Annotated in this window: 47 protein-coding genes (1 of these 47 running past the window's edge); 28 read left to right on the top strand and 19 right to left on the bottom strand. The window is 69.1% G+C overall.

What is annotated here, in order from left to right:
* From ACWIGI_RS27450 to ACWIGI_RS27415, 8 genes are all read right to left on the bottom strand, one after another.
* Nucleotides 1-751: the 5' end (the start) of an oleate hydratase gene (locus ACWIGI_RS27450; RefSeq protein WP_454205364.1), read on the bottom strand. It extends 1,013 nt beyond the left edge of the window; only the first 751 of its 1,764 coding nucleotides appear in the window; it begins with the start codon at nucleotides 749-751; its stop codon lies off the left edge, out of view.
* A gap of 64 nt (nucleotides 752-815) precedes the next feature.
* Entirely contained in the window at nucleotides 816-1,679 is an 864-nt protein-coding gene (locus ACWIGI_RS27445; protein ID WP_454205363.1) for a 3-hydroxyacyl-CoA dehydrogenase, read from the bottom strand.
* Nucleotides 1,676-2,341 (bottom strand): TetR/AcrR family transcriptional regulator, encoded by a 666-nt coding sequence (locus ACWIGI_RS27440; protein WP_454205362.1) that lies wholly within the window; start codon nucleotides 2,339-2,341, stop codon nucleotides 1,676-1,678. The genes ACWIGI_RS27445 and ACWIGI_RS27440 overlap by 4 nt, the downstream gene beginning before the upstream one ends.
* 85 nt (nucleotides 2,342-2,426) lie before the next feature.
* Nucleotides 2,427-3,605 carry a baeRF3 domain-containing protein gene (locus tag ACWIGI_RS27435; RefSeq protein WP_454205361.1) on the bottom strand — a complete coding sequence of 393 codons (1,179 nt, stop codon included), beginning with the start codon at nucleotides 3,603-3,605 and terminating at the stop codon, nucleotides 2,427-2,429.
* Nucleotides 3,606-3,726: 121 nt separating this feature from the next.
* The gene (locus ACWIGI_RS27430) at nucleotides 3,727-4,602 is read right to left on the bottom strand and encodes an alpha/beta fold hydrolase (RefSeq protein ID WP_454205360.1); all 876 of its coding nucleotides are present in this window, start codon (nucleotides 4,600-4,602) and stop codon (nucleotides 3,727-3,729) included.
* Nucleotides 4,603-4,718: 116 nt separating this feature from the next.
* Complete coding sequence (locus ACWIGI_RS27425) at nucleotides 4,719-6,140, bottom strand: aminotransferase class I/II-fold pyridoxal phosphate-dependent enzyme (RefSeq protein WP_454205359.1); 1,422 nt, start codon at nucleotides 6,138-6,140, stop codon at nucleotides 4,719-4,721.
* Complete coding sequence (locus ACWIGI_RS27420) at nucleotides 6,137-12,733, bottom strand: type I polyketide synthase (protein WP_454205358.1); 6,597 nt, start codon at nucleotides 12,731-12,733, stop codon at nucleotides 6,137-6,139. The genes ACWIGI_RS27425 and ACWIGI_RS27420 overlap by 4 nt, the downstream gene beginning before the upstream one ends.
* Before the next feature lie 90 nt (nucleotides 12,734-12,823).
* The gene (locus ACWIGI_RS27415; RefSeq protein ID WP_454205357.1) at nucleotides 12,824-13,453 is read right to left on the bottom strand and encodes a GNAT family N-acetyltransferase; all 630 of its coding nucleotides are present in this window, start codon (nucleotides 13,451-13,453) and stop codon (nucleotides 12,824-12,826) included.
* Nucleotides 13,454-13,914: 461 nt separating this feature from the next.
* Here ACWIGI_RS27415 and ACWIGI_RS27410 point away from each other — a divergent pair, with 461 nt between their 5' ends.
* The gene (locus ACWIGI_RS27410) at nucleotides 13,915-15,189 is read left to right on the top strand and encodes a hypothetical protein (RefSeq protein WP_454205356.1); all 1,275 of its coding nucleotides are present in this window, start codon (nucleotides 13,915-13,917) and stop codon (nucleotides 15,187-15,189) included.
* A 4-nt stretch (nucleotides 15,190-15,193) separates the two neighbouring features.
* Here the strand turns inward: ACWIGI_RS27410 and ACWIGI_RS27405 are convergent, their stop codons facing one another.
* Both ACWIGI_RS27405 and ACWIGI_RS27400 read right to left on the bottom strand, forming a co-directional pair.
* Nucleotides 15,194-16,093, bottom strand: coding sequence for an alpha/beta fold hydrolase (locus tag ACWIGI_RS27405; RefSeq protein WP_454205355.1), 900 nt, complete (start codon nucleotides 16,091-16,093; stop codon nucleotides 15,194-15,196).
* Nucleotides 16,094-16,129: 36 nt separating this feature from the next.
* Nucleotides 16,130-17,314, bottom strand: a complete 1,185-nt coding sequence (locus tag ACWIGI_RS27400; protein WP_454205354.1) for a cation:proton antiporter — start codon at nucleotides 17,312-17,314, stop codon at nucleotides 16,130-16,132.
* A 287-nt stretch (nucleotides 17,315-17,601) separates the two neighbouring features.
* On the opposite strand from ACWIGI_RS27400, the gene ACWIGI_RS27395 reads away from it, so the two are divergent.
* The 3 genes from ACWIGI_RS27395 (at nucleotide 17,602) to ACWIGI_RS27385 (ending at nucleotide 23,505) form a co-directional block, all read left to right on the top strand.
* On the top strand, nucleotides 17,602-18,342 hold the full coding sequence (locus tag ACWIGI_RS27395; protein ID WP_454205353.1) for a glutamine amidotransferase: 741 nt from the start codon (nucleotides 17,602-17,604) through the stop codon (nucleotides 18,340-18,342).
* Nucleotides 18,343-18,407: 65 nt separating this feature from the next.
* Entirely contained in the window at nucleotides 18,408-19,985 is a 1,578-nt protein-coding gene (locus ACWIGI_RS27390) for a phosphatase PAP2 family protein (protein ID WP_454205352.1), read from the top strand.
* 229 nt (nucleotides 19,986-20,214) lie between these two features.
* The gene (locus ACWIGI_RS27385) at nucleotides 20,215-23,505 is read left to right on the top strand and encodes a hypothetical protein (RefSeq protein ID WP_454205351.1); all 3,291 of its coding nucleotides are present in this window, start codon (nucleotides 20,215-20,217) and stop codon (nucleotides 23,503-23,505) included.
* A gap of 435 nt (nucleotides 23,506-23,940) precedes the next feature.
* Here ACWIGI_RS27385 and ACWIGI_RS27380 read toward each other — a convergent pair whose 3' ends face one another.
* A complete protein-coding gene (locus ACWIGI_RS27380; protein WP_454205350.1) occupies nucleotides 23,941-24,171 on the bottom strand; it encodes a hypothetical protein in 231 nt (76 codons plus the stop codon).
* 102 nt (nucleotides 24,172-24,273) lie between these two features.
* Nucleotides 24,274-25,542: a putative glycoside hydrolase gene (locus ACWIGI_RS27375; RefSeq protein WP_454205349.1), complete on the bottom strand. Its 1,269-nt coding sequence runs from the start codon at nucleotides 25,540-25,542 to the stop codon at nucleotides 24,274-24,276.
* 188 nt (nucleotides 25,543-25,730) lie between these two features.
* On the opposite strand from ACWIGI_RS27375, the gene ACWIGI_RS27370 reads away from it, so the two are divergent.
* The 8 genes from ACWIGI_RS27370 (at nucleotide 25,731) to ACWIGI_RS27335 (ending at nucleotide 35,380) form a co-directional block, all read left to right on the top strand.
* Nucleotides 25,731-26,735, top strand: a complete 1,005-nt coding sequence (locus ACWIGI_RS27370; RefSeq protein ID WP_454205348.1) for a polysaccharide deacetylase family protein — start codon at nucleotides 25,731-25,733, stop codon at nucleotides 26,733-26,735.
* 319 nt (nucleotides 26,736-27,054) lie between these two features.
* Nucleotides 27,055-29,094 carry a CocE/NonD family hydrolase gene (locus ACWIGI_RS27365; protein WP_454205347.1) on the top strand — a complete coding sequence of 680 codons (2,040 nt, stop codon included), beginning with the start codon at nucleotides 27,055-27,057 and terminating at the stop codon, nucleotides 29,092-29,094.
* Between the two features lie 160 nt (nucleotides 29,095-29,254).
* Nucleotides 29,255-30,100 carry a phosphoribosyltransferase family protein gene (locus ACWIGI_RS27360; RefSeq protein WP_454205346.1) on the top strand — a complete coding sequence of 282 codons (846 nt, stop codon included), beginning with the start codon at nucleotides 29,255-29,257 and terminating at the stop codon, nucleotides 30,098-30,100.
* A complete protein-coding gene (locus ACWIGI_RS27355) occupies nucleotides 30,100-31,611 on the top strand; it encodes a nicotinate phosphoribosyltransferase (RefSeq protein WP_454205345.1) in 1,512 nt (503 codons plus the stop codon). The genes ACWIGI_RS27360 and ACWIGI_RS27355 overlap by 1 nt, the downstream gene beginning before the upstream one ends.
* 203 nt (nucleotides 31,612-31,814) lie before the next feature.
* Entirely contained in the window at nucleotides 31,815-32,981 is a 1,167-nt protein-coding gene (locus tag ACWIGI_RS27350) for a cytochrome P450 (protein WP_454205344.1), read from the top strand.
* Between the two features lie 164 nt (nucleotides 32,982-33,145).
* Nucleotides 33,146-33,601, top strand: coding sequence for a hypothetical protein (locus tag ACWIGI_RS27345; protein WP_454205343.1), 456 nt, complete (start codon nucleotides 33,146-33,148; stop codon nucleotides 33,599-33,601).
* A 3-nt stretch (nucleotides 33,602-33,604) separates the two neighbouring features.
* Nucleotides 33,605-34,162 carry a hypothetical protein gene (locus ACWIGI_RS27340; RefSeq protein ID WP_454205342.1) on the top strand — a complete coding sequence of 186 codons (558 nt, stop codon included), beginning with the start codon at nucleotides 33,605-33,607 and terminating at the stop codon, nucleotides 34,160-34,162.
* A 6-nt stretch (nucleotides 34,163-34,168) separates the two neighbouring features.
* On the top strand, nucleotides 34,169-35,380 hold the full coding sequence (locus ACWIGI_RS27335; RefSeq protein ID WP_454205341.1) for an MAB_1171c family putative transporter: 1,212 nt from the start codon (nucleotides 34,169-34,171) through the stop codon (nucleotides 35,378-35,380).
* Nucleotides 35,381-35,543: 163 nt separating this feature from the next.
* Here ACWIGI_RS27335 and ACWIGI_RS27330 read toward each other — a convergent pair whose 3' ends face one another.
* A complete protein-coding gene (locus tag ACWIGI_RS27330; RefSeq protein ID WP_454205340.1) occupies nucleotides 35,544-36,287 on the bottom strand; it encodes an MmyB family transcriptional regulator in 744 nt (247 codons plus the stop codon).
* Nucleotides 36,288-36,524: 237 nt separating this feature from the next.
* On the opposite strand from ACWIGI_RS27330, the gene ACWIGI_RS27325 reads away from it, so the two are divergent.
* The 7 genes from ACWIGI_RS27325 (at nucleotide 36,525) to ACWIGI_RS27295 (ending at nucleotide 43,209) form a co-directional block, all read left to right on the top strand.
* Nucleotides 36,525-36,863, top strand: coding sequence for a hypothetical protein (locus ACWIGI_RS27325; RefSeq protein ID WP_454205339.1), 339 nt, complete (start codon nucleotides 36,525-36,527; stop codon nucleotides 36,861-36,863).
* 115 nt (nucleotides 36,864-36,978) lie between these two features.
* A complete protein-coding gene (locus ACWIGI_RS27320) occupies nucleotides 36,979-37,971 on the top strand; it encodes an alpha/beta hydrolase (RefSeq protein WP_454205338.1) in 993 nt (330 codons plus the stop codon).
* 2 nt (nucleotides 37,972-37,973) lie between these two features.
* A complete protein-coding gene (locus ACWIGI_RS27315; RefSeq protein WP_454205337.1) occupies nucleotides 37,974-38,879 on the top strand; it encodes an SDR family NAD(P)-dependent oxidoreductase in 906 nt (301 codons plus the stop codon).
* Nucleotide 38,880: 1 nt separating this feature from the next.
* The gene (locus ACWIGI_RS27310; RefSeq protein ID WP_454205336.1) at nucleotides 38,881-39,801 is read left to right on the top strand and encodes a ferritin-like domain-containing protein; all 921 of its coding nucleotides are present in this window, start codon (nucleotides 38,881-38,883) and stop codon (nucleotides 39,799-39,801) included.
* Nucleotides 39,801-41,324, top strand: a complete 1,524-nt coding sequence (locus ACWIGI_RS27305; RefSeq protein ID WP_454205335.1) for a flavin-containing monooxygenase — start codon at nucleotides 39,801-39,803, stop codon at nucleotides 41,322-41,324. Before ACWIGI_RS27310 ends, ACWIGI_RS27305 begins: the two co-directional genes overlap by 1 nt.
* A gap of 107 nt (nucleotides 41,325-41,431) precedes the next feature.
* On the top strand, nucleotides 41,432-42,211 hold the full coding sequence (locus ACWIGI_RS27300; RefSeq protein ID WP_454205334.1) for a MerR family transcriptional regulator: 780 nt from the start codon (nucleotides 41,432-41,434) through the stop codon (nucleotides 42,209-42,211).
* Nucleotides 42,212-42,354: 143 nt separating this feature from the next.
* The gene (locus ACWIGI_RS27295; RefSeq protein ID WP_454205333.1) at nucleotides 42,355-43,209 is read left to right on the top strand and encodes a thioesterase family protein; all 855 of its coding nucleotides are present in this window, start codon (nucleotides 42,355-42,357) and stop codon (nucleotides 43,207-43,209) included.
* Nucleotides 43,210-43,367: 158 nt separating this feature from the next.
* Here the strand turns inward: ACWIGI_RS27295 and ACWIGI_RS27290 are convergent, their stop codons facing one another.
* Nucleotides 43,368-43,703, bottom strand: a complete 336-nt coding sequence (locus ACWIGI_RS27290; RefSeq protein ID WP_454205332.1) for a hypothetical protein — start codon at nucleotides 43,701-43,703, stop codon at nucleotides 43,368-43,370.
* Between the two features lie 203 nt (nucleotides 43,704-43,906).
* On the opposite strand from ACWIGI_RS27290, the gene ACWIGI_RS27285 reads away from it, so the two are divergent.
* On the top strand, nucleotides 43,907-44,812 hold the full coding sequence (locus ACWIGI_RS27285) for a helix-turn-helix domain-containing protein (protein WP_454205331.1): 906 nt from the start codon (nucleotides 43,907-43,909) through the stop codon (nucleotides 44,810-44,812).
* Entirely contained in the window at nucleotides 44,802-45,011 is a 210-nt protein-coding gene (locus tag ACWIGI_RS27280; protein WP_454205330.1) for a DUF397 domain-containing protein, read from the top strand. Before ACWIGI_RS27285 ends, ACWIGI_RS27280 begins: the two co-directional genes overlap by 11 nt.
* A gap of 79 nt (nucleotides 45,012-45,090) precedes the next feature.
* On the opposite strand, the gene ACWIGI_RS27275 is transcribed toward ACWIGI_RS27280, so the two are convergent.
* From ACWIGI_RS27275 to ACWIGI_RS27260, 4 genes are all read right to left on the bottom strand, one after another.
* The gene (locus ACWIGI_RS27275; protein WP_454205329.1) at nucleotides 45,091-45,915 is read right to left on the bottom strand and encodes an SGNH/GDSL hydrolase family protein; all 825 of its coding nucleotides are present in this window, start codon (nucleotides 45,913-45,915) and stop codon (nucleotides 45,091-45,093) included.
* A 142-nt stretch (nucleotides 45,916-46,057) separates the two neighbouring features.
* On the bottom strand, nucleotides 46,058-46,702 hold the full coding sequence (locus ACWIGI_RS27270) for a TetR/AcrR family transcriptional regulator (RefSeq protein WP_454205328.1): 645 nt from the start codon (nucleotides 46,700-46,702) through the stop codon (nucleotides 46,058-46,060).
* 214 nt (nucleotides 46,703-46,916) lie between these two features.
* Nucleotides 46,917-47,588, bottom strand: a complete 672-nt coding sequence (locus ACWIGI_RS27265) for a response regulator (RefSeq protein ID WP_454205327.1) — start codon at nucleotides 47,586-47,588, stop codon at nucleotides 46,917-46,919.
* A 7-nt stretch (nucleotides 47,589-47,595) separates the two neighbouring features.
* On the bottom strand, nucleotides 47,596-48,780 hold the full coding sequence (locus ACWIGI_RS27260; protein ID WP_454205326.1) for a sensor histidine kinase: 1,185 nt from the start codon (nucleotides 48,778-48,780) through the stop codon (nucleotides 47,596-47,598).
* A gap of 154 nt (nucleotides 48,781-48,934) precedes the next feature.
* Between ACWIGI_RS27260 and ACWIGI_RS27255 the strand changes: the two genes are divergently transcribed.
* The 3 genes from ACWIGI_RS27255 to ACWIGI_RS27245 all read left to right on the top strand — a co-directional run bounded on the left by ACWIGI_RS27255 (nucleotide 48,935) and on the right by ACWIGI_RS27245 (nucleotide 51,420).
* Nucleotides 48,935-50,440, top strand: coding sequence for an alpha/beta hydrolase (locus ACWIGI_RS27255; protein WP_454205325.1), 1,506 nt, complete (start codon nucleotides 48,935-48,937; stop codon nucleotides 50,438-50,440).
* A 300-nt stretch (nucleotides 50,441-50,740) separates the two neighbouring features.
* Nucleotides 50,741-51,109 (top strand): hypothetical protein, encoded by a 369-nt coding sequence (locus ACWIGI_RS27250; RefSeq protein ID WP_454205324.1) that lies wholly within the window; start codon nucleotides 50,741-50,743, stop codon nucleotides 51,107-51,109.
* Nucleotides 51,109-51,420, top strand: coding sequence for an Imm53 family immunity protein (locus ACWIGI_RS27245; protein WP_454205323.1), 312 nt, complete (start codon nucleotides 51,109-51,111; stop codon nucleotides 51,418-51,420). Before ACWIGI_RS27250 ends, ACWIGI_RS27245 begins: the two co-directional genes overlap by 1 nt.
* 39 nt (nucleotides 51,421-51,459) lie before the next feature.
* Here ACWIGI_RS27245 and ACWIGI_RS27240 read toward each other — a convergent pair whose 3' ends face one another.
* On the bottom strand, nucleotides 51,460-52,917 hold the full coding sequence (locus tag ACWIGI_RS27240) for a short-chain fatty acyl-CoA regulator family protein (RefSeq protein ID WP_454205322.1): 1,458 nt from the start codon (nucleotides 52,915-52,917) through the stop codon (nucleotides 51,460-51,462).
* 164 nt (nucleotides 52,918-53,081) lie between these two features.
* Here ACWIGI_RS27240 and prpD point away from each other — a divergent pair, with 164 nt between their 5' ends.
* The 4 genes from prpD to ACWIGI_RS27220 form a co-directional block, all read left to right on the top strand.
* Nucleotides 53,082-54,584, top strand: a complete 1,503-nt coding sequence (gene prpD, locus ACWIGI_RS27235) for a 2-methylcitrate dehydratase PrpD (RefSeq protein ID WP_454205321.1) — start codon at nucleotides 53,082-53,084, stop codon at nucleotides 54,582-54,584.
* On the top strand, nucleotides 54,584-55,498 hold the full coding sequence (gene prpB / locus ACWIGI_RS27230) for a methylisocitrate lyase (protein WP_454205320.1): 915 nt from the start codon (nucleotides 54,584-54,586) through the stop codon (nucleotides 55,496-55,498). The genes prpD and prpB overlap by 1 nt, the downstream gene beginning before the upstream one ends.
* On the top strand, nucleotides 55,498-56,622 hold the full coding sequence (locus ACWIGI_RS27225) for a bifunctional 2-methylcitrate synthase/citrate synthase (RefSeq protein ID WP_454205319.1): 1,125 nt from the start codon (nucleotides 55,498-55,500) through the stop codon (nucleotides 56,620-56,622). The genes prpB and ACWIGI_RS27225 overlap by 1 nt, the downstream gene beginning before the upstream one ends.
* Nucleotides 56,623-56,733: 111 nt before the next feature.
* Nucleotides 56,734-57,671 (top strand): ATP-binding protein (locus ACWIGI_RS27220; protein ID WP_454205318.1); only part of this gene is annotated, 938 nt, incomplete at its 3' end.

Raw genomic sequence — 57,671 nt, 5'->3', positions numbered from 1 at the left:
TCACCGTGGTGTCGAACCGGAACGTCACGCCCTGATCGAGCAGCCAGCGATACAGCGGCAGCACGAGCGATTCGTACTGGTTGTACTTGGTGAACTTGAGCGCGGAGAAGTCCGGCAGCCCGCCGATGTGGTGGATGAAGCGGTGCAGGTACAGCTTCATCTCCAGCGCGCTGTGCCATTCCTCGAAGGCGAACATGGTGCGCCAGTACATCCAGAAGTTGCTCTCGAAGAAGTCCTTCGAGAACACTTCGTCGATCCGCTTGTTCTCCATCTCCTCGCGGGTGGCCAGGAAGACCTTGATGATGTCCTTCTGCGCCTTCTCGTTCAGGGTGAACAGGCCGTCGGTGTGCGCGTCCTGCCCGCGGTTCAGGGTGGCGCGCTGCAGCGAGAAGTTCGGGTCGTCCTTGTTGAGCCAATAGAATTCGTCCAGCACGCTGGCGTCGTCGACCTCCAGGGACGGGATCGAGCGGAACAGATCCCACAGACACTCGAAGTGGTTCTCCATCTCGCGCCCGCCGCGAATCACGAAGCCCTTCTTCGGTTCCTTGATGCCGTCGAGCGCGCCGCCGGGGAGCTTCAGCTCCTCGAGGATCGTGATCCTGTTGCCGGGCAACCGCCCGTCGCGGATCAGGAAGGCCGCGCCCGAGAGCGAGGCCAGCCCGGAACCCACGAACCATGCCGACTTGTCCTCGACCCCCGCGGGTTTGCGGGGCCGTGCGAACGCTTCGTAGTTGCCATTGCTGTAATACATCCGGCTCCTTCTCGAATCGGTTCGAACATGGTGTGCGGGAAGAGATTCGCGCGATCCCGGCGCGCTACGCGGAGTAGGTGTAGAAGCCCTCCCCGCTGGCGATGCCGAGCTTGCCCTTGTCGATGTAGTTGCTCTTCAGCCAGGCGGCGAGCTGCTTGCCGTTCGGGTCGTCGCTGTTGACCAGGATGTTGTAGGGGGTGGTGAGACCGATGACGTCGAGAATCCGGAACGGGCCCATGGGCGCGCCGGTCGCGATCGTCCACGTCTTGTCCACCGCCTCGGGATCGGCGTAGCCACCCGCGCTCAGCGCCATGGCCGAGTTGAGCAGCGGCACCAGCAGCGAGTTGAGGACGTAACCCGCCTTCTCCTTGTGTATTTCGATGGGCACCATGCCGATCGCGGACGCGAAGTCGACGACCGCCTGGTACACCTTCGGATCGGTGGCGGGGGTGCCCATGACCTCGGCGGTGTTGAACTTCCACACCTGATTGGCGAAGTGCAGGGCCAGGAATCGATCCGGGCGGCCGGTGAACTCGACCATGTCGCTGGGCAGCAGTGTGGAGGAGTTGGTCGCGAAAATTGTTTTCTCCGGCGCGGATTCGCCGAGTTTGCGATACGTGTCCTGCTTGATGGACAGCACCTCGGGCACCGCCTCGATCACCAGGTCCGCGTCCCGGACCGCCTGTGCCAGATCCGAACTCAGCGTGATTCCGGCGGCTGTGCGCTCGGCCTTGCCGTCGCCGGCCCCGGCGACGTCGGTCGTGTAGGTCGCGGCGAGCTTGTCGAAACGCTCCTGTGCGGCCTTCAGCGCGTCATCGCTGATGTCGTACGCGGTGACCTCGAAACCGCTGAACGCGGTCTGGAAGGCGATCTGCGAACCCAGGACGCCGGTTCCCAGCACGGTGACCTTGCGAATATCGATGCTCATGCTCTCTCCTGTTCGGTGGTGAGTGCGGCGAAGAATCCGGTGACCAGCAGTGCGATCTGCGCACGCAGGTCCCGTAGGGGGTCGTGATCCGGATGGACGCCGGTGGCCGGCCGGGCCAGTGCCAGGTGCAGCACCGCGAAGATGCCGCGCCCGGTGAGCCGGGCCTGTTCGTCCACTCGCGGGCCGTCCAGGCCGCGGGCCCGCGCGTCGGCGGTGAGCCGCTGCGCGAACAGGGTCTCCGCGCGGGCCACCAGTTCCAGGCCCTGCTGCCGATACTTCTCGGCGGGCGACCCGAACAGCAGTTCGCGCTGGTAGATCACGGTGTTCTCGGCGCCGCGCCGGGCGGCCTCGGTGATCGGGCGGACCATGGCCAGCAGCGCGCGCACGGGATCGGTCTCGGCCCGCGCGGCCCGCTCGCCGCTGTCGAGCGCGGTGCGGAAATCCCGGTTGAACACCATCAGGAACAGCTCGCCCTTGGTGGCGGCGTACCGGAACAGCGTGCCCGCCGCGATATCGGCGCGATCGGAGATCTGCTGGGTGGTGACACTCGCGAACCCCTTCTCGGCAAACAGCGCGGCGGCGGCCTCGAAGATGCGGTCCTGCTTGTCCAGCATGCCGCGCGTACGTCGGTTGACCGGTGCCGAGGGAGTGTTTCCGGCCATCCGGCACCTCCGCTTCCGTAACCCGTAATGAGTGGACTCATCAGAGAGCGTACGCCTGGCTAACGAGTTCGCAACCCGCGCCGGGTCAGAAGCGCAGGACCGCGATGGCCGCGCGCGCGGCGGTGCTCGCGGGGAACAGGCTCTCGATCTGCTCGGGTTCGAGCATGTAGACCGCGCCCTTGTGCTCGAGCGTGCGCACGGTCGCGTACTCGGCCAGATCGATCACCGAAGTGCCCGGCTCGGAATGGGTTTCGACGGCGTCGGTCATCTCGTCGAAGCGACCCCACTCGGCCACGCCGTGGGTGACGAGCAGCGATTCCACCCGGCCCTGGAAGGCCGCGCGCACCACTTCGCCGATGGTGACGGCCACCCGGGTCGGCCCGTCGGCCAGCAGTTGCGCGGCGTGCTCGACAGCGGCGCGCTGGGCCGCCTCGAAGCGCGGGCGCACCACCTCGTAGGCCGCGGCGTGCAGTGCGGCGCCGGTCAGCGCGGCCGGGTTGGTGTCCACCGTGCCGGTGAAGAGCGGGCCCAGGGTGGTGCGCTTCTTGAACTGGCCGGCCAGTTCCGCGTCGGCCACCAGCACCAGCGGTATCGCCGCGTCGGCCAGATGGCGGTCGACGGCCGAGGTGACCTTGCCCGCCCATTCCTCGAGCGTGGTCTTGCGCCAGTCGGCGGGGGTGACGCCGTAGGCCTGGGTGCTGGCGCTGGTGCGGCCGCCGGTGTGCGGGCGGGCGGCGGGCGTGGCCTGTACCCGGTGCTGGCGGTCGTCGTCGAGGTTCTCGGTCGGACTGCCGGGTAGCCCGCCGTCGTAGTCCTCGGTCATGGCGAACTTCGAGGCCGAATACAGGTGTGCGCCTTCGGCGGTCATGGTGAGTACGGCGAATTCACCGTCGGCGGCGAGCAGCGGCAGCAGCGGCTTCACGTAGAAGTCGGCGCCGACGATCACCTGTTCGGTCAGCACCAGGGGGACCTGGTGGCGGTACTGGGTGCCGTCCGCGCCCAGGAACAGGGCCAGACCCTGATCCTGATGCCGCCAGAAGGGCACGTCCTCGATGAGCGCTTCGGCCGGTGCGAGCAGCTCGCGGGCCTCGGTCTTGCTCGCGCCCGCGGCCAGCAGCGCGGTATGGGCTTCGGTGAGCAGATTCCGGAAGCGGATCGGATCCTGCCGGGTCTGCGGCCCGCTCACGTGGGTGGGCATGAAAAGCGATACACCGCGCCCGGGCGCGGCTTTGATCAGGGTGGAAAGGTCGGACTGTGTGAACATCTGCCGTCCTTAGGTTGAGGTCGCCGGTCGTCCCAGGCGTTAGCCAGGGTAATGGCCAAGCCTGTCCCGGGGCAGGGGTCGACCGGATTGAGATGACCTTGTTCCTCAATGAAAACCCTGATCAGCCGGGTGTATCGGCGACCTTCTGTGAAGTAGCCAAGAAGTCGCGGAGAATTGCCGCGAGCCGGTCGGGGGTTTCCACGTTGGGGCTGTGCCCGGCCTCGTCGATGAGTTCGAAGCGCGCGCCCACCGCGGTGTAGCGATCGCGGGTGCGCTCCCAGTCGTACAGGCGGTCGTGGCGGCCGTGGACCACGAGCGCGGGCAGTTCGGTCATCTCCAGTTGCCGGTCCAGGGGATTGGCGGCCAGTGCCCTGCGGCGCACCGCGCTGACCTGGTGGTAGGCCCGCCACGACATGGCGCGATGGTCCCGGATCATCTGGTCGAGGCCGGGTACCGCGGCATCGAGGTCGAAACCCCGGGCGAAGCCCTCGGACAGCGCGCGCCGCAGGGCCGGCGCGGGCGCGAGATGCTGCACGAGCATGGCGATCGGCGGGAAGGCGAGCACCGGCGCGCCGGGCGTGACGGTGAGGTAGCTCAGGTCTGGGGCCTGATCCAGGATCACGACCTCGCTCACCCGCTCGGTCCGGGCGGCCACCGCGAGGGCGGCGTCCGCACCCCAGGAATGCCCGACCACCGCGACGTCCTCGATGTCCAGGGCGATGAGCAGGCCCGCGAGCATATCGCCCTGGCCGTCCTGATCGAAGCCGGAACTGCCTCCGGTGCAACCGAATCCGAGCAGATCCGGCCGGACGACGCGGTAGGTGTCGGTGAGCAGCGGGGTGAGCGCGTCCCACCAGTGCAGCGACCCCTCGAAGCCGTGCAGCAGCAGCACCGGCTTGCCGTCCTCGGGACCCTCCACGCGCACGTGCACCTCGTGGCCGAGGACCGGAATCAGCTCCCCGGTCCGTGCGCGCGACCTGGTTGCGCTCGACTTCATCGCCTTCACCCACCGAATGCTCGACCTGACAGAACCGCGGTCGATCCTCTCATTTCGGGCCGGCGGCCGACGGGGCGTGGTCACGTGCGCGACCGCGACCGCGCCCCCGGCCGAGATCAGACGGCCGCGCCCTCGGGTACCTGGTCGGCCAGTGCGACGATCTCGGCCAGCAGGTCGGCGGTGGTGAGCAGTTGCTGTTCGGTGTGCTCGGAGGTGATGAAGAAGCGGAGTCGTTCCTTGCCGAGGGGAACCGCGGGGGCCGAGATCGCCCCGGCGTAGACCCCGCGCTGCAGCAGCATGGCCGAGACGAAACCGGCGCGCATCTCCCCGGGGACGATGACCGGGATGATCGGAGTGCCCTGGGAGTCACCGAGATTCAGGCCGCGTTCGCGCAGCGCCGCATGGAACAGCTCGGCGTTGCGCCACAGCCGGCTGACCCGCTTGGGCTCGGAGTCCAGGACCTCGAGCCCGGCCAGGGCGGCGGCGATGGTGGAGGGCGCGGGGCCGCCGGTGAGCATGGCGACGCCGGGCGCGCTGGCCTTCATGGCGGCGATGAGGTCCGCGTCCCCGGCGATGAATCCGCCGCAGCTGCCCAGCGCCTTGGACAGGGTGCCCATCCAGATGTCGACCTCGGAGCCGAGCATGCCGTAGTGCTCGCGAATACCGTGGCCGCGCGCGCCGAAGACGCCGAACGAATGCGCCTCGTCGACCATGACCGCGCAGTCGAATTCCCGTGCGATGGCGGCGAGTTCGGCCACCCGGCCCACCGTGCCGTCCATGCTGTAGTGACCCTCGAGCACCACCAGCGCGCGATCGAAGCCCGAGCGTGACATGCGCAGCACCGCCCGCAGCGACTCGGGGTCGTTGTGCCGGAAGTTGATCCGGCGGCAGCCCGCCCACTGGGTGCCCGAGACCACGCTGCCGTGAATGAGCGTGTCGCAGATGGCGACATCGCCCTCACCGAGCAGGAATCCGATCACCCCGGCGTTGGTGAGGTAGCCGCTGGTGGTCACCATGGCGTCGCCGACGTCGTAGGTGTCCGCGAGCCGGCGCTCCAGCTCGCCGTAGAGCGGGATCTCGCCCGAGACGATGCGGCTGGCCGAGGCCGAGGCGCCGTACCGGTCCAGCGCGGCCTTGGCGGCCTGCACCACCCGCGGGTGGCTGGACAGGCCCAGGTAGTTGTAGGCGCTGAAGTTGATCAGCTCGCCCGCCGCCCCCTCGGCCCGGATGACGGTGTCGTTCGGGCTGGTTCGCGGCAGGAACACCGGGCTCGTCATGCCGGACTGCTCGGTCATGGACGCGATGATCGCCCGCTTGGCGACCGCCGCGGCGACCTCGGGATGGTCGGCGAACTGCCGCCCGGGGCCGCGCGGAGCCCGCGCGGGGGTGCCGGACGCGGCGGGCCGCGCCGCCGCCCCGGTGCGCACGGCGGGGCCGCTCGCGGGCCGGGCGCCCGGTCCTGGGCGCACACCACCCCCGACCGGAGTTCCGTTGCCCGCCAGCAGTTGCCGGGCCAGATCGCGAGCCGATGCGGTCATGCCTGCACCTCCGTGGTCGTCGTGGTGGCGGCGGCCGCGGGGCGGCCGTTCGTCTCGTGATCACTGCCGTCGGCGCCGGATTCGACCGTGCCGCTGCGGATTTCGGTGGAGCTCGTCGCTGCGGCCGGGGCCGATCCGTCGGCGGTCGGGGGCGCGGCGGTTTCGACATCGGAGCCGACCGGTTCCACGGCCTGCGTTCCCGTCGCGATCGGACTCGCGGCGGGGCCGTCGAGGGCGGCGGGAGCGGCCGGGACGCTCGTGCTCCCCGCGTCCGAACCCGTTTCCCCGACCAGGAATTCGGCCGCTCGCGCGCCGGCCTGCTCCAGGGTGAAGGTGCGGCCCATCTTGAGCGAGGTCAGGTCGATGCCCAGCGTCTTGCTCACCAGGGCGCCGAACTCGACGGCCATGAGCGAGTCCAGGCCCAGTTCGGGCACCGGGACGGTGAGATCGATCGAGTCGGCGTCCACGCCCATGACCGTCGCCAGTTGCTCGGCGAGCATGTGCGCCACCACATCCCCGCGCTTCTGCTCGTCCAGTGCCCGCAGCGCGGCGATCAGCTGCGAGTTCGCCGAATCGTCCTCGGCGGCCGCCGCGATCTGCGCCGCGACCCGGGCGAGCATGCTGAAGTGCGGTGCGGTCGAGGCGACCTTGCCCCAGTCGGTCGGGATGATGGCGACCTGGTGGTGCAGGCCGAGTTCCAGTGCCTTCTCCAGGAATTCGGTGCCCTCGTCCATGGTGATGGGGTCGAAGCCGGTGGCGATCAGATACCGCGTCACGGTCTCGTCGGCCTCGGCCATGCCGCCGCCGGACATGTGACCCCAGCCCACCGCCAGCGCGGTGCCGCCGTCGCGCACCACCACGTCGGCGATCGACTGCAGCGCGATATTGGCCGCGGTGTAGGCGTACTGCCCGACACCGGCGAAAATGGCGCTGCCGGAGGAGAACAGCACGAACATGTCGAGTTCGGCGCCGGTCGCGGCGAGCGCGGAGCGCAGCGCCTGCGCGCCCTCGATCTTGGGCCGGAACACCGACTCCAGGCTGGCGCGATCCATGATCGAGAGACGTTTGTCGTCGACGATGCCCGCGGTGTGGAAGACGCCGCGCAGCGGGTGCTCGGGGGAGTGGGCCCGCGCCACGACCGCGGTCATGGCCTCGACGTCGGTGACGTCGACCTTCTCCACCGTGACCCGCACGCCGGCGTGCTCCCACGCCGCCAGCTGATCCCGGCTCGCCGCGCTGGTCGCGCCGCCGCGCCCGAGCAGCGTCAGCCGCTGCGCGCCGCGCCCGACCAGCCAGCGCCCGATCGCCAGACCGAACGCGCCGAAGCCGCCGGTGACCAGGTATTCCGCGTCGGGATCCACCCGCACCGCCGGCACCTGCGGCCGGACGAGCGGCGCGGCGTGCTCGAGGCTGACCGCGATGCGGCCGATCTTGGTGGAGCGGGCGACGTCCTCGAAGGCCTTGGCCACGTCGTCGGTGTCGTAGACCTCGAACGGCAGCCGCCGGTAGGTCCCGTCCACCAGGTGGTGCTCGACTCGGTTCATCAGCGCCACGCTCTCGGCCCGGCGCATGCCGAGCATGCGGTCCAGGTCGAAGGAGTGGTACGAGATGTTCTTGTCGAACAACCGCAGATCGAGCACGCCGCCGGTGTAGATGTCGGCCTTGCCGATCTCCACGATGCGCCCGAACTCGGCCACCGCCTTGAAGTTCCGGCGCAGGATCTCGCCCGGCGCGGTGCTGATGACCACATCGGCTCCGCGCCCACCGGTGAGTCCGAGCACGTCGTCGGCGAAGTTCAGCGAGCGCGAGTCCAGGACGTGATCGGCGCCCTGCTCCAGCACGTAGGCGCGACGCTCGTCGGTGCTCGCGGTGCCGATGACCACCGCGCCGTGCAGCGCGGCGATCTGGACCGCGGCCGAGCCGACGCCGCCCGCCGCGCCGTGCACCAGCACCACGTCACCGGCGCGCACGCGGGCCAGTTCCAGCAGGGCGTGCTCGGCGGTGGCGAAGGAGACCAGGTTGGTGCTGAAGCCGGGCCGCGATTCGTCCGGGACCGCGGACATGAGATCGCGGGGCGCGGTGTGGAATCGGCTGATCATGCCCTTGGAGGACAGCATGACCCGGTCGCCGATCGCCAGATCGGTGACGTCCGCGCCGAGCCGGACCACGACCGCGTCGCCCTCCATGCCGGGCGTGGTGCCGAAGTAGGTGCCCGCGAGCTCCTCCGCGCCGAGTACGCCGAGCACCTTGAGCGGGTCCTTGTAGTTGAGGCCGACCGCCAGCATGCGGACCTCGACCTCGTTCGCCTCCGGCGCGCGCCGGTCGCACCCGCGCCAGCCCAGCCGGGACAGCACGCGGGACTTGGGCAGTTCCAGGGTGAAGTTGGCCTCCGGATCATGCAGCGGCACAGCCTGATCCAGCGCCTCGATCCGGCCCGGCAGCGAGGCGTCCACGACCGGGACCCAGCGCAGTCCGGTGCGCAGGAAGACCTCGTCGGTGTCGTCATAACCGAAGGCGCCGGGAATGGCGAGCTCGGCCGCCAATTCGGCGTCGCCGGTGTCGGATTCGATGTCGACCAGTCGCCAGCGCAGGCGCGGCTGCTCGTTCAGCAGCACGCGGCGGGCGCCGGCGAGCGCGGCGTGCGCCGGATCGGGCGCGGTGTCCTCGTCGGGGTGCGCGAAGGCGCGCTCGGTGACCAGGGTCAGGTGCAGCGAGCCGTCACCGGTCATGGTGATCTCGGTGCCGCGCCGTTCCAGCCAGGCTTCGAGGAAGCCCTCCAGCGCGACCGCGAGCCGCCGCAGCGTCCACAGGTTGTCCAGGTCCGCGAAGGTGTGCCCCGCCACCAGCACCACGTGCAGGCGTTCGATCGCCGCGTCGTCCAGGGCCGCCCACAGGCGTTCCAGCAGAGCGGTTTCCAGGTCGTCGCGCCGCGGGTCGCCGATGGCGAGCAGTTCCGCGTGCCGGGCGCCCGCCGCGATGCGGGCCGCCCGCTCGCCGGGTTCGGGGCCGAGTTCGACCACCAGCGTGTGCACCGCGTCCGCGCTCGGGAGGCCCGCGAGTTCCACCGGTTCCCGCATCTCCCAGCGGTCCTCGAAGAAGAAGTCCGTCATGCGCTGCAGCGCACCGCGTCCCGGCGCTATGGATCCGAACCGCATGCCGATGATCCGCATGATCACCTGCTGTTCGGGATCGAGCAGATCGATGTCGGCGACGGGCCCGTCGGTGGTGTCGAGCCGGGCCACCGCGGTCACCTCCGCGGGCAGGGCGCCGAAGACGCGCACCTCGTCCACGCCGACCGGCACCATGGCGCCGTCGTCCTTGCCGCCGGTGCCCGCCAGCAGCGCGGCCACGCTCTGCAGCGCGGCGTCGACCACGCAGGGGTGCGCGAGATGGCCGGAATCCTGGGCGATGGTGGCGTCCAGGGTGGCGAGCACGGTCGCGCCCGAGACCCGGACCGAGGTGGCGCGCTGGAACGCCGGGCCGTACTGCAGTCCGCGCGCGGCCAATCCGGCGTAGAAGGCGGCCGGATCGATGCCGTGCAGTTCGTCGACGTCGGGCAGGTCCACCTTGGTGGACTCGAACGCGCCCTCGACGAGCCGGCCGGTGGCGTGCACGGTCCACAGCGCGTCGGGGGTGGTGCGCGAGCGGATGACGAAGCGCCGGGTGGCCTCCTCGACCTTCAGCTCCATGGTGGGAACCGTGCCGTCGTCGATGATCAGCGGTGCGACGAAGCGCACCTGTTCCAGGGCGACGCGGGTGGATTCGGTGCGCACCGCGGCCGCGCTCAGGGCCGCGTCCAGGTAGGCCGCGCCGGGCAGGATGCGCGCGCCGCCGACCACGTGATCGGCCAGCCACTCCATCCCGCCGATGCCGAGCTGGACGCGCCAGGACGTGGTCGGATCGTCGCGGTTCGCGTCGCCGAGCATGGGGTATCCGCCGGGGGTGCCGTACTGCTGCTGCCGGAAGAACGGCAGTTCGGTGCGCAGGTGGGTGCGCTGCCACGGGTAGCGCGGCAGGTCGATGTGCGGGGTCACCAGGTTGGCGAACAGCGCGTCGATGGGCAGCACGCCCGCCGCGTACAGCCCGGCCAGGGTCTGGCGCACGCTGGTGGCGTCGTCCTGCTTGCGATTGAGCGTGGCCACGGTGGTGCCGGTCTCGCCCGCGCCGATCAGGATTTCGCGAATGTTCGCGCCCAGCACCGGATGCGGGCCCACCTCGACGAAGACCCGGTTGCCCGCGCCGATGAGTTCGGTGACGGCGTCGGCGAAGCGCACGGGTTGGCGCACGTTGGCGCACCAGTACTCGGCGTCCCAGTCGGCCCCGGTGACCTGTCGCCCGGTGACCGTGGACAGCAGCGGCAGCGTGGGCTCGGACACCGTGAGATCGGCGAGCACCGAACGCAGTTCGTCGAGGATCGGATCCATGAGGTAGCTGTGGTACGGCACCTCGACGTGCAGCGCCTTGGCGAAAACGCCCTGCGCGGTGAGGTTCTCGGCGATCTCGTCGAGGCGTTCACGCGCACCCGCGAGGGTGACGGCGCTGGGGCTGTTGACGGCCGCGATGTCCACCAGGTCGTCCCCGGCGATCAACTTCAGCGCGGCGGCCTGCGGCAGGCCGATGGCGAGCATGCCGCCGGAGCCGGCGGTGGTGGCCTGCAGGCGGGCGCGATGACAGCTCACCAGCAGGGCGTCACGCAGGGAGAGCATGCCGCTCACATAGGCCGCGGACACCTCGCCCACGCTGTGGCCCACCACCGCGGCGGGGTGGATGCCGTGCTCGGCCAGCAGCGCGAACAGCGCGACCTGGATCAGGAAGTTGGCGGGCTGGGCGATGGCGGTCTCGGTGACCCGGGACTCCTGCTCCGGCCGGCGCAGCTCCGCGAGGATGGACCAGCCGGCGATCTCGGTGAACACCGCGTCGATCCGTTCGGCCTCGGCGGCGAAAGTTCCTCCGGCAGCCAGCAATTCGCGTCCCATGCCCCACCACTGCGGGCCCATGCCGGTGAACACGAAGACCGGCTCGGCGACCTTGGACGCGATCACCTTGGTAGCGGACTTGCCGCCGCCGTTGGCGAATTCGACCAGGGCGGTGACCAATTCGGTGTCGTCGCCGAAGGGCAGCCCGGTGCGGAACTGGTGGTGCTGGCGGCGGGTCCAGGCAGCCTCGGCCAGCAGCGCCGGATCCGCGCCGTCGGCGATGAGTTCGGCGAAGCCGCGGGCCAGGTCGCGGGTGGCCTTGTCGGTGCGCGCCGAGAGCGGCAGCACGCCGAAGTGCCGGGGCGCGCGGCCGGCGTCCGCGGCCGGGACGTATTCCTGCAGGATGGCGTGCGCGTTGGTGCCGCCGTAGCCGAAACCGTTGACGGCCACCGTCATGCGCTCGACCTCGGGACCCACCGGCTCGGCCTCGAGCTGGAGCCGGATACCGAGTTCGTCGAACGGGATGTCGGGGTTGGGGGTGTCGAGCCAGCCCTGCGGGGCGATGGTGCGCTTGGAGATGGCCAGCGCGGACTTGATGACGCTGGCGATGCCCGAGGCGGCCTCGGTGTGCCCGAGCTGGGCCTTGACCGATCCCACGCCGACCGGCGTGGTGCGCCCGGGTACCCGGCCGTAGGCGTTGCCGATGGCGCGCAGCTCCAGCGGATCGCCGACCGGGGTGCCGGTGCCGTGCGCCTCCACGTAGGTGACCTCGTGCGGGGCGATCCCGGCGCGCGCCGACACGGTCTTGGCCAGCGCCTCCTGCAGGTCGGCATTGGGCACGGTGATGGCGGTGGTGCGCCCGTCCTGGTTGGAGCCGGTGGCCTTGATGACGGCGTAGACCCGGTCTCCGTCGCGTTCGGCGTCCGCGAGCTTCTTCAGCACGACCATGCCCGAGCCCTCGCCGCGCCCGTACCCGTCGGCGGCGGCGTCGAAGGGCTTGCTGCGGCCGTCGGCGGCCAGGAAGCCGCCCTTGCACATGGAGACGAAGGGCTCGGGCTGCATGAGCATGGTGACGCCGCCCGCCAGGGCGACGGTGCAGTCGCCGTTGAGCAGCGCCTGGCTTGCCAGGTGCAGGGCGACCAGCGAAGAGGAGCACGCGGTATCCACGGTCAGCGCGGGGCCGACCATGTTGAGCGCGAAGGCGATTCGGTTCGACAGCATGGTGTAGGACGCGCCCGCGGCGGTGTGCATGTCCACGTACGGCAGCGCGGCGGTGGTGTTGGAGACCGCGAGCTGATCGAGGGTGAACGCGCCCACGTAGACGCCGATGGGCGCGCCCGCGATGCGACCCGCGATGCCGGCGTCGTCCAGCGCCTCCCAGGCGACCTCCAGGATCAGGCGCTGCTGGGGATCCATGGCGGCGGCCTCGCGCGGCGAGATGCCGAAGAAGTCCGGATCGAAGGCCCAGGGATCGCCGGTCATGAAGGCCGCGCGCCGGGTGTACATGCGGCCCGGGGTGCGCTTGTCCGGGTCGTAGTAGCGCCGGTAGTCCCAGCGCTCGGCCGGGATCTCGGTGACACCGTCGCGCTTATCGATAATGAAGTCCCAGAACGCTTCTGGGGAATCGATACCGCCCGCGTATCGGCACCCGATTCCGACGATGGCAATATCAGACACGACGACTCCTCGGCAAATCAGATCGAAACTGGCATTCCCCCCGAGACGTGGGCCCGACCCCACGGTGTGTCTTTCCGCCGAACGGCGCGGTCAGCCGATGCCGACCGGAACCGGCGGCCGCAATACGAAATTCATCTCCGGGCCCCCGCGCCCGATCCTGGCCCTGCGGACGAACTCGAATCCGAAAGCCCGGTAGTAGTCGACATTCGCGTCCTTGCAAATGCCGCACACCGCCGCCTGTTCGCGGTCGGATTCGGCGGCGAGCCAGTGCACCAGCGCCCGGCCCACCCCGGAACGCTGTACCCGCGGCTCGCAGCCCAGATAGACGAGATAGTTGTGGGCCGTGGCCGGTGTGGTCTCGGCGATGGCCGCGTCCACATCCATTCCGCGCCCGGTCGCCCCGGCCATGGCCCACAACAGTTGTGGCCCGGAAATCGCTTCCCGCCACAGGGATTTGGCGTACCCGGCCGGGTACCAGAGCATCGCCCCGACGATCTCGCCGTCGATGGTGGCCACCGCCGCTCCGCCCGCGGGCAGGAAGCGGTGCCGGATCATGATGCGCAACATGCGGGGTGACCTGCGGTGCCGGTCGGCCGGGTTCGGAAAGACGTACTCCTCGATCGGGTCGTCGGTGGCGAATGCCCGCGAGATGATGCGCGCCATGTCGTCGATGTCGTGCTCGGTGGCACGGCGAAAAACCGGTGCGCCCAACTGATTCAAAGCCGTCCCTCTACCCTGTGCCGCCCACTGCCCGATAGCGCGGCGGGGCTGCCACGCGCGCTACGGACCGACCCGCCTCGAGATGCTACTGATCGGTAGTACTGGTCAGTAGGTTACACGCGCTCGATCACACCGGCAGTGGTAGTTGTTGTGGCATAAAACAATTCACGACGCTATTGCTCATCGGTTGGACATGGCCTAAAGTCGCGCGATCGAAAAGCATTGCGGTGCAATGTTGTTGGCTCAGACAGTGGGAATGCCGAGGTGTCCGCCGGGTTGCCGAGTCAACCATTGGGCTATTTGTCCGAATTTGCGCGAGCGGGAAAGCGCGCGCGATCCGACATTCCGGGACACCGCCCCGGATGAACCCCCGATGGCCGCCGGGCGACCGCGCGCGGACGATCGCATCGGCCTTCGGGGGTTGTCGCACGCATTCGATGCCGGTGATGTCACACTTGTCCATGCCGCGTCATCTATTGCTCGAGTTGATCACCATTCCGCTGTTCACCGGCGTCATCGGGTACATCACCAACTGGACCGGCATACTCATGCTCTTCGAGCCCATTCGCTTTCACGGTGTCCGGGTGCCGGGTCTGCGCTGGGTCTATCCGTACCTGCCGCGGCGCATCCAGGTACTGCCGCTGCTGTCGCACGACGGCCGCTTCGGCTGGCAGGGCATCGTGCCCTCGCGCGCGGAGAAGATGGCCAGCATCGCGGTCGACAAGGGCCTGTCCAAACTCGGCAGCATGGCGGACTTCTACCGTGAGCTCGACCCGGACAGCATCGCCGAACAGCTGGTCGATCTCATCCGGCCGCAGATCCCCGGCATCGTGCACCGCATCATGGTGCGGCGCAATCCCCAGCTCTGGTACAACCTGCCGGCCTCGGCGCGCGAGCTCATCTACCGCCGGGTCGCCGAACAGCTGCCGGTCAGCGCGCGCGACATCACCACCGGCATCGGTGAGCACATCGAGGAGCTCATCGACCCCAAATGGATGACCATCCGCCACCTCACCGCGCACCCCAGGCTGATCAACCGCATGTTCCGCGAGATCGCGGCCCGCGAGCTGCGCTTCATGCAGAACTTCGGTTTCTACTTCGGCTTCCCGATGGGTTTCCTGCTGGTGGGGATCCTGCACTTCTGGCCGTACTGGTGGGTGCTGCCGCTCGGCGGGGTCGTCATCGGCTACGTCGTGAACTGGGTCGGCATCACCATGATCTACGAGCCGCTGACCCCGCGCTGGTGGGTGCCGTGGCGCCAGGGCCTGATGCTGCGGCGGCGCAACGAGATCGCCGACGGCTACGCCGAGATCATTGCCGGCGAGGTCATGACGCCCCAGCGGATCGCGCACGAACTGCTGGCGGGCCCGCGCGCCGATCGGACGCTCTCGCTGCTGGAATCGGTGATGGGCGCCTCGGTCGACGAGGCCGCGGGCCAGGCGCTGCACGCGGTGCGCTTCTCCCTGGGCCGCGCGGGGTACGAGCGCATCAAATCCGACGTGACCCCGGAACTGCTGCAGCTGACCGAGACAGCGTTCGCCGATCCCGACTTCCTCTCGGCCCAGAGCGCCCGCGTGCGCGACTACGTCGCGGTGCAGATGCGGGAGCTGGACCGCAAGGACTTCGTGGAACTGCTGCGCTCGGCCACCCGCCAGGACGAGTGGCTGCTGTTCGTGCACGGCGCGGTTCTCGGCGTGGTGGGCGGATTCATCCACCTCGCCATATTCGGTGTGTGAGCGCCTATCTCGTGGAATTCGCCAGCTCGACCAGCCGGGCGCGCACCAGATCCGGTCGTTCGTCGACGATGAAATGCCCACAGCCCGAGACCGGTTCGAAGACGTAGTCGTCGGCCTGCGCGGTGTCCGAGGCGGCCATCGAATGGTGTACCGCCACATCGTCGACCCCGAACAGCGCCCGCACCGGAATGCCGATGCGGCGGCGCTCGGGGGTCTTGGTGGAGTTCGGGATCTCGTGCAGCCAGAAGGTGCGATAGGTGTCGGTGGCCGCGCGGGCGCACACCGGATCGCGGAAACGGTCCGAATAACTGCGCACCACATCGGGACTGACCGCGTCACGATCGGTCATCGCGCCCGCGATCAGGCGCTCGAGGAAGCGCGTGCGCTGCTGCAACGGCACCCCGACGGTCGCGATGAGCGGCTGGTACGCCAGGAACCGCCACACGTGGCGCAGCACCACCTGCGACGGCACCCACGGATGCGCCATGTTGAGCACCAGGAAGCCGCCGAAACGCTCCGGTGCGCGCAGCACCATGCGGTAGCCGATGAAGCCACCCCAATCGTGCCCGGCCAGCAGCACATCGCGCAGCCCCATGGCATCGAGCAGGGCGAGCAGGTCCGAGGCGACCTCCTCCTTGGCCCAGCGGTGCGGGGGCGGCCCCGACCAGCCGTACCCGGGCAGGTCGGGGACGATGATTCGCAGACCGGCGGGTGGATCCGCGAGTAGGTCCCGATAGGCGTAATGGTGCTGCGGCCACCCGTGCAGCAGCACCACCGGCCGGCCGTCGGCCGGCCCCGCCTCGGTCACATGGAACCGCACGCCGCGCGCCTCGACGAAACTGCGGCGCACCCCCGCGATGGCCGGGGGCTCGGACGAGCTGGCGGTGTAACCGGATTCGGACATGCTGTCACGATAGCCAGTGCGCGGGCCCCATCGTGACTATTGCGCGGGCTGGACCCGGCGTTGGTCCCACCGGCGGAGCGCCGGTTCGAGCCCGCGCGCCGCGATCGGGCCGAAGGCGGCCATCAACAGTACGTAAGTGGTGGCCAGAGCGGCGAATTCGCCCGGCGCGGCACCCGCCGCGACGGCCAGTCCCGCGATGACGATGGAGAATTCGCCGCGGGCCACCAAAGCCGATCCCGCCCGGGCGCGTCCATACCGGGAGGTCCCTACGCGCGCGGCCGCCCACCACCCCGTCGCGATCTTCGTCGCGGCGGTCAGCACCGCCAGCGCCACGGCCCAGCCCAGCACCGGCGGAATGCTGGCCGGATCGGTGCTCAGCCCGAACAGCACGAAGAACAGGGCCGCGAACAGATCCCGCAGCGGCTCCAGGATCTTGGTGGCGTTGTGCGCGGTGGAGTCGGAGACCGCGATGCCCAGCAGGAACGCCCCGACCGCGGCCGAGACCTGCAGTGCGGACGCCACTCCGGCGACCAGCAGGGCCGAACCGAGGATCTTCAGCAGGAAGATCTCGCGGTCGTCGCTGTCCACGATCATCGAGACGTAGCGGCCGTAGCGCAGCGCCACCACCAGTACGACGGTGACCGCCGTCAGGGCGATGCCGAGGGTTTTCAGGCCGGCCGCGAAACCGGCTCCGGCCAGGACCGCGGTCAGCACCGGCAGGTACGCGGCCATCACCAGGTCCTCGAAGACCAGGATCGACAGGATGGTCGGGGTCTCCCGATTGCCCAGCCGGCCCAGATCGTCCAGCACCTTGGCGACGATGCCGGAGGAGGAGATGTAGGTGACCCCGGCCATGGCGACCGCGCCGGTCAGGCCCCAGCCCAGCACGAGCGCGACCAACACCCCGGGTGTCGCGTTCAGTGCCAGGTCCAGGACGCCGGCGGCCCAGGATTGGCGCAGGCCGGTGACCAGTTCGCCGGCGGTGTACTCCAATCCGAGCAGGAGCAGCAGCAGGATCACGCCGATCTCGCTGGCCATGTGAATGAACTCGTCCGCCTGCGGCAGTTCGACCAATCCGCCGGTGCCGAACATCAATCCGCCGATGAGATACAGCGGAATGGGGGACAGTCCTATGCGGGCGGCCACGCGCCCGAGTAATCCGAGTCCGAAAAGCACCGCGCCCAGTTGAATCAACCCGAGGGCGGTGTCGTGTGCCACCATCGCCGCTTACCCGTCTGTTCGAATCAGCGCGGTGGGTGGGCAGGTGTGCGCGCCGCGCGGGAGGTCGGGGACCCGATCGGCGTAGCGCGGAGTGATGGATGAAAAGCCTTTGCGCACACCGATACTCGGCTGCGATTTCGCGTCTGTATTCACGCCCTACGATAACCCGACAAATCGGACAGTCTGTCCGGTACGGCGAATTCGGATGTGCGCGTGCGGCGGATCGCGGGTGCGAGATTGCGGCCGGTTGCGCCCGAACCGGGAGATCGCCGCACATAATCTGAGGCATGCCGAAGCCGTGTCTACTCCTGCAGTTGCGGCCCGAGACAGCGGCCGCGGACGACGAATACTTCGCGGTGCTGCGCAGTGCCCGGATGGATCCGGACGCGGTGGTGCGGGTGCAGATGGACCGCGATTTCCCAGCGCTGACGCTGGACGATTACTCCTCGGTCATCGTCGGCGGCGGGCCGAGCAACCTGAGTAATCCCGAACCCGAGAAATATGATTACCAGCGGCGATTCGAGCCTCCGCTGCGGGAACTGCTCGCCGAGATCGTGGCGCGGGATTTTCCCTATCTGGGCGCGTGCTACGGGCTCGGCATTCTGGCCGTGGTGCTGGGCGGGGAGGTCAGCACCGCGCGATTCGGTGAACAGGCGGGCGCGCAGACCATCGAATTGACCGCGGCGGCGCGGAAAGATCCGCTGCTGCATGATCTGCCCGAGCGATTCCGGGCCTTCGTCGGGCACAAGGAAGCCTGTCAGGCGGTGCCGCCGGGTGCGGTGCTACTCGCCGGATCCGTTGACTGCCCGGTCCAGATGATCCGGTACGGGGAGAATGTGTACGCCACCCAATTCCATCCCGAACTCGACGGCGACGGGCTCGCGGTGCGAATCGAAACCTACCGGCACGCGGGATATTTCGATCCGGCCGAGGCCGATTATCTGATCGCGCTCGGGCATCGGGAATCGGTGCCGGTACCCGCGGAGATCCTGCGGCGCTTCATCACGCGCTATCCCGCCGGCCGGTGAGCGGCCGGGGCGAGGGCTCGCGGCTGGCCGCTCCGATCCGGCCAGGGCCCTGTAGTTTCGAATCCGTGAGTGCGTGGTTGGGTCGCAAGTTTCATCGGGTCGGGCGTTTCGACAGGTCGGTCAGCGGAGCGGTGGCGCGAATTCCGCTGTCCGGGGCCGACAGCGGCATGCTGCACCTGACCCGCACGGCCGACAAGGGCGTGCTGTGGATGGCCGTCGCGGCGGCGCTGGCATCCAAGCAGGGCTCCACGCGCCGTGCCGCGCTGCGCGGGGTGATCTCGGTGGCCGGGGCCAGTTTCACCGTGAACCTGGTGCTGAAGAACATGTTCGCGCGGCGGCGGCCCGCGGCGGAGGAGTTGCCGATCGGCCGGCGGCTGATAGATCAGCCGACCTCGTCGTCGTTCCCGTCCGGGCACAGCGCCTCGGCCGCGGCGTTCGCGACCGCCGTCGCACTGGAGAGCCCGCGCACCGGCATGGTGATCGCGCCCATCGCGGCGGCCGTGGCCTATTCGCGGGTGCACACCGGCGTGCACTGGGCCTCGGACGTGTTCGTCGGCGCGGCGGTCGGTTCCGGCATCGCGCTGGCGACCCGGCTGTGGTGGCCGGTGCGCGAATCCGACGAGGCCGCAGCGCATCTGGTGCGCGAGGCGCCCCGGCTGCCGGACGGCGCCGGTCTGATCGTGGTGGTCAACCCGGTGTCCGGTGATCCCGGATACGACCCGACCGCCGATGTCGCCGCGGCGCTGCCCGCGGCGACCGTGCTGCGCACCGAACCCGGGCTGGACTGTGTCGATCAGCTCGAAGAGGCGCTGGAGCAGGCGCTTTCGGGGCCGGAGAAGATCCTGGCGGTCGGCGCGGCCGGCGGCGACGGCACCATCGCCGCGGCGGCCACGGTGGCGCTGCGGCACGGGCTGGCGCTGGTCGTCATCCCGACCGGCACCCTCAACCACTTCGCGCGCGACCTCGGGGTCTACGACCTGCTCGAGGTCAGCGACGCCACCGGCGCGGGCGAGGCCGTCGCGGTCGACATCGCCTCGGTCGAACTGGAATCGGAATCCGGGACGCGCACCCACCACCTGATCAACACCGCGAGCCTGGGCGCCTACCCCGACCTGGTGCGCCTGCGCGAGAAGTGGCAGGGCCGCTGGGGCAAGTGGCCCGCGTTCGCTCTCGCCCTGGTGGTGATCCTGCGCCGCGCCAAGCCGATTCGCATTCGCTTCGAGGATCGCTGGCACGAGGTCTGGTTCGTCTTCGTCGGCAACGGCCCGTACCACCCGCACGGCGCGGTCCCGGCCTTCCGCGCCCGCCTGGACGCCAACCTCCTGGACGTGCGCTGGCTCCGCGCCGACGTCCGCTTCTCCCGCACCCGCGCCGTGATCGCCCTGTCCCTGGCCGCGATCGGCCGCAGCAAGGTCTACGGCGAACGCCAGGTCCCCGAGCTGACGATCCACCTCGACGCCCCCGAGGCCGTGGCCGCCGACGGCGAGGTGATCGGCGAGGCCGCGACCGTCCGCTTCTCGATGGCCGGCCAGGTGACCGCCTACCGCCGCAACGAGGACAATCCCCGCTGGGCGACCCGCCCCCGCCCCCACCACCGCGAGAACCCCCTGACTCGCGTGCGGGAGTTCTTCCAGCGCGACTGACCGGCTCCCGCATCGGTGCGACGTGGCGTCGTGAGTGTGGGAGTCGCCGGGTCGACTCGCGCGAATTGTGTTGCGGCAGTCGCCTTATCGGTCCACACCGTGGCTCGGGTTTCGCGGTGCGGTGCGGCGTGCCTTCGCCCGGTGCACTCGCCGCCGGTGGGTGGATGACCGGCCCGGCGAGCAATTTAATGCCGGGTGCGACGGTCGGCAGGTCGGTAGCGTGGCGGGGGTGAGTTCTTCGGGGAGTGAGCTGTTGGCGGCGGTGGCCGGGTTGTCGGCGCCCGCGCGGATGGCGGCGGTCGCGGGCGAGGCTCGGCGGTTGGTTGGGGTGGGGGAGCTGGACCCGTTGCTCGAATCGCTGTGGGCGGGGCAGCGATACGAGCGGCGTATCGCTGTACATATGGCGTTGTGCGGCGGGTCCGGGGGCTTCCTGCTGGATCGGGTGGATGATCCGGACCCGGAGTTCGCGGCGCGGGCTCTCATCGCCTCGATCCGGGTGGGGGTGGCGCCGGAGGTGGTGGTGCTGCGGCTGCCCGGGCTGTCGCGATGGGCTCGGACGGGGGTGTATCGCGCACTGCGGCGGGGTGATCGGACCGACGTGGCGGACGCGCTGCTGGGGCCGGTGCGTGAGCTGTACGGGGACGCCGAGGCCGCGCGGGTGCTCGTCTACTGCTCACCGGAGGTCGTCGCGGGGGCGCTGGACGAGCTGGCATACGCGGTGCCGAGCTGGAAAGTGCTGTCCGCCAAGCATATCGGCGTCGTCTTCGACCACGTCCGCGCGCGTGCCGAGAACGCCGGACCCGACGACTGGCGGGAACTGTGGCCGCGGGTGAGCGCACATCCGCGGGTGGCCGTCGAGCACGATGCGGCGGAACTGCTCGCGCTGGCGGCCCGGGCCGTCGCCTATGTTCCCATCGCTCAACTGAGTTCGGTGGCGGGGCTGCTGGCCCGGCGTGACCCCGCGTCCGTGTTCGCGCTGCTGTGCGACCCCAGCCGGCACGGCCGGGGCCTGGCGGGACCGGCGCTGTGGCGGGCCCTGCTCGCCCTGCCGGACGAGCGGCTGCGCGAGCTGTACCTCGCGGCCGCATCGCACGAGCGCGCCCGGTTCCTGCGCACCGTGCCGCCCGCGCGCCGGACCGCCGTCGCCGGTGCGCAGCTCACCCGGCCCGGCATCGCGCCGGGCGCGGTCGACACGGCGGAACTCGACCTGCTGCCGCGCACCGACCGCGCCGCGCTCGCCCGCGAACTGCTGGCGCGGCCCGGCGGCACCGAGGTGCCGGCCGTGGCCGATCGGCTGACCGCCCGGCTGCCCTGGCCGGAAGCCAAGCCCGTACTGCTCGAATCGATTCGACGGCCGACCGCCGACGAGCGCGCCGCCGCCTACCCGCTCCTGGTGATCGCGGCCGCGGGTAGCCGGGATCCGGACGCGGTCTGCGAGCTGCTCGAGGTGCTGCGCCGCCTGCGCAACGAACAGGATCCGGTGCGCCGCGCCGCCGTGCGCGCCGTCGCGGCGATTCCCCCGTCGCTGCTGGTCGTACGGGGGCTGCCCGCGTTGGAGCGACTGACCATGGACGCGCTCGACGCGCGCGACCGCTCGTACGAAACCTCTTCTGCCGTCCACGATCTGGCCCGCACGCTACTGATCCGTGGGGCGTATACCGGGGAGACCGAGTTCACGGCGGTCGCCCTGCGCCTGCTGGCGCGGCTCGCCGAACTGCTGATCACTTTCAACGTCCGCGGCCTGCACCACAATCTGCCGCGCGGCGCCGAACATCGCGTGTTCGAGGCCCTGCGCCCCCGGCTCGAGGCCGACGCAGACCGCGGAAACTTCTCGCTCACCCTGGATCTGGCGGACGGACTCGACACCCGCGGATACGCGATCCCGGGTTTGCGGACCCTGGTCACGCGGGCCTGCACGGCCCGCGACGACTCGGTCGTGCGCCGCGCGGTGCGGCTGGCACTGGACGATCCGGCGACCCGCGACACGCTCGTGGCCGAGCTGCTGCGCCGCGATCGCTCTCTCATCACGCTGTACCCGGTGCAGGATCTGCTGGCGCGGCGGCGCACCGATCTGCTGGACTCGCTCCTCACCGCCTCGGTGACGGGTCGCTTCGTACCGCCGGGCGTTCGCGTGGTCCCGATGTTCTGGAGCGGTTTCGAGCGTTGGACGCCCACCCAGGTCGAGCTGTACGCGAGCCTGCTCGAGGACTACGCGACCGACCCCAAAGTGTCGGCCGGCGAACACGCCAATGCCGTCGCGCGATTGGGCAGGCTGCCCGACAGTCTGGACCGGGTGCGGCCCTTCCTCGCGGCCGCCGACCTGTGGGTGGCCGAGGCCGCGCTCACCGCGGTGGGGCGCAGCGACGAACCCGAGCGGGCGATCGTGCTGCTCGGCGATTACGTGGACGGCGACCTCGCCCGGGTCACTGTCAGCGGGATCGCCTCCCGGGCCCGGTTCGTCGCTCCGGCGCGGCTGCCGGCGATGCTGGCGCCGCTGCTCGACTCGCCCAAGATCACAGCGAGCAAGGAGGGCATGCGGCTGCTCGCGGCCCTGCGCGCGCCCGGCGCCACGTCGATCATTCGCGAGCGCGCGACGCGCCCCGGCACACACCGCGACGTGCGCCGCGCCGCGGTGTTCGCCACCCGATTCCTGTTCGACGACGACGAAACCTGGCGGCTGCTCGCGGAACTGGCGACGGATCCGGAGGTCGCGGGCGCGATCCTCGAGATCTCCCCGGCGCACCTGCCGGTTCCCTCGCGCGGCCGCTTCGCGGACTTCATCCGGGAGCTGGCCGCGGCCCCCGATCGCCGGGTGGCCGAACCGGCCCTGAACGCGCTGGGAATCTGGTATCGCTGGCTGTCCCCGCGGGCCACCGATGTCCGGGTGGACCGCCTCGCCGATCTCACCGAGGTCGGTCTCTGGCCCACCGCCGCCCGCGCCCTGCTCACCGCCGCGTCCGGAACCGGCGACCCCGCCGCCCTGGTGGACGCCCTGCGGCGGTTGCTGGCACAGTCGAATGCCGTACTCCCGGACCGGGATCTGCCCGCGCGCCAGCGGATAGCCTTCGTCCTGGACCGGCTGACGCAGATCCTGCAACGGCACGAGCACGCCCGCCCGATCGGCCCCCGCGTCATCGCGCTGCTCACCCCGGATCCACTGTGGCACGAGCAGGTCATCGAACTCACCTTCGCCGGTCTGCGCTGGACCGAGGTCGAGGACACCGTCGCAGCCGTTCGGGCACTCGCGCCCGTGGCCACCGGTGCCCTGATCGGCTGCCCCGCGAGCTACGCGACGTGCCCGGTCACCGAACTACCGCCCGCCGCACCGGAATCCATCGCGACCGCGCTGGCCGCGGATCCGGACCCCGCCGTCGCCCTGACCGCCGTCACCCTGGTCGCCCAGTGCGGCAGGCGAATCGGCTGGTCCCCACCCTGGACCGGCCTGCTGGCCACCCTGCGCACCCACGCTGACCCCGACGTCCGGCGCGCCGCCCACGCCGTCTTCACCGCGCCGGAGTAGGCGGACCGGATCGCCTGCGACGACCGACGGCCCCGCTTCGGCCGAACCGCCGCGCCGATCGCGCGATCGCGCCTCGATCAACACCTTCGGCCGCGCCGAGACCCGGATCTCCGACCCGGTCGACGCCACCGGAGTCACTCCGAAGATCGAACCGGTCACCAGCGCCGAACCCGACAAGAGCCGCCGACGGCGTGCGGCAACCGTGCGTGCCCGATGCAGCGTCGGCTACCGGCCGTCGATCCCGTCGCGGCGGTGCTGCCTCAGCCGCGCGCGACGATGGGGGTACGTCGGGTCCAGAGGCCGGTCCCCGTACCCGGTCCGCTGCCGGTGTCACGCGAATCGGTATCGCGTCCGGAAGGCGTCGGCTCGCGGGCCCGCACCGACAGTCCCGGTGCCGGTCCCGCGACGGTCACCCGGCCACCTCCGGTATCGCCGCTAGCCGTTGCGACGGCGGCGGGCGGTGAGGATGCCGGTCAGCCAGCCCACGGCGAACATAACCAGCAGAACCAGCCACATGGGGGAGGTGATGGTCATCAGGAGGAACTCGATCGAGACCCGGGTCCGGTTCGCGGCGATGAAGATCACCGCGAGCACGGTCAGGACCAGGGCCAGCCACTGGGTGGGGGAGATGCGGGAGATCAGGGAGGGCTTTGCCGGGGTGGTCATGCGAACTCCTCGCGGACGATTCCGGATGGGTAGCTGATTATTCGCTACTATTCCGCACGCCGCGAGGAAATCGGACAACCCGGGCAGGTGAGTTCGGGGTGTTCAGCTGGGATCCAGGGCCCCGGCGTGGTAGCGCGTCGCCGCGTTCCAGAGGAAGAAACTGGGGATGCGCTGGGCCGCGGTGGCATCGACCTGGGCGCGGACCTGGGCATCGTTGTAGGTGAAGCCGAGGCTGAAGTCCTGGAGCCAGGGCACGATCTGCGTCCCGGTGCCGTCGAGCAGCCGATGGAAATCCTCCAGTGAGCGGAAGATGATGTCGTACGGCTGGGCGTTGGGATTGGCGACGTCGTATTCGCCGGGATTCCAGTGCGAGGGGTACAGCATGGGCGCGACGTAGTCCACGTGCTTACCCATCATCGGGATGTCCTGGGCGACCGCGTCCGGCCGGGTGGCGGCGATGCCGAACACGGCCGCGCTCTGGAACGCCCCTGCCGCGCGCACCGGGTCACGACTCTCGCGCAGGAACTCGGCGATGGACACCGTCGGCGGGTCGACCAGCCCGGGGAAGACCATGCTCGACAGCGACCCGTCGGGCCGGCGGATGTAGTCGTACATCACCTCGTCGAAGCCGAGTTTCGCCGCTTCCACCGCGAGATCGATGTTGTAGCGCCGCATCTCGGAGCTGGCGAAATTGGTGAAGGCGATCGCGCCGTAGTGACTGGAGTACGGCTGCCCGGACGGGCTCTGCACCACCCAGTCGCGCCGGCCCGAGTTCCACGCCCATTCGGCCATGGTCGGATCACGGAAGGCGACGATCCGGCCCACCACCCGCACGCCCATGTCGTGCAGCAGTTTCAGCGCGTCGGGGGCGTTGTAGATGGTGCTCGCGGCCCCGGACTCGCGGGCCAGGGGCACCTGGGAGTCGTAGCCGATGACGCCGTCCTCGTCCTTGATGTCGAGCTGGACGGTGTCGATGCGCCGCTCGCGCACCATGTTCAGCACGTCCTCACGCAGTGGTTCGTACGACCAGGCGTGCGCGGTGACGTGCACCGCCCGGATCCGCGGCACCACGGCCCGGGTGGTGATGGGCTGGGTCACGGTCTTGCCGTCGGAGTCGGTGGCGACCAGCGCGCCGCCGACCGGCAGTCCCGCGAGCGTGATCTCGAACGCGCCGTCCTCGGCCAGCGCAACCGGCTGTCCCGCCGCCGTGAGGCTCTCGGCGCCGACCGCCTTGCCGCGCAGGGTGATCGGCGCGCGATAGGACGACACCGTCTCGGGCTGGCTCACCTCGAGGGCGAGCGGCAGGGCCGCGGCCTCGGTGCGAGTGGCGCCCGATCTGGCCCACAGCACTCCGGCGACAACGACCGCCACGACAACCATCGCAACGACTACCGCCAGGCGGCGACGCCCGGTGGCCGGGACCCGCTTCAGCAACGCGCACACCAACTCTCACTCGAAATCTGCCCGAAGTTCCCCAAACTATCCGCTGCCGCGCGGGCTCGCGCGCGGGAATTCCGACTCTGGCCCGTAACGGATTGGCGGACATTAGAGTTCGGTGGATGGCCAGATTCGGGTTCGGTGCGGCCGGTGCCGCCGTCGTGGCGCTCATGATCATCACCACCGGCTGCGGAACCGCCGACCGGGCCGCCGTGGCGCCCGAGGCGGAGACCTCGGTCCTCGCCCCGCCGCCCCCGCCCGATCCCGCGGCCGTCGGCGCGAACGAGCTGGGCCTGGTGCCGATCCTCATGTACCACCAGATCACTCCCACGCCGGCCGGGGAGTACGACCAGACGCCCGAGAAGTTCCGGGCCGAACTGGATCGGCTGCTGCGCGAGAACTACCGTCCGATCACGGTGTCCCAGTACGTCTCCGGGGCGATCGACCTGCCCGCGGGCACGCACCCGGTGGTGCTGACCTTCGACGATTCCACCGCGAGTCAGATCTCCTTCACCGCCGACGGCGTTCCCGCGCCGGACACCGCCGTCGGAATCCTGGAGAAGTTCCGCGCCGAGCATCCGGAGTTCGCGCCCACCGCAACGTTTTTCGTGAACAACGAGGCGTTCTCCGGGGAGGCGCGCGCCCTGCCGTGGCTGGCCGCGCACGGCTACGAGATCGGCGCGCACACCGCGACGCACCCCAATCTGGCCCGGCTGGACAGTGCGGGGGTGCAGCGCGAGATGGTGGAGAACGTTCGCGCCGTCACCGCCGCGGTACCCGGCGCCCAGGTGCGCAGTCTGGCCCTGCCGCTGGGCATTTCCCCCGCCGACCGCGCCTTGGCCGCCGCGGGATCCTGGGACGGCCAGGCGTACGCCTTCGGCGCGGTCATGCTGGTGGGCGCCGAACCCGCCCCGTCGCCCTTCGGTTCGATCGATCCCACCGCGATTCCACGCATCCGCTCCGGCCGATCCCCGGTGCCCTTCGATTCCACGCACTGGCTGGATCGGCTCGCCGAGAACCCGGCCCAGCGCTACACCGCCGACGGCGATCCGGCTCGAATCTCGTTCCCTCGCGCCCTCGCCGCCGAACTGACCGCCCGCTGGACCGACCGCGCCACGGCGTACTGAGCGTCGAACCGACCGTTCGCCCGCCGAGCGTCGAGGTCGCCGATCCGGGCCGAGGCGTGAATCGGGCACTGCCCCAGACAAATTCCCTGCGCCGTGCGGGACGCCCGCCCGTCGGCCGAGCGGTAGTGCCCCGGCCTCGTGCTCTCGGTGTCCCAGCCACGCCGGGCTCCAGGGTCCCGCATGTCTTGTCCCCGACCGCAACCGCCAATCCGACAGGTGTGACAGGTCACGGTTGTGCATCGTTCGTGACGGGCGTTACTGTAGCGACTCGTCGGTAGGAACTGCGTCGTTCCTCACCGCGGGGAGGATGCACGATCGCATGATCAGAAATCGATTGGCGGCCAAGGTGGCGGCCGCGACGACCGCCGTGCTCACGGTGATCGCGGGCGCGGTGCTCGCCGCCGGGCCCGGACAGAGCACGCCGGACACCGACAGCCTCAATGCCCAGCTCACCGCCACTCATACCGGCCCGCAACAGTATCCGCGGGTCTTCATCGAGTGGGACGTCCCGATCACCATGAGCGACGGCACGGTGCTCAAGGCGAACGTCTACCACCCGGCGGACGTGAACGGGCAGCCGATCGCCGAGCCGACACCGACGATTCTGAATCTGACCCCCTACACCAAACTGCTCGGCAATATCGCCGACTCGGCACTGGCCGTCCCCGGACTGTCCGATCTGCTCATGCCGGTGCTGGCGAATCTCGACTTCTCGGCCTTCGGCCTGGGCGGACTGAGCGACCTCGGCAACGCTGTCTCAGGCGGCGCGGGCCGCACGTTCGCCGTGGACCGCCAGCTCATCCAGAGCGGCTACACCCAGGTCGTGGTGGATGTGCGCGGAACCGGCTTCTCGCAGGGTGTCTGGCAGGTCTTCGGCGACCGGGAGCAGCAGGACGGCGCCGAGGTCGTGGACTGGGCCGCGGCTCAGCCGTGGTCCAACGGCAAGGTCGGCATGAGCGGCATCTCCTACTCGGCGATCAACCAGATGCACACCGCCGAGCGCAAACCCGCCGCGCTGAAGGCCATCTTCCCGATCGTGCCCGGCAGCGATCTCATTCGTGACGTGGCCGCGCCCGGTGGCGCGCTGGGCATCGGCTTCATTCCGGAATGGCTGGCGGCGGTGAATGTCACCAAGCTGATGCCCGATCTTGTCGCCGTGCTGTCCGGCAAGTTCGACGGGGTCTGGCTCGCGGACCGGATCAAGGATCCGTTCACCTTCTTCAACGTCGTCATCGCCGCGCTGACCACCCCGAGCATCGATCAGATCCCGGACTACCTGAACGACATCCTCGACGACGAGAGCGCGCTGCGCCGTGCCTGGGTCGGCGATCCGTCGCAGATCGAGGTCCCGACCTTCATCTACGGCGGCTGGCACGACATCTTCACCTACTCCTCGGCACGGGCGTTCAACGAGATCAATGTGCCCGACAGCCAGAAGAAGCTGGTGATGGGCAATACCTACCACGTCACCACCGGCGCGGGCCTCGGCCGGCCGGGTGCGCCGCCCGCGCTCGATGTCCTGCAGCGCGCGTGGTTCGACAAGTGGCTCAAGGGGATCGACAACGGCATCGACGGCTACGACCAGGTCACCAGCTGGCAGCAGGGCGGCGGCTGGACCACGAGTTCGGCGTTCCCGCGCCCGGACGCCGACTACCGCCGGATGTATCTGAACGGCGCGCCGTCGGGTTCGGCGCCGGGCAGTCTGCGTGACGCGAGCCTGACGACCGCGCCCGGTGCGGCCGACCGGCTGACGGTCGCGCCCGGACTGACCACCGTGTGCTCGCGCGACACCGCGCACGGCACCGCCGGCATCGTGGCGGCCTTCGACATCTGCGCCGAGGACGCGCGGATCAGCGAGACGAACGCGCTGACCTTCACCACCGCCCCGGTGACGCAGCCGACGCAGATCTCGGGACCGATTGCGGTGCACCTGAATACGGTGCTCGACGCCACCGACGGCTACTGGACAGTGACGCTGAACGACGTCGCGCCCGACGGCCGCTCGCAGGTGTGGACCACCGGGCAGCTCACCGCGTCGCTGCGGGCGCTGGACGAGGGGAGGTCCACCCGCTCGGCCAACGGCGACTACACCTCGCCGTACCCGTATCTGACCCTGGACACGCGGCAACCGCTGGTGCCGGGCGAGGCCACGGCCATCGATCTGGGTCTGTTCGCCACGGACGGCGTCCTGCAGCCGGGCCATCGCCTGCGCATCGACGTCTTCGCCGGCAACTTCCCCAGCAGCATCCTGTTGCGCCCACTGCTGAACGAGAGCGAACTGCGGCCGCAGCACATCGAGTTGGATCCGGATCGGCCGAGCTGGGTGAACATCCCGGTGATCGGCGATCCCGGCTGGTGACGCCGGTCGGCAGGTGAACACCGCGGCGATGCCCGGACCGGATGGTCCGGGCATCGCCGTTTTCGTGCGCTGTGCGCGAGAACCATGCCCTTCACCTGGGGGTACTGCATCGGCGAGATTGTTCTAGTCGATACGACTAAAACAATGCTATGGTTGCCGCATGATCGAAGCGATGGTGCGAACCGACACCGGGGCCCGGCCCGACGACGTCGAGTTCCTGCGGTTTCCGGGCGGGGAGTGGTTCCTCAAGACCGGACCCGGATTCGACCCGGCCGCACCGCGATTCGCGGTGGTGCGCGGCGGCTTCCCGGATGATCTGCTGGCCCTGGGCATGTGGTCGGATCTGGTGCGGCGGCACGGGCAGCCGGCCCGCGTGCTCATGCCGTACATCCCCGCCGCGCGCACCGATCGCGATATCCCCTGCGGTGCGGCGGTGTACGCCGCGGTCATCACGGCCTTCGCCGACGAGCTGATCTACGCCGACATCCACTCGCCGCTGGCGGAATCGACGCTGACCGCGAGCACGCTGGTCCCGATTCCGCTGGGGCCCTTGGCCGCCGCCGCGCTACCCGGCGACTACCAGGTGGTCATCGCACCCGACGCCGGCGCCCGCGTCCGGGCCGAAGAGGTCGCCGCCGCGCTGGGCGGGCTCGAGGTGCGCTACGGCCGTAAGCGGCGCGACCCCGCCAGCGGGCGGCTCGGCGGCTTCGAACTCGATCCCGATGCCGTCGCCGGCCGCCGGGCCCTGGTCGTCGACGACGTCTGCGACGGCGGCGGCACCTTCGCCGGACTGGCGGCGGCCGGCGCGTTCGGCGCGGCCGAACGGGTGGACCTGTGGGTCACCCACGGTGTCTTCTCCGGCGGTCCGCGCCTGCGCGGCAATCTCGCGCCCTACGCCGCCGTCCACACCACCGACTCCCACCCCGGAGCCCACGCCGCCGACCTCGGCGACCGGCTGCGCATCGTCCCCATCGTCGAACACGCTCTCACGCAAGGAATCCTGTGATGTTCCGCAACGCCATCGATCCGCTGTTCCTGACCGACGCCTACAAGCTGGATCACCGGCGGCAGTACCCGGCGGGCACCACGCGCGTGTATTCCAATCTGACCCACCGCGGTTCGCGCGTCCCGGGCGTCGAGCACGTCGTGCACTTCGGGCTGCAGGCGTTCGTGACCGACGTGCTCGAGGACGCCTTCGGCCGCTTCTTCGCCGCCGATGTCGATCGGGTGTGCGCCGACTACGAACGCCGGGTGACCGCGATCCTGGGCCCGAACGCCATCGGCAGCGAACACATTCGCGATCTGCACGCCCTGGGCTACCTGCCGCTGTCGATCCGGTCGCTGCCCGAAGGCACCCTCGTGCCGGTGAAAGTACCGGTGCTGACCGTGGAGAACACGCACCCGGACTTCTTCTGGCTGACCAACTACATCGAAACCGCGCTCTCGGCGGCGATCTGGCAGCCGTCCACCTCGGCCACCACCGCCTGGCGGCTGCGCCGCCTGCTGGACGAGCGGGCCCGCGCCACCGGCGCCCCCGCCGCGGCCGTGGACTTCCAGGGCCACGACTTCTCCTTCCGCGGCATGGCGGGCATCGAGGCGGCCGCGGCGTCGGGTGCGGGACACCTGCTCTCGTTCACCGGGTCGGATTCGCTGGTCTCGGAGGACTGGATCCGCTACTTCTACCCCGGCGACACCGCCGAGCCGCTGCTGGCTTCGGTTGCCGCGACCGAACATTCGGTCATGTGCGCGGGCACCAGGGAATCGGAGGACGAGACCTACCGGCGGCTGCTCGCGTTGTATCCCAGCGGCATCGTCTCGGTGGTGAGCGACACCTTCGACCTGTGGCGGGTGCTCACCCACACCCTGCCCGCGCTGCGCGAACGGATCCTGAGCCGGGACGGCACCCTGGTGGTGCGGCCCGACTCCGGTGATCCGGAGACCATCCTGTGCGGCACCGGCGCCGATGACAGCCCGGCGGGTCTGGGTGTGGTCCGCCTGCTCTGGAAGGCGTTCGGCGGCACGGTGAACGACGCGGGCTACAGGGTGCTCGACCCGCACGTCGGCGTCATCTACGGCGATTCGATCACCTACGATCGCGCCGACGCCATCACCGCCCGTCTGGCCGCGCTCGGATTCGCCTCCACCACCGTCGTTTTCGGGGTCGGCTCGTACACCTACCAGTACGTCACCCGCGACACCTTCGCCTCCGCCATGAAGGCCACCTACGTCGAGGTGGACGGCGCCGGCCGGGACATCTTCAAGGATCCGGTCACCGACAACGGCACCAAACGCTCCGCGCGCGGGCGGCTCGCGGTGCTGCGGGACGCGGGAGGGGAACTCTACGTCCAGCAGCAGGCCACCCCGGAGCAGGAAGCCGCGAGCGAACTCCAGGAGGTGTGGCGCGACGGGACCTTCTTGCGCCGTACAGGATTCGCCGATATCCGCGCCCGCCTCCGGGCCACGCTCGATCGTCCCGAGGTGGTTCGCCCGGACGCGGACACTCCTGCCCCGGTGTGAGGTGTTGTGGCGGCACCGGGCTTGCCGGTTGGCGGGTGCGGCGAGTTCGGTGTGGCCCGAGGGAAGTGCGGGAAGCCGGGGTGTCCGGGGCCGCGCGCGACCGGCATCGCTCCGCCGGTGCGTAGCCCTCGCAGTCGGCGCCGCCGTGGGGTTGGGGCTCGTCCGAATGAGTCCCATTGCGGCGCTTGGGAGATGATGGGGCGGTGCTGAGCATTTTCGACGAGGAGTTCGCCCGCGATCCGTGGCCGGTGCTGCGGTCGCTGCGGGACGGCGGGGGAGCGCATCGGGTAGCCACGCCGGACGGGCCTCCGGCCTGGCTCGTCACCAGGTACGCCGACGTGCGCGAGGGCCTGCTCGACTCGCGCCTGTCGACGAATCTGCGCCACAGCGCGGGGGCGGATTACCGCGGCTTCGCGGTGCCCGAGCCGCTGGATGTGTTCCAGCGCAGCGAACTCGACGAACTGGCTCGGCTGCGGGGCCGGGTGACCGGGCAACTGCGCCGGTCCGGGGACTGGGGTGAGCGGGCGGGCAAGCTGGTGGCCGACCTGCTCGCCGAGCTCGACGGTGCGGGCGACTTCGACTTCGTCGAGCGGGTGGCGCTGCCGCTGCCCGCGCTCGTCCTCGGTGAGCTGCTCGGGCTGCCCGACGTCGAACGGGACGCGCTGGCGGGCTGGGCGGCGGCCACCCTGCGGCCCGATGCCGCACCGCGCGCCCGCGACACCCTGGCCCGGATGGCGGAGATCGTCGAAGCCGTCATCGCGCACGGGCGGGCCGGATCCGCGGACACCGTGCTCGGTCGCCTGGTACGCGACGAGAGTTGCGGTCCGGCAGCGGATTCCGGTGAACTGCCCGGGGTGCTGTTCTATCTGCTGTTCGTCTGGTATGAGGTGCTGATGGACGTGCTGGCCGGCGCGGTGCTCACCCTGTCCGGCCGTCCGGAACAGCTCGGCGCGCTGGGCACGGCGCCGGACGCGGCCGTGGACGAACTGCTGCGCTTCCTGTCGCCGCAGGTGCTGGCCGGACCCCGGTTCGCCGTCACCGATCTGGTGATCGGGGGCAAGACCGTCGCGGCCGGGGAAACGGTACTGCTGTGCCTGGCCGCGGCCAATCACGATCCCGAACGATTCACCGATCCGGGCGTCCTCGATCTGTCGCGCTCGCCCAATCCGCATGTGGCACTGGGGCACGGCGCGCACGCCTGCGTCGGGGCGGGGCTGTTGCGACCGGTGCTCGGTGCGGTGTTCGGCGAGCTGTACGCCCGGTGGCCGGGCCTGTGCGCCACGGTGCCGGAACGAGAGGTGCGGTGGCGCTCGGGATTCCGGCATCGAGGGCCGCTGCGCCTGCCGGTGCACCCGGGAAGGACTTCGTGAACGGGGCGAGCGACTCTGGTCGCCCCATTCCGACTCCGCGTACGAACCTCATCGATTCCGCTGTCCTCCCCTTCGGGGACAGCGACATCGGTGAGCGGAACGAAGTAGGGACGAGTATATGATCGGCATCACCACCGCTGTCAACTGCAGGAGACAGGATTAGAATGGTTGCCGCACAACAGCATCCGTTCACCAGCGCGCTGAACAGCCTGATCGGCGGCATGCATCCGCCCGTGACCAGGGACAGCCGGGAAGTGGAGATCACCCACCGGGCGCTGGCCGAGGATATCGCGCGCACCACCGGTGTGGGCCTGTCGGCGAACTATCTGTGGAAGTTGCGTACCGGGCAAACGGTCAATCCCTCCTTCGAGACCCTCGAGGCGCTGCGCGTCTACTTCGGGCTCGACAGCCTCGACCCGCTGACCAACCCCGAGCTGGCCGTCGCGCGCGGCCGGGAACTGGCTCTGATCAACGCGCTCAAGGGAAAAGCCGACTCGGCGGCGCTGGAACTGGTGCTGCGCGATGGCCTGGCGCACGGTACCGTGCGGGCCGAGACCATCGTGGCCATGCTCGATGTGCTCCGGCGGATCGAGGCCGAAAACTATGGGGAAGACTTGTGAGACATGCGGATCGCGGTCTGGGAGAGCTCGGGGGATGAGCAATCCATGATGGATCATCGCCGATTGCGGCGCGGGTTGCGGGACCTCGGGCTGCCCGGCCGGTTCACCGTCGCCGAACTGGCCGAGGCCCTGGCCCGTCGTCGCGGCCGCCCCCTGCGCCTGCGCCCGGAACCGTTTCCGGTGGCCGGCCTGTCCGGTGGTCTGCTGGTGACCAGGGACATCGATTTCCTGGCCTACCAGAGCAATACCAGCGAACTGCACCAGGACCACATCGTGTGCCACGAGTTCGGGCATCTGCTCGCCGGCCACGAGCCGGTCACCGTCACCGGTCAGGACGCCCTGCGCCTGCTCGCGCCGAACATCGATCCCGCGGTCGTGCGGCGCATGCTCGGCCGCTCGTGCTCTTCCGAGGCCGAGGAGCGCGAGGCCGAGCACATCGCGGATCTGCTGATGGCGCATCACATCACGCGCTGGACGCCACGCGCGGAATGGGTGCTGCCGGACACCACCCCCGCCGACATCCGGAATCTGCTCGACACGCTCGGTCCCGGAATCGACTGATACCCGGTGGAATTCGCTCTCGTCTACGGCAGCGTCGGCACGCTCGCCGCGGTGGTGTTCACCTGGCGGCTCGTCCTGGCCGTGCGCGGACCCCGCGGCAGTGCGCGCTGGGCCGTCGCCATCGCCATCGCCTGCACCGCGGTCGGTTTCGTCACCGCCATGCCCGCCGCCTACGAATGGGTCGCGCGGGTGAGCGGCGTTCCCAACCTGGCCACGCTCATCGTCTACTCCGCCATCACCACCGCGGTGATGGCGCAGATCGTCTGGACCACCTACCTGGTGGTCCCGGACGGGAACACCTCGCCGATCCGGAATGTGAACGCCCGCAACGTGGTCGTCGCCAACGCGGTGGTGGTCGCGATCATGATCGGGCTGTTCGCCGCCGCGCCGGTGCACGACGCACCGCACGCGACCGACTTCGATCACCACTACGCGACCGAACCCGTGGTCGACGCGTTCCTCGCCATCTATCTCACCGCCTACACCCTGGCGCTGCTGCGCATCGTGGTGCTGTGCCGGGCCTGGCTGCCGCACGTGCGCGAACAGCCCTGGCTGCGCCGGGGATTGCGGCTGCTGACCGTGGGCTCGATCATCGCGGTCGGCTACAGCGTGGGCAAGGTCGTCGCGGTGGCGGCGGCCTGGGCCGGGATCGACGCGCGCACGCTCAACAGCGATATCGCGCCGGCGTTCGCCAGTGCGGGCGCGACCGTCATGCTGGTGGGGTACCTGTGCCCGTCGCTGCTGCCGCGGGCGACGGCCGCTGTCCAGCGGATCCGGGCGCTACCGCGGCTGCGGCCGCTGTGGACGGCGTTGCGGACCGCGGCCCCCGAGGTCGCCCGGGCCGCGCCGGAGACGCGCCGCGCGCCGCGGGACCTGGTGTACCGCAGGGTCATCGAGATCCGCGACGCCCTGCTCCTGCTGCAACCCCACCTGACGGCGCGGGACACGGCGCTGGCCGAGCGGGTCGCGGACCGGCTGGGTGTCCGGGAGCGGGACCGTGCCGCCGCGGTGGAGGCGGCGCGCATCGCCGTCGCCCTGCGCGCGTACGAGGCGGGTGCGGTGGCGGTGGACGGCGGGGAGAGCTTCCGCCGACCGGACCGGCCCACTTTTCTGGGTGAACTCGGTTGGCTGGTAGCGGTTTCCACCGCGTACCGCAGCTCCCCGGTCGTCCCGGCGGTGCTGCTCGAAACGAGTGAATCCGTTCCGCCGCCATCGTGAAAAGTCCTGCACAGGACCGTATTACGGGAGCATTGCGAAAAGTTCTCGGTACCCCGACCTGACGAATGCGCGAGTTGGGGCTATCCTTTCCGATGCGGGGGCGGTGTTCGGTATCCCCTTCATCGAACACCGTACCCGTCCAAATCGTTTGTACCGCTACGGATTACGGCTGCGAACCACCCTCGCCGGGGTCCGGTAGCAGGGTGTACATCCACCGTCCCCGGTGCGGTTGTTCGCCGACGAAGATGCGCACGTGCACCTGCCGCCAGTCCCCGCCCTCGAGCGGGCGGATGGTGATGGGCCGCCACTCGAAGGCCGTCGGCGGGATGTCGGTGCTCCACAGCCGTTCGAAGTCCGGTGAGCGGGCACACTCGCGTTTGATCTCCTCGATCCGGGTCGGATCGGCGACGCCGGGCGCCATGTGCCGGAAGGACTGCACCAGGATGTGCGCCTCGCGCTCCCAGTCCTGCAGCACCTGCCGGGCACGGGGATCCAGCAGCGTGTACGCGATGATGTTCATGCCGGGTTCGAGCCCCGGGTAGGTCCGGCGGAAGGGCTCGTTGACGGCCAGCAGGTCCAGCGCCAGCGCGGTCAGATAGCAGGACGGGGCCGGGAGGCTGTTCAGGAATCGCAGCTCGGCGGCATTGGGCGCGGAGTGTTCGTTGGCGATGGCCGTCAGCTCGGGCTGCAGGACGGTGGCCGCGTAGTCCCGATACATTTGCGGAACGCTCAGCGCGTCGAAGAGCGCGCTCAGGGTGGTGTGGGTGGGCGGGCGGGTGCCCTGCTCGAGCTTCTGGATCACGCCCTCGGAGACGCCCGCGATGCGCGCCAGCTCGGTGCGGGTCAACCGGGAGGCCTCGCGGCGTTCGCGCAGGTAACCGGCAATGGCCATATGGGGCTCGACCATTCGCACTACCTCCGAGAACTCACTACCCCCCAAACCGTTGCTTTCCCGACAAAACTACCGTCCGGGCGGGTCCGGCTCGCACCGGGGAGTCGCCGGACGGTTGCCGGTCTCGTACGCGGGAGATCTTCGGCTTATTCGCAAAAGTGATCTTTCGTGCGATGCCCGACAGAGCCGGGGCCGGGTGATTTACTGGGGACTTGCTGTTGGGAAGTGTTCTTGTGCTGCGAGGTAAGTTCGATGGCTCGAAGGGTTCACAAGCTCGGCGCCGGATCCGGTGTCACCCACCACGGGCCGAGCGATCCCGTGCCGATGATGCCGCAATGGCTGGTCCCGCCGCCGGGAGCCTTTGTCGCACAGCCGGTCTCGAATCCGGTCGAGCGGCGGCGCGGTCCGCGGCCCGATGACGGCGCACCCGGGGGTGAGGTGCTGCTCGCGCTACTCGGCACGCTGAGCCTGGGCGCGGCCGCCGTGCTGGCCGCGCACGGCGACGTCCTCATCGCGGTGTTGCTCGCGCTGACCGGCGGCTTCCTGCTCTATTTCGCGAACGTCATCCGGGTGCGCCGCCGCGCGGTCTAGCGCCCGGATCGGCCGCTGTCCGGCCGCGGACAGCGGCCCGGTCGTGACCGGGCACGACAATCCGTAATCAATGTGCCATTGACAAATGGCGCATTGATCAATGATTGTCTGAAGTATGACGAGAACAGGGTCAAAGGCGACCTTTGTATCGGCGGTGGTACCCGAGACGGCCTCGCGGCAGGCACGACTCGCGGCACACGCGTCGGTGGCCGGCCTGCGACGGATCAACGGTTTGCTGCCGCGCAATCGAGTCGGCATCCAGGCCGGACGCGGGCTCATCGCCGGCGTCATGGCGGCTTTCGGGCCGCCGCTGCCGGGCACCCGGGTGGACGCGGTGCGCGTCGGCGGGGTGCACGGGGAGTGGGTGCGGGCCGCCGGCGTTCCCCGGGGCGAGCGGGCCATCTACTACATCCACGGCAGCGGATACGTGGTGTGCTCGGCGCGCACCCATCGCGGCCTGGCGTCGCGGCTGTCGAAGCTGACCGGGCTTCCGGTCTTCCTCGTCGACTACCGGCTGGCCCCCGAACATCGCTTCCCGGCCGCGGCCGACGACATCGACGCCGGCTACCGCTGGCTCCTGGACAGCGGCTTCCGGCCAGAAAATCTGGTGATCGGCGGCGACTCCGCGGGCGGGCACCTGGCGCTGGACCTGCTGCTGCAGAACCAGCGCGCGGGCATCGCGCAGCCCGCGGGCGTGTTCATGTTCTCCCCGCTCATGGATCTCACCCTCACCCTCGCCGAGAGCCGCGATCGCGCACTGCCCGATCCGATGGCGCCCGCGCGGACCGGTCGCCGCCTGATCGAGCTGTACACGCAAGGGCAGCGGGCGGATTCACCGCGCCTGCGCCTGGACATCGCACCCGGCTCGGCGCTCCCGCCGCTGCTGGTACAGGCCAGTGCGGGCGAGATGCTCGCCGACGACGCCAGGCTGCTGCGCGACATGGCGGTCGCCGCCGGGGTGCGCTGCGACCTCGAACTGTGGCCGGGGCGCATCCACGTCTTCCAGGCGCTGCCGCTGCTGGTCCCCGAAGCCGTTCCGGCACTGCGGCGAACCCGCGACTTCATCGCGTCCGCGCTCGCGGGCGCCGCTCCCGCGAAAGTGAGCTGACCATGGGAATTCTGGACGGGCTGCTGCCGGTCTTCGGCGACCGGCGCTCGCACGCGGCCAAGGCCGTCGTCACCGGCGCGGGCAGCGGTATCGGACGCGCCTTCGCCCTCGAAATCGCCGCGCGCGGTGGGGAAGTGGTGTGCGCCGACATCGACAAGGATCGGGCCGACGAGACCGCCCGCCTGATCGAGCGCACCTACGGCCGTCCCGCGCACGCGGTGTTCTGCGACGTCTCGCGCCGGGCGGACGTGGAGAGCCTGGCCCTGCACGCCGAACTCATCTTCGGCGGACCGCCGACCCTGGTGGTCAACAACGCCGGCGTCGGCATCGGCGGAAAGCCGGTGGGCGAGATCGGATTCGACGACTGGCAGTGGGCGATGGGCATCAACCTGTGGGGCGTGGTGCACGGCTGCGAGATCTTCGCGCCGCAGCTGCGCGCCGCCGGGCGCGGCGGGATCATCAACGTCGCCTCGGCGGCGGGCTTCGCCGCGGCCCCGGGCATGGCGGTCTACAACGTGTCCAAGGCCGGGGTGATGTCACTGTCGGAGACCCTGGCCGCGGAGCTGTCCGGCAGCGGGGTCGCGGTGACCGTGCTGTGCCCGACCTTCGTGCGGACCAATGTGGTGCGGGACGGGCGCATCGGCTCGGGCGCCTCGCGTCTGGCCGCCGAACTCATGCGCTGGACCGGGTTCTCGCCCGAGCGCGTCGCCCGCACCACCCTCGATTCGCACGATCACGGCCGGCTCTACGTGCTGCCCCAGCTCGACGCGCACGCGGTGTGGCTGCTCAAACGGCACTTCCCGGCGCTCTACGCGCACGGTCTCGGCGTACTCAATCGAGTACTGCCCCAAGAAAATTCGCCCGCCCCGGCCACCGGCGGGATAGGCACGGAGAAGACGGGAGTCTGACATGTCCTTCGATTTCGACAAGATGCTGAGCATGATCGAGGCCAAGCAGTGGGCGCTGGCCGACATCGACTGGGACGCACCGGGCGCCGAGCTCATCGCCCCGGACCTGCACGCCAAGCTCAAGCCCTTCATGGCCGATCTGATGTGGATCGAGAACGTGGGCGCGCGCGGGTTCGCGGCCATGGCGCAGAAGGCCCCCACCGAGACGCTCAAGCAGATCTACCGGTACTTCCACGCCGAGGAACAGCGGCACGCCAACGCCGAACTGGCGCTCATGCGGCGCTGGGGCATGCTCGACGGTGACGAGATCCCGGAGCCGAACATCAACGTGAAGCTGGTGATCGACTTCCTGGACAAGCACGCCGACGACATGTCGCTCTCGTTCCTGGGCACCGTCATTCCCATGCTCGAGGTGGCGCTGGACGGCGCGCTGATCAAGTTCATCACCGACGAGATCGAGGACCCGGTCGCGCAGGAGGTGTTCAAGCGGATCAACAACGACGAATCCCGGCACCTGGCCACCGATTACGCGGTCATGGAGCTGCTCGGGCACGCCACCGCGCGCAAGCTGGCCGCGGAACTGGTCGGCGGCTGGGTCAAGCCGTCGTTCCTGATCGGTGTGCTCAGCTACGTGCCGCTGCTGAACAAGATGCGCGACAACATCGTCGAGATGGGTGTGGACGAGGAGAAGCTCTACGCGGCCATGCGTAAGTTCAAGGCGGTGGGCGAGCGCACCCCGATCGCGAACCGGGTGCCCATGTACCGCATCGTCAAGATGCACAGCGGCTGGGTGATCAACCGCGATCACCCCTACCACCTGTTCGCCGATGCCATGGTCAAGGTGACCGCGCGGATTCCGGAGCGCTTCCTGGGCGCCGCGCCCACCTGGTCCAAGGAACTCACCTACGAGCCGGTCGCGTGATGGCGACCGTGACCAAGCCGCTGGACGTGGCCGTCATCGGCGCGGGCTTCGCCGGTATCGGCGCGGCGATCCGCTTGCGGCAGAAGGGCATCACCGACTTCGCGATCTTCGAGCGCGATGCTCGGGTCGGCGGGACCTGGCGGGACAACACCTATCCGGGCGCGGCCTGCGACATCCCGTCGCGGCTGTACTCGTTCGGGTTCGCGCCGAACCCCGACTGGTCCCACACCTACTCCGGCAGCGGCGAGATCCTGGGCTACATCGAGTCCATGGTCGAGAAGTTCGGGATCCGCCCCTACATTCGCTTCGGGCACACCGTGACCGGGATGGTGTTCGACGAGACCAGCGGTCTGTGGGACATCTCCTTCGGCGCCGGGCGGCGAAAGGTGAAGGCGCGCACGGTCATCGTCGCGTCGGGACCGCTGTCCAACGCCAGCTTCCCGAAGATGCCGGGCATCGACGGTTACGAGGGGCACAAGATCCACAGTGCCCGCTGGGATCACGACTACGACTTCGCCGGAAAGAAAGTGGCGGTCATCGGCACCGGCGCGAGTGCGGTGCAGATCATTCCGGAGCTGGTGAAGTCGGCCGCCTCGGTCAAGGTGTTCCAGCGCACCCCGGGGTGGGTGCTACCGCGGGTGAACCGGCGCACCAACGCGGTGACCAAACAGTTGTACCGGCAGGCGCCGCTGACCCAGAAGCTGGCGCGCGACGCGTGGTTCTGGGGTCACGAATCGGTGGCGCTCGGCGTGGTGTGGACCTCGCCGCTGACGCGCGTGGTGGAGTCGGTCGCACTGGCGCACTTGCGATCCCAGGTGCGGGACCCGTGGCTCCGGCGGCAGCTCACCCCGGACTTCCGGGCCGGGTGCAAGCGGCTGCTGATCAGCAACGACTACTACCCGGCGCTGCAGCGTGAGAACTGCAAGCTCATCACCTGGCCCATCGCGCAGCTCTCGCCCAACGGCATCCGCACCGCCGAGGGCATCGAGCATCAGGCCGACTGCATCGTGTTCGCCACCGGCTTCGATGTGTCCAAAGCCGGTGCGCCCATTCCCATCACGGGGCGGGACGGGCGGGTGCTCGGTGAGGAGTGGAGCCGGGGCGCGTACGCGTACAAGAGCGTCACCGTCGCCGGCTACCCGAATCTGTTCCTGACCTTCGGGCCGAACTCGGGGCCGGGGCACAATTCGGCGCTGGTCTACATGGAAGCCCAGATCGAGTACCTGACCGACGCGATCGCGCTGCTGCTGAAGCGGGATCTGCGCATGCTCGAGGTCCGGCGCGATCGGCAGGACCGCTACAACACCCGCATCCAGCGGCGCCTGGGCGCCACCACCTGGAACTCGGGCTGCCGCAGCTGGTATCTCACCGAGGACGGGTTCAACTCGACCATGTTCCCGGGCTTCGGCACGCAGTTCGTGCGCCAGCTGTCCCGGGTAGAACCGGACGATTTCGTCCTGACTCCGCGCGACGCCGCCCGGGCGCCGAGTGCCGGGCACGGAATCTCGGTGCCGCTCGGCTAATGTCGTCACCAGGCGTGCCGTCCGTCTCCGCGATGCTTCCGCGCACCGCGGAGCGGACGCCGCGCCCGGTCGATCGGCAACCGCGCGACAGGGAGGGCGAGCACAGGATGGCGGAGTACCGCATCGACGATCTCGCCCAGGCCGCAGGCATGACCACCCGCAACGTGCGCGCGTATCAGGAACGCGGCCTGCTGCCCACGCCCACCCGGCGCAGCGGGCGCGCCCTCATCTACGACGAGTCGCACCTGGGGCGGTTGCGGATCATCGACGCGCTGCTGCAGCGCGGCTTCACCTCCGCGCACATCGCGGACTTCATCACCAGCTGGGAGACGGGCAAGGATCTGACCGAGGTGCTCGGGCTGCAACAGGCGGTCACCGCCACCTGGGGGAAATCCGAAGCGCCGCTGGAGGTTCCGCGGGAACTGGTGGATACGTTCCTGGGTGACGCGGAGTCGGCCCCGGTGACCGGGGCCGAGCTCGAGCGGCTCGAGAACCTGGGGCTGATCCGCACACACGCGGACATCGTCGAGTTCACTCAGCCCGAGCTGCTCGCGACCTTCGCCGCATTGCATGGATACGGTTATGGTCTCGACGGCCTCATCGACGTGTATGCCGAGGTTGGGCAGCGGGTCGACGACATCGCCCGGCTCATGGTGACGGCCGCCAAGGATCAGATCGTCGCCGACCACGGCCCCGGCTGGCTCCCGGACACCGACGCCGAAACCGCCGCGCTCACGAAGATGCTCAACCATCTGCGCGAACTCGGCGTGACCGCGGTCCAGAGCACCCTCGCCCAGGCGCTGGATCGCGTCCTGCAGAAGGAACTCGGCTCGTATCTGGAGACGGCCGCCGAACAGCGCGGCGCGGAAAAGCGGCCACTGACCTGAGCGTCAGGCACCGTCCGCGCGGGTCGCCGCGTTCACTTGTTCGGTGCCGCCGAGGCGGCGACCAGGGGGATCGGTGACATCCTCGCCGCGACACAATGCGAGCCGGACGTTTAGCTTGGCGAAGGGGTTGCTACCGTGACGCGGTGACCCGAGCCACTGACGCGACCCAGACCGAAGCCCCGGCGGACGACGCCGTGCGGGCGTACTTCCTGCCGCTCGGCGCGGTCTCGGACGGTTACGACCGCCTGCTCGCGACCGAGTCGACCACCAGCGTGTGGGCCTCGACCATGCAGCACGGCGCGCCGCCCTCGGCCCTGCTCGCCCGGGCGGTGGAGCAGTGCGAGCCCCGGCCTGACGCCCGCATCGCCCGCCTGACCATGGAGATCCTGGGTCCGATCCCGGTCGCGGAGATCGATGTCCGGGCGTGGATCGAACGGCCCGGCCGTCGCGTGGAACTGGTCGCCGCCGAACTCGCGTCGATCCAGCCCGACGGTTCGCGCCGCGTGGTCGCCACCGCGCGCGCCTGGCGGATCGGCACGAGCGACACCGAAGCGGTCGCCTGGTCCGGCGACCGCGCCCTGCCGCCCGTACCGGAGCTGGACGCCATCGACTGGGAGTTCCCCCCGGGCTGGGATGTCGGCTACGTCAAGACCGTGGACATGCGCCCGGTCCCGGACGCCGGCGGCGCGCGCCGGGTGTGGGTGCGCCCGCGCGGTGTCGTGGTGGAGGGCGAGGCGATCAGCCCCCTCGTGCGCGTGTTCTCGGTCGCCGACGTAGCCAATGGCGTTGGGGCCCGGCTGGATCCGGCGCAGTACACGTTCCTCAACACCGATCTGACCGTGGACCTCTACCGGCTGCCCGTCGGCGAGTGGATCGGCCTGGCGGTCGAGACCTCGATCGGCCCGGATGGCGTCGGCATGTGTGCCACCGAGCTGTACGACGAGCGCGGCCCGATCGGCCGGGTGCTGCAGATTCTCGAGGTCCGCGCTCGCGGCTGATTTGCCGGCGGCACGTGCTGCGCTACCGCCGATGTTCGTGCGGGGGTGTGTGTCCTGAATGTCGTCCGTAGGTGGTGGCGGTGGTCCACCACATCCCGGCTCGACATCCGGCCACACCAACGGTGACAAGGCTGAGCATCCATAGTGCGAGCACAGCCTCACCGCTCGAACTCGACGACGACATCGTGCACGAGCACGGCGAAAATGGCGGTGTCCCAGGGATCGGCGTCGGCCCCATCGAGGATCGCGTCCAGCAGTGGCGCGTACACCAGGTTGCCCTGCCCGTGATACCCCGCCGCCCGCGCACTGGCCAGCACGGCCTGAATCACCAAGGCGTACATACCCGCTCGCGAGGCGGCGATGACGTTGCCGTCTCTCTCGATCCGCCGCAGCAGTTTCTCGGTGCACTCGATGACCTCGGTGAGCGCGCGGATCTCGATGTCGCGCAGTGCGCCGAAGTCACGGATGGGGGTGGAGTCGGAAAGATCGAACATGGTGGGACCTCCCGTGTTTCGGGTGGTGAGGGGGTGGATGGGTGTGTGGGGACAAGCACAGCAGGTGCCGTCGCTGCGGGTCGGACAAAATGGGATACCGATTTAGACTGGCCCGTTTCCCCACGACACGACCCGAGTTCGCTGTACAACTGACCCATCTACTGAACCGGCTTGATTCGAGTTTCCGAACCGAGGATTCACCGATGGCCACCACAGATGATCATGGCGATTCAGCGTCCACCCTGCCCCGGCGTCAACTGGGCCGATTCCTTCGCGAGCACCGAGAGCGAAATGGGCTGACGATCGAGGGCGCGGGCAAGCTTGCCGACCTCTCCAAATCGGCACTACAAAGACTGGAATCCGGACGGAATCAACGCATTCAGAAGCAAGACGTCCGCGCTCTGTGCGAGGTCTACGGCGTCGATGACGCGGATGCGAAGCAGGCGGTCGAGCTGGTCGAACAGGCTCGTGCCAAGAGCTGGTTTCACGCCTTCGGGGGCTTGTTCAGCGACGAGTTCAACATGTACATCGGGCTGGAAGCCTCGGCGCACCGAGCGATCATCTACCACGAGCAGATCCCCGGTCTGTTGCAGACCAAGGACTACGCGCGCGCCCTGATCGGCACCTTCTACCGAGATGGGTTGCCTGAGGAGGTGGATCGCCGCGTAGAGCTCCGAATGAAGCGCCAGAACATCGTGACTCGCAAGTCCGCACCTCTCGAACTCGAAGTGCTGCTTCATGAATCGGCGTTGCATCGAGTGGTTGGCAACCGTGCCGTCATGGCTGCCCAGCTCCGTCACTTGGCCGAGTTCGGCAAACGTCCGAATGTCTCGGTCCGAGTCCATCCTTTCGCGGCAGGGATGACCTGGGGGATTCTGCACGGCCAGTTCGTCATTCTCGAGTTCGGCACCGATCCGCACGGCCGCTCGATCGAGCCGTCGATCGTCTACCTCGAAGGCGGCCCGACCAGCGACGTTTACCTCGAGAAGGTGGATGAGGTTCGGCGTTACGATGGCCTGGCGTCAGATACTCGGCGTACCGCGCTGGGCGAGAACGAGTCACGAGATCTGTTGCGACACGCAGCGAAGGAGCACGAACGTGAACACTGATCTATCCGAGGCGCAGTGGTTCAAGAGCACCTACAGCGAATCGGGTGGCCAGTGCGTGGAAGTAGCGTTCCTCGCCCCCGACGCGGTCGGCGTCCGCGACTCGAAGAACCCGGCGGCCGGCGCGCTCGTCTTCAGCTCCGCGCAGTGGGCAGCCTTTACCTCGGCTGTCAGCAACAGCGGGTTCGCCCCCTCCGAATAGCCCGAACGATCGAACTCACCGGCGGAAGATCATCCGGCCGGTTCGGCCAGCGCGATCAGCGGCAGAAGCGGATGTTCGGTCAGCGGTGGAGGAAGGCGTCTGCCACAAGTCCGGCGATGTACCGGCGCCCGGCGATGGTGGGGTGGTAGGCGAGGGCTTCGTCACCGGGGGCGATTCCGGTGATCGAGACGTAGCGGTGCCCGTCCGGGGCGCAGACGGAGTTGTGGCCGTCCTGCCATTTGTTGACCATGATGAATCCGGCTCGTTCGGCGGCTCGGGAGACTTCGTCGTTGAGGCGCTGCTGGATTCGGTTGCCGAAGTCGACGACGTCTTGGCCCATGGTCAGGTCGATGATGCATCCGGCGGACCGCTCGGGCAGGAGTCTGAGGTAGCCGACCACGACTACTTTCGCGTTGGGTGCTTTGGCGCGCACAGCGCCGTAGGCGTTGTCGAGGCTGGCCCCGAGTCGGTCGAGTTTGGCTTCGGCATCCTGTCGGAACTGCGGAGTGCAGTTGACGGCGGTGGTGAAGCAGTTCTGCAGCAGCCCCATGTAGAAGTCGTCGTTGTTGCCGCCGGTGGAGATCGAGATGTAGCGGGTGGCCGGGGAGAGCGCGGCGGCGCTCTTCTCGACCAGGTCAGCAGGGGTGCCTCCGCAGGCCAGGTCGGTGAATCCGACTCCGGGCATTTGCGCGGCGACCAGGTGGCCGACGTCATCGGTGGCTTGGGCACATTCGGAATTCATCGAGGTGGTCAGGTAAGAGCCGACCGAGATGAACGAGTCGCCGAGCGAGACGTATTCGGTTCCGGCGGTGGGTGCGGACTCGGCGGTGGCGGTGGCGCCGGCGGTGAGACCGATGGCAAGCGCGGCTGTCGTGATACAACGAGTGATCGCGTCGGGGATCATGGAGTGCTCCTGAAAAGCGTTGTCATGCTGTGTCATTGGCGATGGCACAGCTGGTTTCCCGGGCGCTTTCGGGCGCGCGGGCTCCGGCCACGCTCGCGGAGCGGTGCCGGGGTCTTGGATGGCGGGCGGTCGCCCGCGAGGCTCAGCGGTCCTGGACGGGCTGCTGGTTCGTGTGTGGTCGGCCGGCGGCGAGGACCGATTGGACGCGGCTGAGCCGGTCGGCGAACTGTTGGGGGTCCAGTGGCTCGGGCCCGTCGATGATCCACTCGGTGAACGACATCGTCGTGCCGGCGGTGAAATAACCGGCGACTTCGGCGATACGGGGTTCGTCGAGATCGCCGAACAGCTGGCGGGCGGCGGCCTGGCTGAAGGGTGCGAACAACTCGCCCACTCGTCGGTGCACCGCGTAGGCACACGAGCCGGTGAGCAGGGCCCGGTAGAAGCGCCGATGCGCGGCGAAGTGGGCGGCGAACTCGGTGACCATCGCGGTGGCCTGTTCTGGTGCCGGGCCGAGTGTGGCGCGGGCCAGCTCCGAAAAGGCGGGAGCCAGCTCGCTAGTCATCAATTCCACCGCGGCCGCGACCAGCAGGCCATCTCGATCACCGAAATGCTGGTAGAGCACTCGGCGGCTCACCTCGGCGGCTTCAGCCAGTTCGGTGACCGAGAAATCGGCGGTGGCGTGCTCGGTCACCACCCGCACCGCTGCCACCAGCAGCGCCGCCCGGGTACGGCGCACCCGGGGGTCGAGATCGATCACGCTATCGGCGCTGTGCTGTGGGTCACTCACGTCACCAATACTGCACAACCACCAACTAAATAACAAGTGTTACTTTAGCTGCCTCGTTCTGATCCCGCGCCCTCAACTCGGCATGTCAGTGCGTTTGCTCCTGCTGAACCGGCGCGGCCCGGTTGATCTTTGCTTCTCGGCGCCGTCGCTGTCCGTCAGCGCAGCGCCACCTGCGGAGTGGAAGAGGCTGCCCAACAAGGCATTCAGGCCCGGTTCACTGTTCCGCGTCGCGGACCAACAGCGCAATCTGCACCCGATTGGTCACCCCCAGCTTGGTGAACAGGCTGCCGGTGTGCGCCTTGACCGTGGCGACGGTGACCCGCATCCGGGCCGAGACCTCCGGGTTGCCCAGCCCGTCCGCGATGGCTCGTGCGGTCTCCAGCTCGCGTTCGGACAGGGCGGACAGGCGTTTTCGTGCGGCGGCGCGGGAGCCGGCGCGGGCCTCGGCGGAACCTGGGCCGGTGGCCGCGGCGATCACACGTGCGGTGACCGTGGGGGACAGCACCGGGTCGCCGGCCGCGACGCTGCGTACCGCGTCGGCTATTCGGGCGGGCGGGGTGTCCTTGAGGACGAAGCCGAGGGCGCCTGCGCGTAGGGCGCCGAGTACCAGCTCGTCGGAGTCGAAGGTGGTCAGCATCAGGATCGCCGGTGCGGCCGGGGCGGTGCGCAGGTGCCGGGTGGTGTCGACGCCGTCGCGGCCGGGCATCCGAACATCCATCAGCACTACATCGGGACGGTGTTCGTTGACCGCCTCGACCGCGGCGTCGCAGTCGGCGGCCTCGGCGACAACGGTCAGATCCGGTTCGCCGTCGATCACCAGGCGCAGCGCCATCCCGGACCAACTGGTCGTCGTCGACGATGACCACGCGCACCGGTTCCTGTTCACTGTGCACTCATGCTCTTTTCTCGCGGTCGTGCTCCGGCCAGGGAAGGTGCGCGGTGAGCACGTACCCGTCGTCGGAAGTGCGGTGGTGGTCGAGTCTTCCACCGGCTACGGAGATCCGTTCGGCTAGGCCCAACAGACCGAAACCTGAAGCCGGTGGCCGGGGGACCGATGCGGCGGCCGCCGAGTTGCGGACACTGACGTGCAATTCCCGTCCGGGGGCGCCGGCCACGGTGATCTGGACCGTTGCGGCCGGGGCGTGTTTCGCGGCGTTGGTCAGCCCTTCCTGAACCACCCGATACCCGGTCCGCCCAAGGGTTTCGGGCGGAGCAGCCGTCACCGAGCTGGCGAGCGTGACATCCAAACCCGACGAGCGCGCATCGGCCACCAGATCCGGGATCCGGTCCAGTGTGGGTTGCGGGGGTTCGGGGCGGTCGGTGTCGGCGCGAAGCACGCCGAGGACGTCCCGAAGTTCTTCCAGCGCTTGGCGAGAGCCGTCGGCGATCCCGCGGACCAGCGTGCGCTTGTCCGTGTCCGCGAGGTCGTCGCGGTGTTCCAGTACCCCGGCCTGCATGGCTACCAGCGAGATTCGGTGCGCGAGCACATCGTGCATTTCCCGGGCGATGCGGTTGCGTTCGGTGGCCTGTGCCTGGGCCGTGCGGGCGGCCTGTTCGCGCTCCGCGCTGTCGGCACGGTCTCGCAGCGAGCGCAGTTCCGAGCGCCGGGCGTCGATGGCCACCCCGGTCGCCACCGCGATCCCCGCGCTCGCCGCCGGCAGCGCGAGTGAGAGCCAGATCGGGACCGGAGGCGTGTCGAGGGGGTAGAGATGTTCGCTGAACTGCGCCGCGGCCACATACGCAAGTACGACCACTCCTAGCTCAGTCGGGCGGCGGCGAGTGGCGAGCGAGCACAGGGCCAGCAGCGCCGCACCGGTGGCCAATGCCGATGCCGCCGAGGCGATCGCGACCACCAGCGCGACGGTGAACGGAAACCGCCGCCGCCACAGCAGCAACGTCAGGCAGCCGAGGGCGATGAGCGGATCACCGGTGATGAACCAGGAGCACGTATCGGCCGCACAACCCACCGGCAGCGCCGTGGCGACCGAGAACCAGAAGACCGTGCCGATTATCGCGGCCGCCGCCAGCCGCCAGGTCTGCTGCCATGCCCCGAGCCGAGGCGCGCCGACGGTGTCCATCGGGCCATTATCGCGACACCCACCTGCCGGAAGCAGCAGCCCAGCGGCCGATACGCCATGCGACTCCGGTCGGACAGCCGCCTCGACTTTCGTCGAACACCGGGCCCCTCGCCGGAGCGATGTGCGAGCCGAGCGGGCGCGAAAGACTTGCCGTATGAGTCGACAACAGTTTCGAAATCTGAGCCTGCTGGCCGTACTCGGGCTCGCCGCAGCGCTGGTGGGGACCCTCGTCGTGATCGCCCGGCCGACCGAAGACCCGGCGGCGCAGGTGCGGTGGGGCGCGTGTCCGGAGGGCGTCGAGGATCCCGCGTCCGGGCCCGCCCGATTGCAGTGCGCCACGGTGCCGGTACCCCTGAACTATAGCGAACCCGACGGCGAGCGGATCGAGATCATGATCTCCCGGCTGGCGAGCGGGAATCCCGGCAAGCGGCGCGGGGTGCTGCTGCTCAACCCCGGTGGCCCGGGCGGCTCAGGACTGGATCAGCCCGCGTTCCTCGCCGCGCAGGGACTGCCCGCCGACGTGCTGGACAGCTACGACGTGATCGGCATGGATACCCGCGGGGTAGGGCATTCGGCGGCGGTGAGCTGCGGATTCACCGACGACCAAACGTATTTCGGCAACATCCCGCCGTACGCGGCGAACGACGCGGCGGTCACCGAGCGGGCCGCGGTCGCGCAGGGTGTCGCCGAGCAGTGCGCGGCCAATGACCGCGAGGGCCGGTTGCGGTACATATCGACGGCGAACATGGCCCGCGATCTGGACCGGATCAGGGCGGCGCTGGGTGAGGAGAAAGCCAGCTTCCTCGGCTATTCCTACGGGACCGCGCTGGGCGCCGCCTACGCCTCGATGTTCCCGGAACGGGCCGACCGCATCGTCCTCGACAGCAACATCGGCAACACCTATCTCGACCACGACGGGATGCGCCTGTACGGCCTCGGCATGGAGGAGACGTTCCCCGACTTCGCCGCGTGGGCCGCCGCGCGCCACGACACCTACGGCCTGGGCCGCACCCCCGAGGAAGTGCGGGGAACGTATCTCACCCTGGCCGAGCGGCTCGACGCGAACCCGGTGGATGGGTTGGACGGCAGCCTCTTTCGGTTCGGCGCCTTCTTCACGCTCTATCGCTCGACGCTGTACGCGCCGACGGCCGAGAGCTGGAAAACACTGCTGGAAACCGGACGTCCGGGACCCGAGGGCGGCCGCCCACCCGGTACCGGTGCACCCGCGCCGACCGATAACGCCTGGACGGTCTTTCTGGCGGTCACCTGCAACGATGCCGAATGGCCGGAGGATGTCCAGACCTACCACCGTGCCGTCGCCGAGGACCGGGAACGCTACCCGCTCTACGGCGCCGCAGCCGCGAACGTGATGCCCTGCGCCTACTGGAAGCTCGGCCCGTCCGAGCCGCCGGTACGGATCGACAACACCGGTCCGGCCGACGTACTGATCGTGCAGAACCGGCACGACCCGGTAACCCCGCGCCGCGGCGGCGAGCTGCTCGACGAAAAGTTCGGTGAGCGTTCACGTTTGGTGACCGTCGACGGAAGCGGTCACGGGGCGTACGTTCTCGGCGAGAACCGCTGTGCGTCCGAGGTTGTCACCGGGTACCTGGTGGAGGGTGCGATGCCGGAGAACGACCTGACGTGTCAGGCGGGCTAATGCCGGTGCTGACCCGGCATGGTTCCGGACGGTGGTCGCCGCGTGGTCCCTGCCGTCCCGGGGCCGCTCGCCGGCTCGCACAGTCGCCGGTCGCGAGCGATCGGTCGCGCTTCACCGCAGCTGTTCATCGAGAACGGGTCTGTCGTGGTGCGCCCGTGGACCTCGAACCGTCACGGACGTTCGGCCTTCCACGGTTCCGCGCTGCCGCCTCGGTCAGTGCGGTATGCGGTAATAGCGGATGCTCGATTACGACTGTGTCTGAGAGTTGGGCCAGTCGATCAGCCCAGATATCGTGGCCAAGTGGGGCATCCTGGTTCGCAGTACTACAACCCAGATCTGACGCCGAACGAGATAGACACACTGCTCCGCACCAACTACCTGCTCCTCCAGGTCAGCCAGGCAGCGCTGGGCCTCATCAGCAGTGAAATCGTCGGCATGGCCGTCGAACCGCGTCCCGGTGCGGTAGTGATCCACGTGGCGGCCAGGCGGGAAACACCGGCGTTAGCAGAGGACCTCGACGACATCGTCGGCGATCTGGAGGCGTTTCTGTCCGGCGGCCCCGAGCAAAACACGGTCATCATCACTGAAGTGCACCTCGGCTGGCCCGATGCTACGTGGACTGGCGGCTCGTACGCACCGTTCTACATCGCCAAACCCGACGGCGACTGATGTCGTTGAGCGCTCCCGCCGGGACATGCCGCAGATGCCAACGGATAGGGTTCGCCCGCCCGCCCGGCCGTCTCGAGCCGCCTGAATCCGAGGCAGCGTCGATCGGTAGCGACCGACAGGGGATCGTCGAGATCAATCTCGCGCAAACGGACCTGGGAGAGCAGAAATATCCTCGACAGCAGATCGACCGGAGCGAGCACGATTGGGTTCATGCGTGGACTGCTGAGCGGACCTTCCACCTGGCCTGTGGTCCGCGCAACCTGACCGAGGCACTCGCCCTGTTTCGCGTCTGGGTATCGGCGCGAGACTGAACAGCGGGAACGGCGTCGGTACCGATGTGCCGCAACGAGTTACGCCTCGGATAGAGGCATCGGCGCGTACGGGGTGGGGAAGGCGTGGTTGTCGTCTACCTGTACGGGCCTGCCCAGCTGGGGGAACGCCCGCTGGCCGCAGTCGGCGCGTTCGCAGACCTTGCAGCCCGCGCCGATCGGGACCGCCGAGCGGGGATCGTCGATCGGCAGGCTGTGGGAGTAGACCAGTTTGTGGGCGTAGGCCAGGTCGCAGCCCAGGCCGATCGCGAACTCCCTTTTGGGGGAGAGATATCCGGGGGTGTTCTCATCGGTCGTGCGGGCCAGCCACAGGTAATTGCGGCCGTCGGGCATCTGGGCGATCTGGGTGCGGATCCGGCCGGGGGTCGAGAACGCCTCGTGTACCACCCACAGGGGGCAGCTGCCGCCTACCCGGGAGAAGTGGAAAGCTGTGGCGGACTGGCGTTTCGAGATATTGCCCGCCCTGTCGGTGCGGACGAAGAAGAACGGCACGCCGCGCTCGCCCGGGCGCTGCAGAGTTGAGAGGCGATGGCAGACGGTCTCGAAACCGACCTCGAATTTCGAGGACAGTAACTCGATGTCGTAGCGCAGGGATTCCGCCGCATCGCGGAATTGCCGGTACGGCAGGATCAAGGCCCCGGCGAAGTAGTTCGCCAAACCGATCCGCAGGACGCCCTGTGAGCGTTCGGGGACCGACTCCGCCGCGTCGATGAGGGCGGACATCGTCGCGGATTGGGTGAGAAACGCCAGCTGCGTTGCCAATTGGAAGGCGCGCTGGCCGGGGGAGAGCCGGCGGGCCAGTACCAGCAGGCGATCGTTCGGGTCGTAACTGCGCTTGGGGCCGGGCGCGTCCGGATCGTCCGTGCGGATCATGACCGCGACTCCGTGCTGTTCCCGCAGAATTCGCGTCAGCTGCAGATCCAGCCCGCCGATCGTCAAACCGTTGCGCGCGAACAGCTCTTCGGCGGCCGCGTCGAGTTCGGGTATGTGATTGCGCCGGTCGTAGAAGTAATCGCGGACATCCTCGTAGGGCCGCGACACCGTGGGATCGGTTGTCCCGCCGTCCATTCCGGCCGACATGCGCTCGATCTGCTCGGTCGCGCCGCGCAGCCGGCGATGCAGCCCGACCAGCATGTGCGCGGCCGCGGGAACGCGGGCCACCAGGTCGTCGATCTCCGCCGTGGTGATTCCCGGACCGTCCGCGCCCTCGAGGCCCAGCGTCATCCCGGAGTCGTCGGCGAACACATCGTGCAGCGCGGCGATCAGCCGGGCGTCGGTGTCGGCCGCGAAGAACCCCATGTCCAGATCGAAGGTGGAATTGAGCCGCAGCAGCACCGGGACGGTCAGTGGGCGCTGGTCGTGCTCGAGCTGATTGATGTAGCTGACCGATAGCCCCAAGGTCTTGGCCATGGCGGACTGCGACAGGCCGCGCTGCTCTCGCAACGTGCGCAACCGCCCGCCCGCATACATCTTCTGCATACGGCCAATCTAGCAACTCCCACTTTTACAACTTTCACAGTTTCACAGCCTCGCTTCCGCAAAAATCGGCATTTGCGGGGTATTTCCGGCCTCTACGGCGCTGTGTAGCGTGCGAAAGGTACCGATGAACTCGATCCGAATCCGTGTCCAGGAGGTCCCGGCCCGTGAAGAACCATCTCGTCCGCACCCACCGCTCCGCGGAAGTCTTCCCGCGTGAGGAGCACCTGGCCTGGCGTATCGCCGAGGTCGCCGCGGATGCCGTGGAGGTTGCTCCGGAGACCGAGGAGATGATCGTCAACCGGATCATCGACAATGCCGCCGTGGCCGCCGCCTCGGTCACCCGCCGCCCGGTCGCCAACGCCCGCGCCCAGGCGCAACGCCACGCCTACACCCCCGGCGCGACCGTCTTCGGCATCGAGGGCACCTTCTCCCCGGAGTGGGCCGCCTGGGCCAACGGCGTCGCGGTCCGCGAACTCGACTTCCACGACACCTTCCTGGCCGCGGAGTACTCGCACCCGGGCGACAACATCCCCTCGATCCTGGCCGTCGCGCAGCACACCGGCCGTAGCGGCCGCGACCTGATCCGCGGTCTGGCAACGGGTTACGAGATCCAGGTCGACCTGGTCAAGGGAATCTGCCTGCACGAGCACAAGATCGACCATGTCGCGCACCTCGGCCCCTCGGCCGCCGCCGGCATCGGCACCCTGCTCGGCCTGGACACCGAGACCATCTACCAGGCCGTCGGCCAGGCGCTGCACACCACCACCGCCACCCGCCAGTCCCGCAAGGGCGAGATCTCCAGCTGGAAGGCGTACGCCCCCGCCTTCGCAGGGAAGATGGCCGTGGAGGCCGTGGACCGCGCGCTGCGCGGCGAGGGCGCGCCCTCGCCCATCTGGGAGGGCGAGGACGGCGTCATCGCGTGGCTGCTCGGCGGCCCGAACAAGGAATACACGGTGCCGCTGCCCGGCCCGGGTGAGGCCAAGCGCGGCATCCTGGACACCTACACCAAGGAGCACTCGGCCGAGTACCAGTCGCAGGCCCCGATCGACCTGGCGTTCCGCCTGCGTGAGCGGATCGGCGACCTGAGCCAGATCGCCTCGATCGTGCTGCACACCAGCCACCACACCCACTACGTGATCGGCACCGGCTCCAACGACCCGCAGAAGTTCGACCCCAAGGCTTCTCGCGAGACCCTCGACCACTCGATCATGTACATCTTCGCGGTCGCGCTGCAGGACGGCGAGTGGCACCACGAGCGCTCCTACGCCCCCGAGCGCGCGCAGCGGCCCGACACCGTCGAGCTGTGGAACAAGATCTCCACCGCCGAGGACGCGGAGTGGACCCGCCGCTACCACTCGATCGACCCGAACGAGAAGGCCTTCGGCGCGCGCGCCGAGGTGACCCTCAAGAGCGGCGAGGTCATCGTCGACGAGCTGGCCGTCGCCGACGCCCATCCGCTGGGCGCGCGGCCCTTCGCCCGCGACCAGTACATCGCCAAGTTCCGCACCCTCGCCGAAGGTGTTGTGGAGCCCGCAGAGCAGGACCGCTTCCTCGAAGTGGTCCAGCGCGCGGGCGAGCTGTCTGCCGCAGAGCTCTCCGAGCTGAACTTCGTCGTCTCGGCAGACGTGCTCGCCCGCGCGCCCCAGTCCCCGAAGGGTCTCTTCTGATGACCGGCCTCCTCGCCGCCACCACCTCCGCCGCCGACAAGCGCGCGGCCTTCAAGGCCGGACTGACCTCGGGACGCATCCAGCGCTTCCCCGGTGCCTTCAATCCGTTGGTGGCCAAGCTGATTCAAGAGATCGGCTTCGAAGGCGTCTACGTCTCGGGCGCCGTACTCTCGGCCGACCTGGGACTGCCCGACATCGGCCTCACCACCCTCACCGAGGTCGCCGGGCGCGGACAGCAGATCGCCCGCGTCACCGATCTGCCGGTGCTCATCGACGCCGACACCGGCTTCGGTGAGCCCATGAGCGCGGCCCGCACGGTCACCGTCATGGAAGACGCCGGAATCGCGGGACTGCACCTGGAGGATCAGGTCAATCCCAAGCGCTGCGGTCATCTCGACGGCAAGGCCGTGGTCCCGACCGAGGACATGGTCCGGCGGTTGAGCGCGGCCGTCGCCGCGCGCCGGGATCCGAACTTCGTGATCTGCGCGCGCACCGACGCCGCGGGGATCGAGGGCATCGACGCGGCGATCGACCGGGCCAAGGCGTACGCCGACGCCGGTGCGGACCTCATCTTCACCGAGGCGCTGCACACCCCGGCGGAATTCGAGAAGTTCCGGTCCGCGGTCTCGATTCCCCTGCTGGCCAACATGACCGAGTTCGGCAAGTCCGAATTGCTCGCGGCCGAGGTACTCGAGTCGATCGGTTACAACGCGGTCATCTACCCGGTCACCACACTTCGCCTGGCCATGTTCGCGGCCGAGGCGGGACTGCGTGAAATTTATGCGCAGGGAACACAAGCGGGGCTCCTGGACAAGATGCAGCATCGCAGCCGTCTATACGAGCTCCTGCAGTACGAGCGTTACAACGAATTCGACACGGATATCTTCAATTTCACTCTGGGAAGGAACCAGTGATGACGGAGACCGCGATTCCGACCATCTACAAGGGTCTCGCCGGCGTCGTCGTCGACACCACCTCGGTCTCCAAGGTGGTGCCGGAAACCAACTCGCTGACCTACCGCGGCTACGCGGTGCAGGATCTGGCGGCCAACTGCAGTTTCGAACAGGTCGCCTACCTGCTGTGGTACGGCGAACTGCCCAATGACACCCAGCTGTCGCAGTTCCTGCAGCAGGAACGGGCATCCCGGCGGGTGGACCGCTCGCTGCTGTCGCTCGTCGCCAAGATGCCCGACAACTGCCACCCGATGGACGTGGTTCGCACCGCCATCAGCTGGCTCGGTGCGGAAGACCCCGACGAGTGGGACAACTCGCCGAAGGCCAACCGCGCCAAGGCTCTTCGCATGATGGCCGTGCTGCCCACCATCGTGGCCGCCGACCATCGCAAGCGGCACGGACTCGAGCCCATCGCGCCGCACTCGCACCTGGGCTTCGCGGAGAACTTCCTGAACATGTGCTTCGGGAAGGTGCCCGCGCCCGAGCTGGTCAAGGCGTTCGAGGTCTCGCTGATCCTCTACGCCGAGCACAGCTTCAACGCCTCCACCTTCGCCGCCCGGGTGGTCACCTCCACCCTGTCGGACATCTACAGCGCGGTCACCGCCGCCATCGGAGCGCTCAAGGGCCCGCTGCACGGCGGCGCCAACGAGGCGGTCATGCACGACATGATCGAGATCGGCGATCCGGCCCTGGCCGAGGAGTGGATGCGGAACAAGCTGGCCAAGAAGGAAAAGGTCATGGGCTTCGGCCACCGGGTCTACAAGAACGGTGATTCGCGGGTTCCGACCATGAAGCAGGCCTTCCTGGACGTCGCCGCCGTCACCGACGGTGCGAAGTGGGTCGAGATGTACGAGATCCTCGAGAAGACCATGACCGAGGCCACCGGCATCAAGCCGAACCTCGACTTCCCCACGGGCCCGGCGTATTACCTGCTGGGCTTCGACATCGAGGTGTTCACGCCCATCTTCGTGATGAGTCGTATCACCGGCTGGACCGCGCACATCATCGAACAGGGTGAATCCAATGCGCTGATCCGTCCGCTGAGTGAATACGTCGGCGTGCCACAGCGTTCCGTCGTCGCCTGATATCGACGTCCGGAACCAGGACGGCCCGCGCACACCCGCGCGGGCCGTCCACCGTTTTTCCCTGCGACATAACGCATTCGAGATTCTCCGACTCATGAGGTAGATCCACGTATGTTCTCCAAAGTGCTGGTGGCCAATCGCGGCGAGATCGCCATTCGCGCGTTCCGGGCCGCGTACGAACTCGGCGCGAACACCGTCGCGGTCTTCCCGTACGAGGACCGCAATTCCCCGCACCGGCTCAAGGCCGACGAATCGTACGAGATCGGCGAGGTCGGGCACCCGGTTCGCGCGTACCTGTCGGTGGACGAGATCATCGCGGCGGCACAGCGTTCGGGAGCGGACGCGGTGTATCCCGGATACGGCTTCCTGTCGGAGAACCCCGCGCTGGCGGCCGCGTGCGCGGCGGCGGGGATCACCTTCATCGGGCCGTCGGCGGAGATCCTGGAATGGACCGGTAACAAGGCCACGGCCATCGCCGCGGCCAAGGCCGCCGGGCTGCCGGTGCTCGCCTCGTGCCCGCCGTCCGCCGATGTGGACGAGCTCGTGCGGGCCTCGGAGTCGATGGATTTCCCGGTCTTCGTCAAGGCCGTGGCCGGCGGCGGTGGGCGCGGTATGCGCCGGGTCAATGATCCCGCGCTGCTGCGTGAGTCGATCGAGGCGGCCGCGCGCGAGGCGGAGTCGGCGTTCGGTGATCCCACCGTGTTCCTGGAGCAGGCGGTGATCAATCCTCGCCATATCGAGGTGCAGATCCTGGCCGATACGCACGGCAACGTCATTCACCTCTACGAGCGCGATTGCTCGCTGCAGCGCCGCCATCAGAAGGTGATCGAGCTCGCCCCGGCCCCGAACCTGGATCCCGAACTGCGGGACAAGATCTGTGCGGACGCGGTCGCGTTCGCGAAGCAGATCGGGTACAGCTGCGCGGGCACGGTGGAGTTCCTGCTCGATGAGCGTGGGAACCATGTGTTCATCGAGATGAATCCGCGTATTCAGGTGGAGCACACGGTGACCGAGGAGATCACCGATGTGGATCTGGTGCAGTCGCAGAT

The sequence above is a fragment of the Nocardia sp. NPDC055321 genome, from assembly GCF_053645575.1.
This window is presented reverse-complemented; position numbering and strand designations above follow the sequence as displayed.

Bases quoted from the DNA above. Each gene is read 5' to 3' on its own strand.
- ACWIGI_RS27445 (WP_454205363.1), bottom strand. From the start codon at position 1,679: ATGAGCATCGATATTCGCAAGGTCACCGTGCTGGGAACCGGCGTCCTG.
- ACWIGI_RS27440 (WP_454205362.1), bottom strand. From the start codon at position 2,341: ATGGCCGGAAACACTCCCTCGGCACCGGTCAACCGACGTACGCGCGGC.
- ACWIGI_RS27435 (WP_454205361.1), bottom strand. From the start codon at position 3,605: ATGTTCACACAGTCCGACCTTTCCACCCTGATCAAAGCCGCGCCCGGG.
- ACWIGI_RS27430 (WP_454205360.1), bottom strand. From the start codon at position 4,602: ATGAAGTCGAGCGCAACCAGGTCGCGCGCACGGACCGGGGAGCTGATT.
- ACWIGI_RS27425 (WP_454205359.1), bottom strand. From the start codon at position 6,140: ATGACCGCATCGGCTCGCGATCTGGCCCGGCAACTGCTGGCGGGCAAC.
- ACWIGI_RS27410 (WP_454205356.1), top strand. From the start codon at position 13,915: ATGCCGCGTCATCTATTGCTCGAGTTGATCACCATTCCGCTGTTCACC.
- ACWIGI_RS27405 (WP_454205355.1), bottom strand. From the start codon at position 16,093: ATGTCCGAATCCGGTTACACCGCCAGCTCGTCCGAGCCCCCGGCCATC.
- ACWIGI_RS27400 (WP_454205354.1), bottom strand. From the start codon at position 17,314: ATGGTGGCACACGACACCGCCCTCGGGTTGATTCAACTGGGCGCGGTG.
- ACWIGI_RS27395 (WP_454205353.1), top strand. From the start codon at position 17,602: ATGCCGAAGCCGTGTCTACTCCTGCAGTTGCGGCCCGAGACAGCGGCC.
- ACWIGI_RS27380 (WP_454205350.1), bottom strand. From the start codon at position 24,171: ATGACCACCCCGGCAAAGCCCTCCCTGATCTCCCGCATCTCCCCCACC.
- ACWIGI_RS27370 (WP_454205348.1), top strand. From the start codon at position 25,731: ATGGCCAGATTCGGGTTCGGTGCGGCCGGTGCCGCCGTCGTGGCGCTC.
- ACWIGI_RS27365 (WP_454205347.1), top strand. From the start codon at position 27,055: ATGATCAGAAATCGATTGGCGGCCAAGGTGGCGGCCGCGACGACCGCC.
- ACWIGI_RS27360 (WP_454205346.1), top strand. From the start codon at position 29,255: ATGATCGAAGCGATGGTGCGAACCGACACCGGGGCCCGGCCCGACGAC.
- ACWIGI_RS27355 (WP_454205345.1), top strand. From the start codon at position 30,100: ATGTTCCGCAACGCCATCGATCCGCTGTTCCTGACCGACGCCTACAAG.
- ACWIGI_RS27345 (WP_454205343.1), top strand. From the start codon at position 33,146: ATGGTTGCCGCACAACAGCATCCGTTCACCAGCGCGCTGAACAGCCTG.
- ACWIGI_RS27340 (WP_454205342.1), top strand. From the start codon at position 33,605: ATGCGGATCGCGGTCTGGGAGAGCTCGGGGGATGAGCAATCCATGATG.
- ACWIGI_RS27330 (WP_454205340.1), bottom strand. From the start codon at position 36,287: ATGGTCGAGCCCCATATGGCCATTGCCGGTTACCTGCGCGAACGCCGC.
- ACWIGI_RS27325 (WP_454205339.1), top strand. From the start codon at position 36,525: ATGGCTCGAAGGGTTCACAAGCTCGGCGCCGGATCCGGTGTCACCCAC.
- ACWIGI_RS27320 (WP_454205338.1), top strand. From the start codon at position 36,979: ATGACGAGAACAGGGTCAAAGGCGACCTTTGTATCGGCGGTGGTACCC.
- ACWIGI_RS27315 (WP_454205337.1), top strand. From the start codon at position 37,974: ATGGGAATTCTGGACGGGCTGCTGCCGGTCTTCGGCGACCGGCGCTCG.
- ACWIGI_RS27310 (WP_454205336.1), top strand. From the start codon at position 38,881: ATGTCCTTCGATTTCGACAAGATGCTGAGCATGATCGAGGCCAAGCAG.
- ACWIGI_RS27305 (WP_454205335.1), top strand. From the start codon at position 39,801: ATGGCGACCGTGACCAAGCCGCTGGACGTGGCCGTCATCGGCGCGGGC.
- ACWIGI_RS27300 (WP_454205334.1), top strand. From the start codon at position 41,432: ATGGCGGAGTACCGCATCGACGATCTCGCCCAGGCCGCAGGCATGACC.
- ACWIGI_RS27290 (WP_454205332.1), bottom strand. From the start codon at position 43,703: ATGTTCGATCTTTCCGACTCCACCCCCATCCGTGACTTCGGCGCACTG.
- ACWIGI_RS27285 (WP_454205331.1), top strand. From the start codon at position 43,907: ATGGCCACCACAGATGATCATGGCGATTCAGCGTCCACCCTGCCCCGG.
- ACWIGI_RS27275 (WP_454205329.1), bottom strand. From the start codon at position 45,915: ATGATCCCCGACGCGATCACTCGTTGTATCACGACAGCCGCGCTTGCC.
- ACWIGI_RS27260 (WP_454205326.1), bottom strand. From the start codon at position 48,780: ATGGACACCGTCGGCGCGCCTCGGCTCGGGGCATGGCAGCAGACCTGG.
- ACWIGI_RS27255 (WP_454205325.1), top strand. From the start codon at position 48,935: ATGAGTCGACAACAGTTTCGAAATCTGAGCCTGCTGGCCGTACTCGGG.
- ACWIGI_RS27245 (WP_454205323.1), top strand. From the start codon at position 51,109: ATGTCGTTGAGCGCTCCCGCCGGGACATGCCGCAGATGCCAACGGATA.
- ACWIGI_RS27240 (WP_454205322.1), bottom strand. From the start codon at position 52,917: ATGCAGAAGATGTATGCGGGCGGGCGGTTGCGCACGTTGCGAGAGCAG.
- prpB (WP_454205320.1), top strand. From the start codon at position 54,584: ATGACCGGCCTCCTCGCCGCCACCACCTCCGCCGCCGACAAGCGCGCG.
- ACWIGI_RS27225 (WP_454205319.1), top strand. From the start codon at position 55,498: ATGACGGAGACCGCGATTCCGACCATCTACAAGGGTCTCGCCGGCGTC.